A 55,163-nucleotide genomic window follows, 5' to 3' on the forward strand; every position below is an offset into this window, starting at 1 on the left:
GTAAGGCTCCCGGTAGACGACCGGGTTGATAGGCCGGAGGTGGAAGCACAGTAATGTGTGGAGCTGACCGGTACTAATAGGCCGAGGACTTGACCTCAAAGCTTTTTTGCTCGCGTCCACTAGGCAATTCTGAGACAGCAAACAGTTCTGTTTGTTTGTTTCATAGGGTTACGGCGGTTATGGCGGGAAGGAAACACCCGGTTACATTCCGAACCCGGAAGTTAAGCTTCTCTGCGCCGATGGTACTGCACTCGGGAGGGTGTGGGAGAGTAGGTCACCGCCGGACAATCTTTCGAAAGGGCCCCACACGCTTGTGTGGGGCCCTTTCGCATTCACCGGCATGACAACACGAACAGGGCCACCCCCAGCAGCCGGGGTGGCCCTTTTTTGCGTTCGGGGACCAGTGGGTCAGACGCGCTGCCACAAAGCCGGCACGTTGGGTGGCTCCCAACCGGCCATTGACGTGTGCCCTTGCAGGCACCGGTACGTCGACCCGCCGTAGGTTACCTGGTCACCCGCCTGGTAGGTCACCCCAACCTTCCAGGTTCCGCCGCCCGGAGACGGGCTAGTCGTGGGCGTGGGAGTGGGCGTCTGTGTGGGTGGCACGCCCTGCACGTTGAGCACGAAGTCGAACGTCGCTTCCTTCCCCGACCCGACGGGGCGGACGTTCATGAGCAGTCTCGGGTCGTAGATGCTGTCGGTGTTGTTGCGCGGCTCGCCCGGGAAGTAGAGCTGCGTGGTGAGGATCCCACGGCCCGGAGCCTGCGCCTTGACGTGGATGTGCCGGGTACGGCCGGGGTAGAGGCCGGGCACGATGGTGGTGAGCTTGAAGGCCCCCTGGGCGTTCGTGTACTGGTGCCCACGGAAGTTGTACGTGACGTTGTCGTAGTTGCCGTTGGTGTCGGCCTGCCAGAAGTCGAGCAGGACGTTCGCCAGTGGCTGACAGGACAGTCCGAACACGTATCCGCTCACCGTCAGCGGGGTGCCCGAGCCCGGGAGGGTCGAGCGCTGGGGGGAGTTGGGCTTGAAGTAGGGGCCCTCGGTCTGCGAGATCGTGAGATCGTCACCGTCGTCGCAGAACGGGGTGGGCTCCAGCTGCTGGCCGGTCCCGGCCATGGTGCGGGCCAGGGCCGGCACCTCGCCGATCAGGAACGGGACCGGTGTCGCTATGAGAGCCGCCTTGAACAGCGCCTTTCTGGTGATTCCGCGCTGCCTTTCCTCGCGAGTGTTCTCGCCTTCCACGATGGCCTCCTTGAAAGCGCCTGCTGGGGGGTAGAGCAGGCTGTTCTCCAAGGTGGCACCCTGCGGCGGAGGTGAGTACCCTCTAATTTTCTATACGATTCACGATATGTTTGCCCCGCGTCCAGACCGCTACGCGTGGTCAGTAGGGTTGAGGGGTGGATTATCGTGCGGTTGAACGTGCCATCCTGGAGCGGGGCGTCGAGTGGGATTTCGAGCCGACGCTCGACAGGATCGCTGCGCTCATGGATTTGCTCGGCTCGCCTCAGCGGGCGTACCCGGTCATACACATCGCCGGCACCAACGGCAAGACGACCACGGCGCGGCTGACCGAGGCGCTGCTTCGCGAGCGCAACCTCAGGGTGGGCCGGTTCACCAGCCCGCACCTGGTCACCGTGCGCGAGCGCATCACGGTCGACGGCGAGCCGCTGAGCGAGGAGCGCTTCGCCGAGGTCTACGAGGAGATCGCGCCCTACGTCGAGCTGGCCGACGCGCAGGGGCACCGGCGCATCCAGTTCTTCGAGCTGCTGACGGCCATGGCGTTCGCGGCGTTCGCCGACACGCCGGTCGACGTCGCGGTCATCGAGGCCGGCATGGGCGGTTCGTGGGACGCGACGAACGTCGCCGACGGCCTGGTGTCGGTCATCACGCCCATCTCCCTCGATCACATGGATCGTCTGGGTCCTGACATCCCGAGCATCGCCGGGGAGAAGGCCGGGATCATCAAGCCGGGCGCCACTACCGTGCTCGCTCAGCAGGAGCTGGCCGCGGCCGAGGTGCTGATACGCCGCGCGGCCGAGGTCGGCGCCGTGGTGGCCCGCGAGGGGCTGGAGTTCGGCGTGCTCGGCCGGGAGATGGCGATGGGCGGGCAATTGCTCACCCTGCGCGGGCTCAAGGGCGTCTACGACGAGATCTACCTGCCGCTCTACGGCAGCTACCAGGCCAGCAACGCGGTGTGCGCGCTGGCCGCCGTCGAGGCGCTGACCGGTGGCGACGATCCGCTCGACGCGGATCTGGTGCGCCAGGCGTTCGCCCAGGCGGCCTCGCCCGGCCGGATGGAGGTCGTACGGCATACGCCCACGGTGGTGATCGACGCGGCGCACAACCCCGGCGGGCTGGAGGCGAGCCTGGAGGCGCTGCACGAGGCGTTCGACTTCGCCAAGGTGATCGGCGTGGTCGCCGTCATGCGCGACAAGGACGTCGAGACCCTGCTGGAGCTGCTGGAGCCGATGCTCGACGAGATCGTGGTGACGCGCAACTCCTCGCCCAGGTCGTTGTCGGCGCAGGAGCTCGCCGCGCTGGCCGTGCCGCTGTTCGGCGAGGACCGTGTGCACGTCGTCGAGCGGCTCGACGAGGCCATCGACAGGGGCATCGGCATCGCCGACGCGGAGGGCGAGTTCAGCGGGACCGGGGTGTTCATCACCGGTTCGGTGGTGACTGCCGGAGATGCCCGGCATTTGCTCAAGGCGGATGGTGTGAGATGAATTTCGAGGTCACACCGGGCATGCGCAGGCTCGGCGCGAGCGTGCTCGGCATGGAGGCCATCGTGGCCGGGCTCATCACGCCGGTGGCGATCACCGTGGGCGGCGTGGCCCCCGCGCTCGCCGTCGCGGTCGGCATCGGGCTGCTGGTGTTGTGCGTGGTCGCCGCGGGCCTGCTCAAACGGCCCTTCGGATACGTCATGGGCAGCGTCATCCAGGTGCTGGCCATCGCCACGGGCTTCATCGTGCCGACCATGTTCTTCCTCGGCGCGATCTTCGCGGCGCTGTGGATCACCGCGATTATCGTAGCTCGCCGTGTCGAGGGCGTGACTTCCCGCTAAAGTCGGCCTACATGGCCGTCCCCCCGATTCAACGGTCGCCGCTTCCGGCTGGCCTCAGACATTCCTGGCTGCTCGACGTGGTGCTCGGGCTGCTCGTCCTCGTGGCGTTGCCGCTGGCGATCGTCACGATACCCAACACGCTGTCCGTGGTCGCCGACCTGCTGCCGGGCGACTTCGACCAGATCGGGCTGAGCCGTACGCACGGGCTGGCGCTGCCCGCCCTGATGCTGACGGTGCCGCTCGCGGCCGTCGCGTTGCGGCGGATGAAGGTGGCTCACGTGCTGGTCGCGGGGCTCGCGCTGGTGGCGGTGGCCGACGCGGCGGGCGGATACGCGGCCTCAGAGCTGGTCGTCGGCGTCGTACGCGTGCTGCGCGGCGTCGGTGGCGGCCTGATCGTGCCGGCCACGCTGGTGGCGGTCTGGGACCGTACGCCCGCATTGCGCGGCCTGTGGGCCGGGGTGTTGTGCGTCAGCTTGCTGGAGGCTCAGGCGCTCGCGCTCTGGCCGCTGGTCGACGTGACGAGCTGGAAGGTCACGTTGCAGCCGTACCCGATGGCCACCGGGGTCGCGCTGGCGCTGGCGGCGGCGTACCTGCTGGTCTGGAGGCTCGCCGGGCGGGCGCCCGCGCCCGCGCCGGACGCCAGGGAGCGCAGCCGGCTGCTGCTCGCGGCCGTGCCCGCGGCGGCCATCGCGGTCGTGGCGGTCAGCACGGCGAGCGCGGGGTGGGGCGTCGTCCCGGTGATCCTGCTGGCGGGGGTGGCGATCGCCGGGCTGCTGGCGCTCGGCTCGATCGGCCGGGCGGAGGGCCGCACGCACGCGTACACGATGGTGGCCGTCGGGGTGGTGCTGCTGCCGAGCACGGCGCAGGTCACGCTGGTGGAGATGGGCGGTCTGGGCGGGCCGGGGCTGCGCGGGCTGTGGACGCCGTTCGGGGTGGCGGCGGTGCTCGCGGTCGTCGCCGGGGTGGGCGTGCGCATGTTCGCCAAGGGCGTGGGGCGGCTGGCGGCGCCGCTCGGGCTGCTGGCGATGGTGGTCGGCCTGTGCTCGGTGCGGCTGGTCGTCCCGTCGGCCGACGGGCTGGTGCTGGCGGTGCCGTTCACGTTGCTCGCGGTGGGCGCGACCGTGGCCGTCACGGCCACGCTCGGCGAGGTCGGGATCGGGGCGGCGGCGTTCGGGCTGTCGCTGGGCGTCGCCGGGGTGCTGGCGGGCTACCTGCTGGGCACCGGCGTGCAGATGTGGATGCTGGAGGGGGTCGGGTCGCGCCAGGAGCTGGTCGACAGCTTCGTGGGCGCGTTGCACTGGTGGGCGTTGATCGGCGGGTTCCTGCTGGTGGGCGTGATCGTGCTGGCGGCGGTGATGGGGCGGCGGCCGTCCCGGGAGGAGGAGCCGCCGTCCGGTGAGGAGCCGGCGGAGGTCGCGGTCGGGGCCGGTCGTGAGCGCGGGGCCGCGGCGCAGGAGCCGGTCACGACGTGGGGCTCGGTCGTACCCGAGGGCTCTCCCGCGCCCGAGGAGGACGAGCCCGCCGAGCCCGTGCCCGCGGTGCCGCCGCAGGCGCCCTCCCCGGAGGACGGCGAGCGGTCCTGAAGTCCTCGCCCGCGCGCGTCATGCCTGTGGCGCCGAGGGTGTGGGTGCGGACGGTAAGCTGAGCGACGGCTATGGCGACGCGAGGGCCCGTGCCCCGCGGAGCGCCCTCGTGGTCAGGCCAGGCGCCCGTAGCCGCGACCCGAATCTGTTCAAAGGAGAACCACACGTGTCCGAGCGCACTCTTGTCCTGATCAAGCCCGACGGGGTGAAGCGTGGCCTCATCGGTGACGTGATCGCCCGCGTGGAGCGCAAGGGCCTCAAGGTCGTGGCGATGGACCTGCGCACCCTCGACGCCGACACCGCCAAGGCGCACTACGCCGAGCACGCCGAGAAGCCGTTCTTCGGCGAGCTGGTCGACTTCATCACCTCGGCGCCGCTCGTGGCCCTGGTCCTTGAGGGCCCGCGCGCCATCGAGGCCTTCCGCGCGCTGGCCGGCGCCACCGACCCGGTCAAGTCCGCCCCCGGCACCATCCGCGGCGACCACGCCCTGGAGATCGGCGAGAACGTCGTCCACGGCTCCGACTCGCCCGAGTCCGCGGCCAGGGAGATCAAGATCTTCTTCCCCGACCGCTTCTAGCAGTCAGCTTCACCCGCGCGCCCGCCGGCTTCACGCCGTGCGGGCGCGTCTTTTTGTCGGCGGCGGGTTGTAGCGTTCACCGAGTCTGGCAGGCGCGGGCGCAGTTGATCCGGTCGTGTGGGTGCAATTCGGGCAAAATCCAGGTTGAGGTAGGGGCTGGAGATTTTTGTGGAGCGCGAGGGCTCATTGCGCTCACTGGTGGGTACGTCACGTTACGATTCGAATTCGATCCGTAGTCATTCGCGAACGACGATACGGAGGGCTCCGTTCCCCATGGGCAGCAAGCTCGCGTTTCTCGGCCGTGACATGGCGGTCGATCTGGGCACCGCCAACACGTTGGTATACGTGCGTGGCCGGGGCATCGTGCTCAATGAGCCGTCAGTCGTAGCGATCAACACCACCACAGGCAAGATCGTGGCGGTGGGCATCGAGGCAAAGCGAATGATCGGTCGTACGCCCGGCAACATCGTCGCGGTCCGCCCGCTGAAGGACGGCGTGATCGCCGACTTCGACGTCACCGAACGGATGTTGCGCTACTTCATCCAACGAGTGCACAGACGACGCCATTTCGCCAAGCCGCGCATCATCATCGCCGTACCGAGCGGCATCACCAGCGTCGAGCAGCGCGCGGTGAAGGAAGCCGGATACCAGGCCGGCGCAAGGAAGGTCTACATCGTCGAGGAGCCGATGGCCGCCGCCATCGGGGCCGGGCTGCCGGTGCACGAGCCCACCGGGAACATGGTGGTCGACATCGGCGGCGGCACCACCGAGGTGGCCATCATCTCGATGGGCGGTGTGGTCACCAGCCAGTCGATCAGGATCGGCGGCGACGAGCTCGACCAGGCGGTGATCACGTTCGCCAAGAAGGAGTTCTCGCTGATGCTCGGCGAGCGCACCGCCGAGGAGATCAAGATGGCGATCGGGTCGGCCTGCCCCAACGGCGAGGAGACCCACGCGGAGGTGCGGGGGCGCGACCTGATCAGCGGGCTGCCCAAGACGATCATCGTGTCGAGCGAGGAGATCCGCAAGGCCACCGAGGAGCCGGTCAACGCGATCGTCGACGCGGTGAAGACCACCCTCGACAAGTGCCCGCCCGAGCTGTCGGGCGACATCATGGACCGCGGCATCGCCCTGACCGGCGGCGGTGCCCTGCTCAAGGGGCTCGACGAGCGGGTCAAGGCCGAGACCGGCATGCCCGTCCACCTGGTGGAGAACGCCCTCGACTCGGTCGCCATCGGCTCGGGCAAGTGCGCCGAGGAGTTCGAGGCCCTGCAGCAGGTGCTCGTTCCGGAGTCGCGGCACTGATGAGAGACTCGCGCCGGGCCCGGCTGATCCTGGGAGTGCTGCTGATGGCGGCGCTGGTCGTCCTGACCATCGACCATCGTGCGGGCGACAGCTCACCGCTGCGTCCGCTGCGCTCGGCGGGGGCCTGGGTGTTCGGCGCGGCCGAGCGGTTCGGCGGGGGCGTGGTGCGTCCCGTCGGCGGCTTCCTGCACGCCCTGGCAAGCGCGCCCAGCGCGCAGCGGCACATCGAGCAGCTCCAGGAGGAGAACGCCAGGCTGCGGGCCGGGCTGTCCTCCAGCACGCTCGACGCCACCCGCTCGGCGGAGCTGAAGAAGCTGCTCGGCCTCTCCGGCACCGGCGGCTACAAGGTGGTCACGGCCAACGTGGTGGCCAGGCGCGGGCAGCCGGGGTTCGAGGACAGCGTGCAGATCGACGTGGGCACCGGTGACGGGGTGCGTCCCGACATGACGGTGCTCAACGGTGACGGGCTGGTCGGCCGGGTCATCCACGCCTCGTCGGCCACCTCCACGGTGGTGCTGCTCAGCGACCCCGCCTCGGCCGCCGGGGGGCGGCTGGAGGGCGGCCAGGAGATCGGCGTGGTGCACGGGGTGGGCGAGAACGGGCGGCTCGTGCAGTTCCGGCTGCTCGACTCGACGGCGCCGATGGAGCGGGGCGGTCGCATCGTCAGCTTCGGCTCCAAGAACGGGCGGCCGTACGTGCCGGGGGTGCCGATCGGGGTGATCGAGCGGGTGGAGTCCACGCCGGGGGAGCTGACCCGCATCGCCTACGCCAGGCCGTTCGCCGACCTGACGGCGCTCGACGTGGTCGGCGTGGTGGTCGAAGGGCCTAAGCGGGATCCGCGTGACGCGGTCCTGCCGGTCAAGGAGGGGGCGCGGTGATCGGCGACGGCACGCCCTCCGGCGAGGCCGCTGCTGGTGTGGTGATCGGGGGATGAGAAGCGTGCTGCTTTCGGCGGGGACGGAGGCGCGGTGATCGGGGCGATGGTCGTGGTGCTGGCGTTGCTGGCACAGGTCATGCTGGTCAACCGGCTGCCGTTGCCGGCGGGTGGCGCGCCTGACCTGGTGCTGCTGGCGGTGGTGGGCATGGCGCTGGAGCGCGGGCCGGTGGCGGGGGCGATGGTCGGCTTCTTCTCGGGGCTGCTGGTGGACCTGGTGCCGCCGACGGCGCATCTGATGGGCCAGTACGCGTTCGTGCTGGCCGTGGTCGGTTATGTGGCGGGGCGTGGCGCGGGCGGGCCGGCGACGACCGTCGTGCTGTGCGTGCTGATCGCGCCGCTGGTGGCCGTGGGGGTGGCCGGGCTGCTGTCCGATCCGCGGGTGTCGCTGGCGACGCTGACCCAGCAGGTGCCCGTCACCGTTCTCTACACGCTCATCGTGGCGCCGGTGGTGATCTGGCTGGCCACCCGGGGGAGACAGCCGAGGTACTCGACATGATCCGCATGCGTACCAGGTTGCTGGTGCTGCACGTCCTGGTGGTGCTGCTGCTCGTCGTGCTGGCCGTACGGCTGTGGCAGGTGCAGGTCGTGCGCGGCCAGGAGTTCGTGACCAGGGCGATGGAGACCAGGACGCGCACGGTGATCGTGCCCGCGGTGCGGGGGCAGATCCTCGACTCGTCGGGGCGTCCGCTGGTGCGCAACAGGACGGCGCTGGTCGTGTCCGTCGACCGGACGAAGCTGAACAGGATGCCGGGCGGGGGGATGAGCGTGCTGCGCAGGCTCTCCTCGGTGCTCGACCGGCCGGTCAAGGACCTGCGGCAGCGCATCACGCCCTGCGGGCCGGGGGTGGGCAAGCCGTGCTGGACGGGGTCGCCGTACCAGCCGGTTCCGCTGGACGAGAAGGTGGACACGCGCGAGGCGTTGCAGATCCTGGAGCGGCAGGAGGAGTTCCCGGGGGTGACCGCGGAGATCCACTCCGTCCGGCAGTACCCGGGCGGACGGGCCGGGGCGCAGATGCTGGGTTACCTGCAGCCGGTGACCGAGGCGGAGCTGGAGAAGCGCGAGGGGCTCAAGGCCAGCTTCTCCGGTGTCGACCTGGCCGGGCGCGACGGCATCGAGTACGTCTACGACGACGCGCTGCGTGGCAAGTCGGGGCTGCGCAGGGTGCAGGTCGACCGGATGGGCAAGGCACTCGGGGTCGAGGAGCAGGTGCCGCCGGTCGCCGGCGACCACCTGGTGACCAGCATCGACGCGCGGGTGCAGGCGGTGACGGAGAAGGCGCTCGCCAACGCGATGAAGAACGCGCCCGGGGCCGACGGCGGCGCCGCGGTGGTGCTCGACGCGCGTTCCGGGCGGGTGGTGTCGGTGGCCAGCGCGCCGGGGTACGACCCGGAGATCTGGGCCGGTGGCATCTCGGCCAAGGGTTACCAGTGGCTGTTGTCGGACAAGTCGGGTAAGCCGCTGGTGTCGCGGGCGATCAACGGGCAGTTCGCGCCCGGTTCGACGTTCAAGGTGTCGTCGGTGTCGGCGATGTTGCGGGCCGGGTATCCGCTCAACGGCACGTACGACTGCCCCGGGGCGTACATGGTGGGCGACCGGTCCTTCAGCAACTTCCGGGGGATCGGCCTCGGGCAGATGAACCTGCACACGGCGCTGGTCAAGTCGTGCGACACCATCTTCTACCGGGCGGCGTACGAGCAGTACCTGAAGGACGGCGGGCGCAACCCGAAGAAGCGCACGAAGGAGGTGTTCGCCAACACGGCCAGGGCCTTCGGCTTCGGCCGGCCGACCGGGGTCGACCTGCCGGGCGAGTCCTCCGGGCGCATCCCCGACCGGGCCTGGAAGAAGGACCTGTGGAACCGCACCAGCGCCACGAGCTGCGAGCGGTCGCGCAAGGGATATCCGGAGGAGAAGGACCGGGCGCGGGCCGACTTCCTCAAACGCCTGGCCCTGGAGAACTGCACCGAGGGCTTCCTGCTGCGGCCCGGTGACTCGGCCAACTTCGCCATCGGTCAGGGCGACGTCCTGGTGACGCCGATGCAGCTCGCGCGGGCGTACATGGCGCTGGTGAGCGACGGCAAGGTCCGCAGTCCGCGCATCGGGTGGGCGCAGGTGAGGCCCGACGGCAAGGTGGTCAAGACCATCGACGTGCCGGTGGTCGGCAAGCTGCCGATCAGCGACAAGGAGCGTAACTACATCAAGAACGCGCTGAGCCAGGTGCCCTCCGACGGCACCGCGGCGGGGGCGTTCACCGGCTTCCCGATGGACAAGGTGCGCATCGGCGGCAAGACCGGTACCGCGGAGGTGTGGGGCAAGAAGGACACCTCGTGGTTCGCGTCGTTCGCGCCCACCAACAATCCGCAGTTCGTGGTGGTCGTCATGGTGTCGCAGGGTGGCATGGGCGCCTCGACCGCGGCGCCGGCCGCACGCGAGATCTACGAGGGCATCTACGGCTTCAAGGGGCAGCCGGCCGCCGTGCCCGGCGGAAGACTCCCGACCAAGCTGCCGAAGTTCGCGCCCGACGGGACGGTGATCCACCAATGAACCGTGCCGTGGCCGCGCGGCGGCCCTCGCTCATCCAGCGGGCGATCGGCGAGCACTCGGTGGTGCGCCGCATGGACGGGCTGATGCTGGTCGCGGTGGCCGGGCTGTGCCTGATCGGCACCCTGCTGGTGTGGTCCTCGACCCGCACGTGGGCGCCCGGCGCCACCGGGCTGGTCAAGAAACACCTGCTCAACGAGGTCATCGGCGTCACCCTGTGCGCCGTGGTGGCGATGGTCGACCATCGGGCGATGCGGGCGTACGCGCCGCTGGTGTTCCTGGTGTCGCTGGTGGGACTGGCGCTGGTGATCACGCCGCTGGGCGCGACGATCAACGGGTCGCACTCGTGGATCCTGCTCGGAGGCGGGTTCGCGGTGCAGCCGTCGGAGTTCGCCAAGGTCGGGCTGCTGCTGATCATCGCGATGCTGCTGGCCCAGCCCGCCGAGGGCAGCGACCGGCCGCGCGCCCTGGACATCACGCTGGCCCTGGTCGCGGCGGGTATCACGATGGGGCTGGTGATGCTGCAGCCCGACCTCGGCACGGCGCTCGTGCTCGCCGTGATCACGGCCGCGGGGCTGGTGATCGGAGGCGTGCGCAAGCGGTGGATCGTCGGGCTGGTGCTCGTGGCGGCGGCCGGGGTGTTCTGCGTGTTCTGGTTCAACCTGCTGGAGCCGTACCAGGTGGCGCGGTTCACCGCGTTCGTCGATCCGAAGGTCGATCCGCGCGGGGTGGGCTACAACAGCACGCAGTCGCTGATCGCGATCGGTTCCGGGCAACTGCTGGGCAAGGGGCTCTTCGGCGGCGGGCAGACGACCGGCCGGTTCGTGCCCGAGCAGCACACCGACTTCATCTTCACGGTGGCGGGGGAGGAGTTCGGGTTCATCGGGTCGGTCACCGTGGTGCTGCTGCTCGGCGTGGTGCTGCTGCGCGGGCTGAAGGTCGCCAGGCACTGCGACGACCGGTTCGGCACGCTGGTCGCGGGCATGATCGTGTGCTGGTTCGCGTTCCAGACGTTCATCAATGTCGGGATGACGATCGGGATCATGCCGATCACCGGTCTGCCGCTGCCTTTCGTGTCCTATGGCGGCACTGCCACGTTCGCGAACCTCATGGCGGTAGGGCTGCTTCTGGCCATCAGAGTGCGGCGGCAGTCGTTCAACTGAGCGCGTAACGGGGGCCGTCCGCCGGCGGGCCGGATTTGTCACCGTCCGCGCGCCGCTACCCTGGACGGTATGCCTGTCGAGTCGATATTCCACCGCCTGGAAGCGCTGCTGCCCAAGGTGCAGAAGCCCATCCAGTACGTCGGGGGTGAGCTCAACTCGACCGTCAAGGACTGGGACTCCGCCGACGTGCGGTGGGCGCTGATGTACCCGGACGCCTACGAGGTCGGGCTGCCCAACCAGGGCGTGGCGATCCTCTACGAGATCCTCAACGAGCTGCCCCGCACCCTGGCCGAGCGCACCTACGCGGTCTGGCCGGACCTGGAGGCCCTCATGCGGGCCGAGGGCGTGCCGCAGTTCACCGTCGACGCGCACCGGCCGGTGCGCGCCTTCGACGTGCTCGGCCTGTCGTTCTCGACGGAGCTGGGCTACACCAACATGCTGACCGCGCTCGATCTCGCCGGGATCCCGCTCAACGCGGTCGACCGGGGCGAGGACGACCCGATCGTGCTCGCCGGCGGTCACGCGGCCTTCAACCCCGAGCCGATCGCCGACTTCCTCGACGCGGCCGTGCTCGGCGACGGCGAGCAGATCTCGATCGCCATCTCCGAGGTCATCCGTGAGTGGAAGGCCGAGGGGCGTCCCGGCGGGCGCGACGAGCTGCTGATGCGGCTCGCCGAGTCCGGCGGCGTCTACGTGCCCAAGTTCTACGACGTCGACTACCACCCCGACGGGCGCATCAAGCGGGTCGCGCCCAACAGGTCCGACGTGCCGTGGCGGGTGCACAAGCACACCGTGATGGACCTCGACGAGTGGCCCTATCCGAAGAAGCCGCTGGTGCCGCTGGCCGAGACGGTGCACGAGCGGTTCAGCGTGGAGATCTTCCGCGGCTGCACGCGCGGCTGCCGCTTCTGCCAGGCGGGCATGATCACCCGTCCGGTGCGGGAGCGTTCGATCACCACGATCGGAGCCATGGTCGACAACGGCATCAAGGAGTCCGGCTTCAACGAGGTCGGCCTGCTGTCGTTGTCCTCGGCCGACCACTCCGAGATCGGCGAGGTCGCCAAGGGCCTGGCCGACCGCTACGAGGGCACCAACACCTCGCTGTCCCTGCCCTCGACCCGGGTCGACGCGTTCAACATCGACCTGGCCAACGAGTTCTCCAGGAACGGCAGGCGCTCGGGTCTCACGTTCGCCCCGGAGGGCGGCTCCGAGCGCATGCGCAAGGTGATCAACAAGATGGTCACCGAGGAAGACCTCATCCGCACGGTCACCACCGCCTACTCGCAGGGCTGGCGGCAGGTGAAGCTCTACTTCATGTGCGGGCTGCCCACCGAGCAGGACGAAGACGTGCTCGGCATCGCCGACCTGGCCAAGAAGGTCATCCAGGCGGGCCGCGAGGCGACCGGCAGCCGCGACATCCGCTGCACCGTCTCCATCGGCGGATTCGTGCCCAAGCCGCACACCCCGTTCCAGTGGGCCGGGCAGGCCGACCACGAGACCGTCGACCGGCGGCTCAAGGCGCTGCGCGACTCGCTGCGCGGCGACAAGCAGTACGGCCGGGCTATCGGCTTCCGCTACCACGACGGCAAACCGTCCATCGTGGAGGGCCTGCTCTCGCGCGGCGACCGCAGGGTCGGCGCGGTGATCAGGGCCGTGTGGGAGGCCGGCGGCAGGTTCGACGGGTGGAGCGAGCACTTCTCCTACGACAGATGGATGCAGGCCGCCGAGAAGGCGGGCGTCGACGTCGACTGGTACACCACGCGTGAGCGGGCCGAGAACGAGGTCCTTCCGTGGGACCACCTCGACGCCGGGCTCGACCGCGAATGGCTCTGGCAGGACTGGCAGGAGGCCGTGTCCGGTGGCGAGGTCGAAGACTGCCGCTGGACCCCGTGCTACGACTGCGGGGTCTGCCCGACCATGGGCACCGAGATCCAGATAGGCCCGACAGGGCGCAAGCTCCTTCCTCTCACCGTGGTCTAGCGCGCTCAGTGGGCGAGCCGTGTCACGGCGTACACATACACGTGTCGCGGCGGCTTATCCTGGGAGAAGGAACTCTGACAAGGGAAGGACGCAAAGCTCTGAAACCTGTTCCCGACGGGCCTCCGCCCGCGCCTACGGTGCAGCGCCTTCGCGTGCGTTACGCCAAGCGCGGACGTCTGCGCTTCACCAGTCACCGCGACATCTCGCGGGCCGTCGAGAGGGCGGTCCGCCGTGCCGGCATTCCGGTGGCCTTCAGCGCGGGCTTCTCGCCCCATCCGAAGATCTCCTACGCGGGCGCAGCGCCGACCGGTGTCGCCAGCGAGGCCGAGTACCTCGAGATCGGTGTCACCAGGCTGTGCGACCCCGAGCAGGTCAAGTCGAGCCTGGACGCGTCACTGCCGCCCGGTCTCGACGTGCTCGACGTCGTGCAGGCGGGCCCCGGGGGGCTGGCCGACCGCCTGGAGGTCTCCGACTGGGAGGTACGCCTGCCCGGGGCCGATCGCGAGCTCGCCGAGACGGCGGTGGAGAAGTTCCTCGCGGCGGGCACCGTGGAGGTCGAGCGCCTCACCAAGAAGGGCCCCCGGCGCTTCGACGCGCGGGAGGCCGTCCTGGGGCTCGTGGTGTCCGAGGGAACAGACAGAACCGCAGCTCAGGTGCCAGGACAGACGTGTGTCATACTGCGCATGGTTGTTCGGCACATGACGCCTGCCGTTCGACCCGATGATGTGCTCACAGGGCTGCGCCTTGTGGCCGACTTCGCGCCGCCGGTCCCCCCCGAGGTGACCAGGCTGGCGCAGGGGCCGCTCGACGCCGGTACCGGTGCGCTTGCCGACCCGCTCGGCCTTGACCGCGATACGACGCGCGGCGGCGAGGCGGGACCGGCGGGTGAGCACGTCGTCGGCTAAGGAGGTGCCCTGCGCGAGCGGGGCGCCACCGCTGACAGGACTTGGCGCCCGCGCCTCCTTTCCGGAGGCGGGGGCGGACAACGAGACACGAGGGCTCCTGCGCGGCGCGGCGACGCGCCCGGGAGCTGACGGGAGAGCGCCCGCATGCTCGACAACGAGCCCAACGCCGGGGCCACTGGCCCTGACGGGGAGACAACTGAACAGCCCAAGGTGACCAGGCGCCGCCGTTCCGCGAGCCGCCCGGCGGGTCCTCCGCCGGAGCTGCCGGAGGAGCCGGCCGCCACCGCCCCGATCACCGTCGCGGCCGCCCAGGCCGCGCCGTCGGTTGCCGACGTGCAACCGGTGCAGACCAACGCCGTGCAGCGCGCTGCTGGCGAACCCGCGCCCGACGCCGGGCGCGGCCGGAGAACCCGGGCCCGCGCGGCGGCGCCCGAAACGCCGGCAGGCCCGGCCGGAGCCGCCGAGGGCGGCCCGGCGGGCGTTCAGGCACAGGCCGGCGCGCCCGAGAGCGCCGTGGCTGGAGCCGGTGCGCCGCAGGCTGCCTCCACTGTGGGCGGTGCGCCTGGTGGTGCCGCGGCCGGTGCCGGCGCGCCTGGTGGTGCCGCGGCCGGTGCCGGCGCGCCTGAAGGTGCCGTGACTGGCGTCGGCGCGCCTGGTGGCGCCGCTGCCCGGGCCGGTGTTTCTGAAGGTGCCGTGGCCGGGGCCGTCGTGCCCGAGGGGCCGGCGCCGCAGCAGGCCGAGAGCCCTGCCGCCTCGCAGGCCGGCACGTCGGCAGAACCCGCCGTGGAGCCCGTCGTGGCGCCGGTCGTCGAGCGGCGGGAGGCCGCCGGGCAGGTGGCCGGCGCGGCCGAGCCGGTCGTGGCGCCCGTGGTGCAGAGTCCGGGCGCGCCGGAGGGCGAGAGCCCCGCGTACGCGGGTGGCCCGGCCGAGGCCGACGAGGTGGCCAGTGTGGTCGAGGCCGCCATGGCCGAGGCCGTGGTGGAAGCCGCCGACGTTCCCGAGGAGAAGCCCAAGAGGGCCACGCGCACGCGGTCCACCGCGACCACGACGCGCCGCCGTACGACCAAGAAGGCCGAGCCGGAGGACGCGGGAGCGCTCCCGGAGGAGGAGGCCGAGGCACCGAAGCGGCGGCGTACGCGGAAGAAGGCCGAAGAGGTCGTCGTGGAGGCGCCGGCGGGCGCCGACGTCGAGGTCGTCGCGACGCCCTCCGACGTCGAGGTGGCCGTCACCGTGCCCGAGGCCGCCGAGGCGGCCGACGAGGACATCCTGGAGATCCTGCCCGAGGACGAGCCGCTCGACGACGAGCCCGCCGGGGAGGACCTCGACGAGGACGTCGACCGGCCGAGCCTGCTCGCCGACCCCTTCGGGCTGAGCGCGCGCAGGCACGACGAGCCGGGCACGGCGTTCCAGCGTCCCGCGGCCATCTTCGCGCCGCTGTTCCAGGCCCCCGACCCCAGCCAGGGCAAGCCCGCCGTGATCCGGCGGCCCGAGCCGGAGCCGGAGATCGAGGAGATCGAGGAGCTGGTCGACGAGACCGTCGCCGAGGACGAGGGCGACCTCGACACCTCCGACGAGCAGGAGGAGGAGGGCGGCGGCCGTCGTCGCCGGCGCCGTCGCGGCGGTCGGGGCCGCGGCAAGTCGCGCGAGCGTGACGAGGCCGAGGACGGCGAGGAAGGCGACGAGGAGGAAGGCGAGGACCAGGGCGAGGAGGCCCAGGAGGAAGAGGCCGCCGGCTCGCGTCGCCGTCGCCGTCGTCGTCGTCGCGGCACCGAGGAGACCCTGGAGCCCTCCAGCGACGACCCGCCGAACACGGTGGTGCGCATCCGCGCGCCGCGCTCCGGCCGTGCCGCCTCCCTGGAGACCGCCACCGACGGCGTGCAGAGCGTGCGCGGCTCGACCCGCCTGGAGGCCAAGAAGCAGCGTCGCCGCGAGGGGCGCGAGCTCGGCCGCAGGCGTCCGCCGATCATCACGGAGTCGGAGTTCCTGGCCCGCCGTGAGTCCGTCGACCGGATGATGGTGGTGCGGCGTCAGGGCGACCGTACGCAGATCGCGGTCCTGGAGGACGGCGTGCTCGTCGAGCACTACGTCAACCGCGAGGCCAGCCAGTCCTACGTCGGCAACGTCTACCTGGGCAAGGTCCAGAACGTGCTGCCGTCGATGGAGGCCGCGTTCGTGGACATCGGCAAGGGGCGCAACGCCGTCCTGTACGCCGGTGAGGTGAACTTCGACACAGCCGGGCTGGAGGGCCAGCCCAAGCGCATCGAGGCGGCGCTGAAGTCCGGCCAGTCGGTGCTGGTGCAGGTCACCAAGGACCCGATCGGCCACAAGGGCGCCCGGCTCACCTCGCAGATCAGCCTGCCCGGCCGCTACCTGGTGTACGTGCCGGACGGGTCGATGACCGGCATCAGCCGCAAGCTGCCCGACAAGGAACGCACCCGGCTCAAGAGCATCCTGAAGAAGGTCATGCCGGAGAACGCCGGTGTGATCGTCCGCACCGCGGCCGAGGGCGCCTCCGAGGACGAGCTGGCCCGCGACGTGGCCCGGCTGTCGGCCCAGTGGGAGAACATCCAGAAGAAGGCCAAGTCGGCCAGCCCGCCCGAGCTGCTGTCGGCCGAGCCCGACCTGACCATCCGGGTCGTGCGCGACGTGTTCAACGAGGACTTCACCTCGCTGGTCGTGCAGGGCGACGACGCCTGGGACACCGTCGACGACTACGTCAAGTACGTCGCGCCGCACCTGGGCGAGCGCCTGTCGCGCTGGGACACCGGGCAGGGCGACGTGTTCGAGTCGTACCGGATCGACGAGCAGCTGGGCAAGGCGCTGGAGCGCAAGGTGTGGCTGCCGAGCGGCGGCTCGCTGGTGATCGACCGTACCGAGGCGATGACCGTCGTCGACGTCAACACCGGCAAGTTCACCGGCCAGGGCGGCAACCTCGAGGAGACCGTCACCAGGAACAACCTGGAGGCGGCCGAGGAGATCGTGCGCCAGCTGCGGCTGCGGGACATCGGCGGCATCATCGTGATCGACTTCATCGACATGGTGCTGGAGTCCAACCGCGACCTGGTGCTGCGGCGGCTGCTGGAGTGCCTGGCGCGCGACAGGACCAAGCACCAGGTCGCCGAGGTGACCTCCCTGGGCCTGGTGCAGATGACGCGTAAGCGGGTCGGTCAGGGGCTGCTGGAGGCGTTCTCGACGGCCTGTGAGTGCTGCAACGGGCGCGGGCTGATCGTCTCGACCGAGCCGGTCGAGACCAAGCCGGAGCCGCGCGGCACGCAGGGCAAGATGGCGATCGAGAAGGCGGTCTCGGACAAGGTTTCCGCGGCCAAGGACTCCGCCAGCCGTGATACCGTGACCGGTGCGCTTGATGACGTCCCGGCTGAGGACGACCAGGCCAGCCAGACTTCCGGCAGAGGGCGGCGACGCTCCCGCCGAGCCAAGTCCGCCGAGTAGCCTCGGCAGGCTTCCGACGATCCGTCCGGTTCGCCTAGGGCACCGTTAAGCGGTACCCTGGTGAATCGGTGCGTCAGGTGACGTGCCCTGTTGGCGCGCTTACTCGGTTCGTCGGTTTGAGACAGGCCGAATGATAGGCGCAGCATTCGGCGGCCGCCTCGATGCGGGGCGGCTGAGGTCAACAGCGAGTCAGTAGAAGGGTTCCGCGGTGTACGCGATCGTTCGTTGCGGCGGCAGGCAGCAGAAGGTCTCCGTCGGTGACGTCCTCGAGGTGGACAAGGTCGCCGGCGAGGTCGGCTCTTCGGTTTCGCTGCCGACGGTGCTCGTCGTCAACGACGGCGATGTGACCACCGAGGCGGGCAAGTTCACGGTCAGCGCCGAGATCCTCGGCGAGACCAAGGGCCCGAAGATCCGCATTCTCAAGTACAAGAACAAGACCGGTTACAAGAAGCGCCAGGGTCACCGTCAGCGGTACACCCAGGTGAAGATCACCGGTATCGACCAGGCCTGATCGGGAGTTTGAGAGATGGCACACAAGAAGGGCGCGTCGTCCACCCGGAACGGCCGTGACTCCAACGCTCAGCGCCTGGGCGTCAAGCGCTTCGGCGGCCAGCTGGTGAACGCGGGCGAGATCATCGTTCGTCAGCGCGGCACCCACTTCCACCCCGGCGACAACGTCGGCCGTGGTGGCGATGACACGCTGTTCGCGCTGGCCGCCGGCCACGTGCAGTTCGGCGTCAAGCGCGGTCGTCGCGCCGTCAGCATCGTTCCCGTCGCGGAGTAATCAGCTTCGCTTCGGTGTTGCTTCAAGGGGTGGATCGCCTGTCGATCCACCCCTTAGGCGTTTTCTGGGGGCCCTGCGGGGGCGCCATGTTGTGATTGATCTTGTATTGCCCTGGTGGGCTTGATGGAGGAGAGCTGGATGCCGGACTTCGTGGACCAGGTGGTCCTGCACGTCAAGGCCGGTGACGGAGGGAACGGGTGCGCCTCCATCCACCGGGAGAAGTTCAAGCCGCTCGGCGGCCCCGACGGGGGGAACGGCGGCCGTGGCGGCGACGTGATCCTTGAGGTCGATCCCAACACCGCGACCTTGCTGGACTACCACCGCCGTCCCCATCGCAAGGCCGACAACGGCAAGCAGGGGCAGGGCTCCAACCGCGACGGCGCCAACGGCGACGACGTGATCCTCGCCGTCCCGAACGGGACCGTGGTGAAGGACGCCAACACCGGTGAGGTGCTGGTGGACCTCGTGGGGGCCGGCACCCGGTACGTGATCGCGCAGGGCGGTCACGGCGGGCTCGGGAACGCCGCGCTGGCCACGTCCCGGCGGAAGGCGCCCGGGTTCGCGCTGCTGGGCGAGCCCGGCGACGGGCTCGACGTCATGCTGGAGCTCAAGAGCGTCGCCGACGTGGCGCTGGTCGGGTTCCCCAGCGCGGGCAAGTCGTCGCTGATCGCGGCGCTGAGCGCGGCCAAGCCGAAGATCGCGGACTATCCGTTCACCACGCTCATCCCCAACCTGGGGGTCGTGACGGCCGGCGAGAACGTGTTCACGGTCGCCGACGTGCCCGGGCTGATCCCGGGGGCCTCGCAGGGCAAGGGGCTCGGGCACGAGTTCCTGCGCCATGTCGAGCGCTGCGACATGCTCGTGCACGTCATCGACTGCGCGACCATGGAGCCGGGGCGCGACCCCGTCACCGACTACGAGGTGATCGAGGCCGAGCTGCGGGCGTACGGGAAGCTTGAGGACCGGCCGCGGATGATCGTGCTGAACAAGGCCGACGTGCCCGACGCGCGGGAGCTGGCCGACCTGGTCAGGGCCGAGTTCGAGGAGCGGGGGCTGCAGGTCTTCGTCATCTCGGCGGCCACGCACGACGGGTTGCGGGAGCTCACGTACGCGATGGGCGAGTGGGTGGCGGCGGCCAGGGCCAACAAGCCGGTCGAGGAGCCGACCCGACTGGTGATCAGGCCCAAGCAGCTCGGCGAGGCCGGGTTCAAGGTGCGGCGGGTCAACGAGAACATGTTCCAGGTCACCGGGGAGAAGCCCGAGCGGTGGATCCGGCAGACCGACTTCAGCAACGACGAGGCCGTCGGGTACCTGGCCGACCGGCTCGAACGGCTCGGCGTGGAGGATGAGCTGGTCAAGGCGGGCGCCAAGGCGGGGGCCGAGGTGGTCATCGGGCCGATGGAGGGCGGATACGTCTTCGACTGGCAGCCGACGCTCAGCGCCGAGTCGGTGCGGCAGGGGCCGCGCGGCTCGGACAACCGCCTGGTCTGACCGCTGCCGGGGGTGACGGTCGTCTTGGCGTGACTGCCGCCTGGCGTGGCCGCCGGCTGGTAACCGTATGGGGTGGTCGCCGGCTGGTGACCGCTGTTTGAGGTGACCGTCGTACGGTGTGGCCGTCGGCTGGTGATGCCGTGTGGTGTGGTCGCCGGCGGGTGGCCGTCGTTTGGGGTGACCGTCGGCTGGGGCCCTTGTATGGGTGACTCCAGGCGGCGGGTGTGTCGCGAACGTGCCTGTCGGTGGTTCTCGTGGCGGGATCGCTGCGGGTTCCACGGGGGTGAAGCGGCCGGGGGTGGTGGTCGTGGGTGGATCGCCGCCCTTCTGTGCGGGCGGGTCTGGCGGCGGTGGCCGTGCGGGGGGACCGCTGTGAGTCCACGGGGCCAAGTGGCTGGAGGCGGTGGTCCAGCGGGGGGCGCTGAGGTCTTTCGGGGGTGACGGGCCCCCGGGGGGCGGGGGGCGTACGGGGGGCCGCCGGTGTGGCGTGCGGCGGTTGCGGTTCTGCGGGGGGTGAAAGCGGGACGGGGGTGGGGGTGGGGCGCGGATAGGCTGTCAGGCGTGCGGGAACAGATCAGCTCAGCGTCGAGGGTCGTCGTCAAGGTCGGCTCCTCCTCGCTCACCACCCCCCAGGGCATGATCGACGTGGACCGGGTCGACGCCCTGGTCGACGTCCTGGCGGCGCGGCGGCGTGCCGGGGCGCAGATCGTGCTGGTGTCGTCGGGAGCGATCGCGGCGGGTCTCGGCCCGCTGGGGTTGTCGGCGCGGCCACGCGACCTGGCCACCCAGCAGGCGGCGGCCTCCGTCGGCCAGGGGGTGCTGGTCGCGCGCTACACCTCCTCCTTCGCCCGCTACGGCCTGCGCGTCGGCCAGGTGCTGCTGACCGCCGACGACATGATGCGCCGCGCCCACCACGCCAACGCCCAGCGCACCCTGGCCCGGTTGCTGGAGCTGGGCATCGTGCCGATCGTCAACGAGAACGACACGGTCGCGACCGACGAGATCAGGTTCGGCGACAACGACCGGCTCGCCGCGCTGGTCTCCCATCTGATCCACGCCGACGCGCTGGTGCTGCTGTCCGACGTCGACGCCCTCTACGACGGCCCGCCGAGCCGGCCCGGCTCGCGCCGGCTGGCCGAGGTGCGCGGCCCCGAGGACCTGGTCGGCGTCGAGCTGGGCAGGAACGGCGCGGCGGTCGGCACCGGCGGCATGGTGACCAAGGTCCAGGCGGCCAGGATCGCCACGGGCGCGGGCGTGCCGGTCGTGCTCACCGCCGCCGCCCACGCCGCCCAGGCGCTCACCGGCGCCGACATCGGCACCTACTTCCACCCCGGCGGCCGCCACCCCGGCACGCGGCTCCTGTGGCTCGCCCACGCCACCACCGGGCGCGGCCGGCTGCACCTCGACCAGGGGGCGGTCGAGGCGATCGTGGGCCGGCGCAAGTCGCTGCTGCCCGCCGGCGTGACGTCCGTGGAGGGTGAGTTCGCCGCGGGCGACCCGGTCGACCTGTGCGGGCCGCAGGGCGGCGTGGTGGCGCGCGGCCTGGTCAACTTCGACGCGGTGGAGATCCCGGGGCTGCTCGGCCGCTCCACGAAGGAGCTGGCCAGCGCGCTCGGTCCGGAATATGAACGCGAGCTGATCCACCGTGACGACATCGTCATACTGGAAACCCGTCACCAGTGAGGAGCACGCGATGTCCGAGGAGTTCCTGAAGGTCGCCCGCGCGGCACGAGAGGCCGCCGCCGAGCTGGCCCCGCTGCCGCGGGCGCCCAAGGACCGGGCGTTGCGGGTGATCGCCGACGCCCTGGTCGCGCACGCGGCCGAGATCGTCGAGGCCAACGCCGAAGACGTCGAGCGGGCGCGGGCCCAGGGCACGTCCGAGGCGATGATCGATCGGTTGCGGCTCGACGAGGCCAGGATCGAGGCCATCGCCGAGGCCGTGCGGGAGGTGGCCGACCTGCCCGACCCGGTCGGCGAGGTCGTCCGGGGCAGCACGCTGCCCAACGGGCTGGAGCTGCGGCAGCTCAGGGTGCCGCTGGGCGTGATCGGCATCATCTACGAGGGGCGTCCCAACGTCACGGTCGACGCCGCCGCGCTCTGCCTCAAGAGCGGCAACGCGGTGCTGCTCAGAGGCTCGTCGAGCGCCTACTCGTCCAACACGGCGCTGGTGCGGATCATGCAGGAGGCGCTCGCGGGCACGCAGGTGCCCGCCGGGGCGGTGCAGCTGGTGCCCGGTACGACGCGGGAGTCGGTCAAGGAGCTGATGCGCGCCCGCGGGCTGGTCGACGTGCTGATCCCGCGCGGCGGGGCGGCGCTGATCAACTCGGTGGTCGAGGATTCCACGGTCCCGGTGATCGAGACCGGCGTCGGCAACTGCCACGTCTACGTCGACGCGGAGGCCGATCTCGACCTGGCCGTGCAGATCCTGGTCAACTCCAAGGCGCAGCGTCCGTCGGTGTGCAACGCGGCCGAGACGTTCCTCGTCCACGAGGGGGTCGCCGACGCGTTCGTGCCGAGGGCGCTGCGGGCGCTGGCCGAGGCGGGGGTGACCGTCCACGGCGACGAGCGCATCGCCGGTTACGGCGAGGTCGTGCCGGTCACCGACGACGACTTCGCCACCGAATACCTGTCGCTCGACATCGCCGCCGCCGTCGTCGGCTCGCTGGAGGAGGCCGTGGCCCACATCCGGCGCTACGGCTCCGGGCACACCGACGCGATCGTCACCCGGTCGCAGCCGGCCGCCCGCCGCTTCGTCTCGCTCGTGGACTCCGCGGCCGTGGCGGTGAACGCCTCGACCAGGTTCACCGACGGCGGCGAGTTCGGGTTCGGCGCGGAGATCGGCATCTCCACGCAGAAGCTGCACGCGCGTGGCCCGATGGGCCTGCCGGAGCTGACCTCCACCAAGTGGATCTACACGGGAGAAGGGCATCTGCGCACGTCAGAAGGCACTGTGGTGCCCGGACCGGCTTGCGGTTAGTCGGCGTGTCGGGCTGACCGGCGGCCCGCGGCCTCGGTTGACTGGGTGTCATGGAAATTGTCGTCGCCCTTGTCTTCTCGGCCGCGGTGCTGTTCGGCGCCGACCGTCTGCTGCTCTGGCTGGAGAGCCGCGGTCACGTCAACTGGCGCAGGAAGGGCCGCAGGCCCCTGGCCGAGGAACCCACGGCCGAGCTCGACAGCATGCTCTCCGACCGTTCACCCCGATAAAGGTTCAACGGCTCCGGCGCGCCGCGGGCGTCAACTGTCGTCCCAGCGCTAGGGTTGTGTCCCTTATGGGCGCGCCGGGCGGGGAGGGACGGTGAGCAAGCTCGGCAAGGTCGGGCCGTACAGCCTGGTCGAGCGGCTCGGCCGAGGCGGCATGGGCGAGGTCTACCTCGCCACCACCCGCCGTGGCGAGCAGGTCGCACTCAAGGTCCTCCACGACCTGGCCGAGGACGAGATGTCCCGGGTCAGGCTGGAGCGCGAGGTGCGCGCGCTGCGCAGGGTCGAGAGCCCCTACGTGGCCAAGGTGCTCGACGCCGACCTGAGCTGTGCCCGGCCCTACCTGGTCATGGAGCACATCGAGGGCGTCACGCTGCTGGAGCGCGTACGCCAGAGCGGGCCGCTCGACCTGGGCCAGCTCGTGCACATGGCGCAGGGCATCGCCGCGGCGCTGGCCATCATCCACGCGGCCGGGGTCGTGCACCGAGACCTGAAGCCGGGCAACATCATCATGGGCACCGAGGGGCCGGTCCTCATCGACTTCGGCATCGCGCAGGTGCTCGACGCGACCCGGCTCACCATGACGGGCACGTTCCTCGGCACGCCGGGCTACACCGCGCCGGAGATCTTCGCCGACGAACAGGTCGACTCGCCCGCCGACGTGCACGCCTGGGCCGCGACGGTGGCGTTCGCGGCGACCGGGCGGCCCACGTTCGGGCGCGGCACGGCCGAGGCGCAGATGTACGCGGTGCTGAACGGGCAGGCCGACCTCAAAGGCGTGCCGGTGGCGCTGCTGCCGCTGGTGCGGGCGGCGCTCAACCGGGAGCCCGGCAAGCGCCCCACCGCGGCGTTGCTGGCCGACCGGCTCTCCCGGCTGGCCAAGGCCACCAACGGGCCCGACGGCGACGCGCCCGCGGCCGCCGAGGAGGCGTCCAGGGGCGAGAGCGCACGAAGCCGGGCGAACGGCACGACGGCCGAGGTGCCCGCGCCCCGCGGCCGGGCCGGCACGGAGGGCAAGACGCCCGTGCCGCGCGGCCGTACGGGCACCGACGGGAAGACGCCCGTGCCGCGCACGCGTACCGGCGGGGACGGGAAGACGCCCGTACCCAGGAACCGGACGGAACCGCCCACGGCGCGCAACCGGACGGAACCGCCCGCCGCGCGGAACCGGGCCGACGGCGCGGCCTCGGCCGCGCGCCCCAGGCCGGGCACGGACGGACCGGCCTCCGCCCCCCGCCCCCGGCCGGGAACGGAGAGCACCCGCGCCAGGACCGGCACGGAGGGCACCCGCCCCAGGACCGGCACGGAGGGCACCCGCCCCAGGACCGGCACGGAGGGCACCCGCCCCAGGACCGGCACGGAGGGGACGCGCACCCGCACCGGCACGGACGGCACGCGGGCCAGGACCGGCGCCGACGGGACCCGGGTCAGGGCCGACGGCGCGGTTCCGCCGCCGCGGGGCAGGACGAACACCGACGGCAAGGCCGCCACGCCTCGCACCAGGACCGGCGCCGACCCCAAGACGGGCCCGCGCGCGCGGGCGACGGCGGCCGTGCGGAGCAGGTCACAGGACGGCCGGCGGACCAGGCTCAGGGGCGAGGCGCCGACCACGCTGCCCGCGGGCAACACGGCTCTGCTGCTGCTCGCGGTGCTGGCGGTGCCGTGCGTGGTGACGTCGGTGATCTGGCCGATCGCCTCGATCGCCATCACGACGGCGTTCGTGGTGCTGACCAGGACGCTCTGGATGAGTCATTGGCTGGTCAGGAAGCGCAGCGCGCGTCGCATGCGGATCGCGCTGCGCGTGTTGCTGTTCCCGTTCGCGCTGACCGGGGCGGCGGCGACCGCCGTGGTGTGGCCGGGAGTGCCCGTCGCGGTGGCGTCGGGCGGTGCGCTCTGGGTGACCGGTGGCGGTCAGATCGACTCCGACTGGTGGCAGCAGCCGGCGCCCGTGACGGTCGCGGCGGTGGTGTTCGGCATGTTGTGCGGCGGTATCACCGGGCGCGAGATCGAGCGGATCGGCGGCAAGCTGCCGGAGTTGCGCAGGGAAGGGCTGCGCGCACTGGCCGTGCTGGGCGGGTTCGTCGCCCTGTGCGCGGCCGCCGTGCGCGCGATCGCCCTCCTGCTGTAGGCGGCGAGGACGGCCGGCCGGTCAGCCCTGGCCGCCGTCGCGGCGCGAGAAGCGGTTGAAGATGCGCTCGCCCGCGTTCACCGCCCCTTCGGCCACGTCGCGCAGCACGCCGATGAAGGGGTCCTGCGACTGGGACCAGGAGGCGCGGTAGGACTCGGCCGCCGCCTTGATCTCGTCGGTGACGCGGGCGTTGGCGTCGTCCTCCCTGCGGGGGTAGTCGCCGCCGATGATGCGGTCGTACTCGCCGCTGCGCTGCCACTTGTCGAGCTCGGCGACGCGCACCACGGCGAACGGGTGGGTGGTGCCGAGCAGGTTGAGCACCTTGAGGAAGCCGTCGCGCAGGTCGCCCGCGGTGTCGTACTCCTGGTACTGCTCCAGGAACGCCTCGATGTTCATCTCGTGGGTGTAGGCGCCGCCGGCGAGCTTCATCAGCGCGCGCTTGGCCGACTCGGGGTTCTGGGCGGTCAGCAGGCCGCCGCGGTCGGAGGAGAGCTCCGACTTGCGGTACCACTCCTCCAGGCCCGCGACGATCGCGCGCAACCCGATGTAGCCGAGCGGGATCCAGGCGACGCGCGTGGCGAGGCGGGTGAGGATGTCGAGCATCGTCCGGTAGACCGCGTGACCCGACAGGATGTGCGAGGTCTCGTGGCCGATGACGAAGCGCTGCTCCTCCTCGTCCATGAGGTTGAGCAGGCCGGTGGTGACGACGATGAACGGGTCGTCGAAGCCGATGGCCTTGGCCTGGACGTGCGGGTCCTGCTGGACGTAGATCTCCGGGATGCGGTGCAGGTCGAGGATGTAGGCCGCGTCGCGCCCCATGTCGTACAGGGAGCGGAACTGGGTCTCGCTGACGCGCACGGACGACGCCAGGTACATCAGGCGAAGGCGGCGCTCACTCACAAGACCGGACATCTGCTTGAGAACCGTGTCGAACCCACTCAACTTACGCAGAGCGACCAGGGCGGACCGGTCTGCGGGGTGTTCGTAGGCTCGGGACGAGATGCCGGGCAGTTGGACGCGGTTGCGGTCCGGGGTGGTCGTCATGCCCGGCATGCTACGTCCGCAACGGATGTGATGCGCGGACATCACCAAGGGGGGTGCCGTCATGTTCGGGTACCGCGTCCGCGTAGGGTCCGACTCATGATGAACGCGCCTGGGATCCAGGGGAAGCGGCGGGTGGGTGTGATGGGCGGGACCTTCGATCCCATCCACCACGGCCACCTGGTCGCAGCAAGCGAGGTCGCCCATCACTTCGACCTCGACGAGGTCGTGTTCGTGCCGACCGGGCGGCCGTACCAGAAGTCCGGACGCGAGGTGTCGGCGCCCGAGGACCGCTATCTGATGACGGTCATCGCCACGGCCTCCAACCCCCGCTTCTCCGTGAGCAGGGTGGACATCGACCGCCCCGGCCCCACCTTCACCATCGACACGCTGCGGGACATCTCCAACGTCTACGGCCCGCAGGTGGACCTGTACTTCATCACCGGCGCCGACGCGCTCGGCGCGATCCTGGGCTGGCAGGACGCCGACGAGCTGTTCGAGCTGGCGCACTTCGTGGGCTGCACCCGTCCCGGGCACACGTTGCACGACCCCGGGCTGCCCGAGGGCAGGGTGACCCTGCTGGAGATCCCCGCGCTGGCCATCTCGTCGTCGGAGTGCCGTCAGCGGGTGGCCAAGGGGGAGCCGATCTGGTATCTGGTGCCGGACGGAATCGTGCAGTACATCAACAAACGAGGGTTGTATCACGGGGAAGGCTGAAGCTCTCCGCGCCGTGGGTGAGGGGTTTCGGCCTGGAAGGGTACCCTCGGTATATGGGCATGCTGCCGACACAGGAGGACAGACCCGCATCGTGACCGCATCCGACAGATCCGTTCAGCTCGTCCAGATCGCCGCCGAGGCCGCGGCCGACAAGCTGGCCGATGACATCCTCGCCTACGACGTGAGCGAGCAGCTCGTCATCACCGACGCCTTCCTGCTCTGCTCCGCCACGAACGACCGCCAGGTCCGCGCCATCGTCGACGAGATCGAAGACCGGCTGCGCACCGAGGCCGACGCCAAGCCCGTGCGCCGCGAGGGCGAGCGCGAGGGCCGCTGGGTGCTGCTCGACTACATCGACATCGTCGTGCACGTCCAGCATGAGGAAGACCGCACGTTCTACGCCCTTGAACGCCTGTGGAAGGACTGCCCGGCCATCGGCCTGCCGGAGAGCGTCATGCTCGCCAACATGCAGCGGGCCCGCAGTTGAGCAGGCGGATCGTCTGCCTCCGCCACGGACAGACCCTGTGGAACGTGGAGCACCGCTTCCAGGGCCACTCCGACATCCCGCTCGACGAGACCGGCGTCGCGCAGGCGGCCAGGGCCGCCTCGCTGCTGGCCTCGCTGCGGCCCACCCTCATCGTCTCCTCCGACCTCCAGCGCGCCCATGACACGGCCCTGGCGCTCGGCAGGCTCGTGGGGCTCGACGTGACCGTCGACAAGGACTTCCGCGAACGCGGCGGCGGCCAGTGGGAGGGGCTGACGCGCGACGAGATCGCCGCGCGCTGGCCCGAGGAGTACATCGCCTGGGAGGCCCCCGACGGCGAGCCCGTCTCGGAGGTCGCGACCCGGGTGGCCGCCTCCATGCGCAAGTGGGCGGCCAAGCTCGACGACGACGGGCTCCTGGTCGTCGCCTCGCACGGCGCCGCGCTGCGGCTCGGCATCTGCGAGCTGCTCGGCCTGCCCGAGGAGCTGTGGCCGGCGCTGGGCGGGCTGGGCAACTGCTCCTGGTCGGTGCTGCAGGAGGGCCGTCAGGGCTGGCGGCTGCTCGAACACAACGCGGGCACCCTGCCCGAGCCCATCAGCAGCGACGACCGCCCTGACGCGGAGGCGTAGCCGACCGGCTCAGGCCGGCTGCGCGGGGCGGCGAGCGCCCTGCCGGGGGTGGTCCGGCAGCGTGACGGCGCTCGCGGCCTTGTCCGTCATCCGCTTGACCATGCCCTTGCCCGGCAGGTACGGCAGCATGCGCATCATCTGGTTCCGCAGCCGGATCCGCGCCCGCGTGCCCGGCACGAGGTATTTGTCGGCCCCCTCGGCCTGCTTCTGACACACCTCGACGTACGGTCTCATCCGCCGCTCGTAGGCGTCGAAGGCGGCACTGTGGTCGCCGGGGGCCGCGGCCAGCTCGACGGCCAGCACGTACGCGCCGATCATCCCGAGCCCCGTGCCCATGCCGCCGGGGCCGGGGGCGTACCCGGCGTCGCCGACCAGCGCCACCCGGCCGGAGGACCACCGGGGCAGGACGACCTGGGCGGCCTGCCAGAAGTAGAAGTCCTCGGCCCTGTCCATGGCCGCCAGCAGGGACGGGACCTGCCAGCCCACTCCCCGGAACGCCCGCGCCACCAGGGCCCGCTGCGCCGCCTGGTCGCGGTGGCCGACGTCGAGCGGGGGTGTGGCGAAGTCGAGCGACGCCCTGGTCCGGCCGTTCGTCCGGACGATGGTGGCGCAGCGGCCCGGCACGTTGTGCATCAGGCCGTCGTGGTCCAGCCCGTACGTGCCGGGCACGGAGAAGACGGCCCCGTAGAAGCCGAGATGGCGCAGGGGAGCGGCCGGGAAGGCCAGCTCGCGTACCTTGCTGCGGATGCCGTCCGCGCCGACGACCAGGTCGAACGTGCGGGGCGCGGCCTGTTCGAAGGTCACGTGCACGCCGTCGGGACGCTCGGTCAGGGAGGTGATCGAGTCGCCGAGGAGGCGTTCGGCGGGGGCGGCCTCGTTCAGGATGCGGGTCAGGTCGCCGCGCAGGATCTCCACGTCGCCGCTGAACACCTCCGACGGCAGCCTGGCCAGCCGTCTGCCGTCGCCGTCGACGATGGCGATGTCGCCCATGCCGGTCTGGGCCGCCCTGATGGCGTCCAGCACTTCCATGCGCTTCAGGACCTCCAGCTGCGGGGCGCCGCGGAAGTCGACGGCCTGACCGCCGGTGCGCAGGGCGGGGGCGCGTTCGACGACGGTCGGCCGGAACCCGAGGCGGGCCAGCCAGTGGGCGAGCGTGGGCCCGGCGACGCCGCCGCCGGAGATGAGGACGGTCTGCACGGATGCCTCCCTGGGTAGTGCGCCATGTACGTTGTACGCGTACCGTAGGTTCGGGTTTTCCAGCAGGCAAGAGGGTCGCCCGGCGCACTAGTGCGGTGAGAAGGTGCCGCCGGGTGCGCCGAGCCTGGTGCACTAGTGCTGCGGAAGGGGTGGCCGTGGATCGGCCCGTGTATCTGCGGATCGTGGCGGAGTTGCGCGACCGCATCGCCGCCGGAGAGCTGGCGCCGGGGGACAAGGTGCCCTCGACCCGCCAGATCATCCGCGAGTGGGGCGTGGCGATGGCCACCGCGACCAGGGCCCTCGGCAGGTTGCGCGAGGAGGGGCTCACGCGGGCCGTGCCGGGGGTCGGGACCGTCGTCGCCGGGCCCGTGCGGCGACCGGCGCAGGACCTCACCGCGCGGCGCGTCGTGCGCGAGGCGATCAGGGTCGCCGACCGGGAGGGGCTGGCCGCCGTGTCGATGCGCCGCCTGGCCGCCGAGCTCGACGCCTCGGCCATGTCCCTGTACCGGCATGTCGCGGGCAAGGACGAGCTGGTCCGGCTCATGATCGACGCGGTCTACGGCGAGGAGCCGCCCGCCGGGCAACCGCCGCGCGACTGGCGGGCCCGGCTGGAGCTGGAGCTGCGGCAGTTGTGGCGGGTGCACCTGCGGCATCCGTGGCTGGCGCAGGCGGTCTCGCTGACCCGGCCGCAGCTCGTGCCCAACGGCATGGCGTCCACCGAACGGCTGCTGCGGGCCCTGGACGGGCTCGGCCTCGACGCCGGCACCATGCTGCACGCCGTCGTGTCCCTGGTGAACTTCGTCCGGGGCGCCGCCGTGGCCCTGGAGGCGGAGCTGCAGGCGCGTACCGAGACCGGGGTGACCGAGGACGACTGGCTGAGCGAGCACGAAGGGGAGATGGCGGAGTTGCTCGCCTCCGGCGCCTTCCCGACTCTGGCGAAGGTGGTCACGGATCCCGCGGTGGATCTGGACCTGGACTCCGTCTTCGAGTTCGGGCTCCGCGGGCAGCTCGACGGGCTCGCCGTGCTGGTGGCACGGGCGCAGCGGGGCCGGCGGCCGGGCGATTAGGCGAAAGGGCGCGGATGGCTATATGCTCTCGGAGCGCCGCAACGGGTGATCCCGCAGCGGTGACCAGGGGCTATGGCGCAGTTGGTAGCGCGCCTCCATGGCATGGAGGAGGTCTGGGGTTCGAATCCCCATAGCTCCACACAGATTGTTTCCCTGGTCCGGGCAGTCAGGCTCGGCCGCGCGTCAGTCCAGGAACGCCGGAGCGCCCCACGTCGTGGCGGGCAGGGCGTTGAGGGCGGCGACGATCCGCTTCTCCTCGTAGACGAAGTGCGATTCCAGCAGGGCCGACAGGCCGTCCAGCTCGGTGCGCACGTCACGGGTGGCGGGCGCGTCGGCGGTCAGCAGGGTTTCCAGGTCGCGCAGGATGACGGCCACCTGCTCGTGGTCCCGGCGCAGTTCCTCAAGGACGGGGCGCAGTTCGGGGAACTCGGCGGCGAGCACCGGGAAGGCCGTGGCGTCCTCGCCGGTGTGGTGGGTGGTGATCGCCGAGCAGAAGGTCAGGCAGTGGGTGCGCAGGTCGCGCAGGGAACCGCCGCGGCCGGCGGTGTCGCGCAGCCTGGCCAGCTCTTCGCGGAGCCGGAGGTGCACGTCGATCAGTTGGTTGCCGAAGGCCGCCAGACGGCGGGCCGGCTCGGGGAAGTCGTTCATGGTCGTGTCCGATGTCACGGCGCCTCCATGCCCGCGGCGGTCTCCTGGCCGGGTGCACTGCGACGCTGATCTGGGATCAGATCATGCTTTTCGCGGCGAATCAACTCGGCGGGCCGAGCCCCGAAGAGGCCCGGCCCTGGAACGGCGTGCGTGTTCCAGGCGTTGGCGGTGTAGGAGACGCGGCAACCCTTCGGGTCAGGCGTAGCGCCGGGCCAGCTCCGCCGCCGCCGCGCCCAGGGCCTCGCGCAGCGCGGGCGGGGACAGTACCTCGACGTCGGTCCCGAGCCGCAGGAACTCGCCGAGCGCGTGGTCGTGCGACTCGATCGGCAGGGTGACCCGCGTCCAGCCCTTGGCGTCCGGCGGCTCGGCGGTCTCCCGGGCGGCCGCCGCGACGCCGGGCGTCATGAGGTCGGGCAGGCGTTCCAGGCCGCGCGGCGACAGCCGCACCACCGCCTCGCCGCGCCGCAGCCTGGCCTCGAACTCGGCCAGGTAATCCTGCCAGTACGCCGTCAGGGAGAAGTCCTCCGGCCTGGCGAACGTCTCGGGGAGGGCGTGCAGGTCGAGGATCTGGGAGACGCGGTAGGTGCGCACGTGCTCGCCGCAGCGCGCCACCAGGTACCAGCGGCCCGCCTTGACCACCAGCCCGTACGGCTCCAGCCGCCGTTCCACCTCCTGCGGCGCCTTCCACCGCCGGTAGGTGACCTGGACGGCTCGCTCGTTCCACACGGCGTCGGCCACGGCCGGCAGGTACGTGACCGGCTCGGCGTCCCGGTACCAGGAGGGCGCGTCGAGATGGAACCGCTCCTGGATGCGGCCCGCGCGGTCGCGCAGCTCGACAGGCAGCGCGGCCATCAGCTTGAGCTGGGCGGCGGTCACCACCGCGCCGAGGCCCAGCTCGGCCGCCGGCCCCGGCAGCCCGGCCAGGAACAACGACTCCGCCTCGTCGGTGGTCAGCCCGGTGAGGCGGGTGCGGTAGCCGGCCAGGAGCTGGTAGCCGCCGTTGGGCCCGGCGTCGCCGTAGAGCGGGATGCCGGCGGCGTGCAGGGACTCCATGTCGCGGTAGATGGTGCGGACGGAGACCTCCAGGCGCTCGGCGAGGTCGTGGGCCGTCATGCGGCCGCGCGTCTGCAACAGCAGCAGGATCGAGACCAGGCGGGAGGCGCGCACGGACACTGACACTACATGTCAGTGACCCGGCCGTACGTTCGCCCGCATGGACGACTTCGACTTCCTCGCCGGCACCTGGGACGTGGTGAACCGCAGGCTCCTCAAGCCGCTGGCCGGCAGCGACGAATGGGACGAGTTCCCCGGCCGCTCGGTCGCGACCCGGCACTTCGACGGCGCGGCCAGCTTCGACGAGATCGCCTTCCCCACCAAGGGCCGGCACGGGATGACCGTGCGCGTCCGCAACCCCGCGACGCGGCAGTGGTCGATCTACTGGGCCAGCAGCGCGACCGGCACGCTGGACACCCGGCCCATGGTGGGCGCGTTCACCGGGAACCGGGGCGAGTTCTACGGCGAGGAGACCCACGAGGGCCGGCCGGTGCGCTGCCGGTTCGTCTGGACCGTCGTCGACGAGCGCCGTGCCAGGTGGGAGCAGGCCTTCTCGGCGGACGACGGCCAGACCTGGGAGACCAACTGGACGATGGACTTCACCCGGGCGTCCTGAGCGAAGGGCTTCGTCCGGGCCTCAGGACGCCTGGCCGCGCACCCACAGGACCGTGGCCACGGCCACCACCGCGACCAGCAGCAGGAGCCCGCCCACCAGGACCACCCACCGCCAGGCCGACTTCGGCGGCGGCGGGGGCTCGTACAGGGGGACGTCGGGGAGCATGTCGGGGGTGTAGGGCAGGCTCTGCGTGTACGGCGCTTCCGGGGGGCCCTGGGGAGGGTGCTCCGGGTGCGGGACGCGATGTCGGACGGTCTGGTTCGGGTCCGGCTCCTGCGGCTCTCGCTTCATGATCCCCTCAGACGCGGCTCTGGAGGTGGGTTTCATCGACATTGTCATACTTGCCGGTGAAACGCGGTCCAGACGTCGGAAGGCTCAGTAACCGCTCTGATCGCCGCCGTGCGGCGGCTGCGGCGGCTGCCAGCCACCCTGGGGACCACCCTGGGGGCCGCCCTGAGGGCCGCCCTGGGGGCCGGGCTGCTGGTAGGGCTGCTGCTGGTAGGGCTGGTGGTACGGCTGCGGGGGCTGCTGCCAGCCGGGGCCCTGCGGCCGCTCCTGCTGGGGGGCGGCGCGGCGCGCGACGACGGCCCAGATCAGCAGCCCGATGCCGGCCAGGTGGAACAGCGAGGAGATGAGGTAGGCGAACGGCAGGACGGCCATCATGCTGGAGCCGTACGACTCGATCAGCGTCTGGGTCAGGATGCTCAGCACGAGATTGATCAGCGTGCCGATCAGCAGCAGGCCGCAGCCCGACATGCCGAGGGTGGCCGCGCGGCCCACGTGCCGTCTGTTCATCCCGATCAGGACGATGCCCACCACCAGCAGCAGGGCGGTGATGAGGGTGGGGAGCAGGTTCGTGAGCATGTTGAGGAAACTCATGGGGCGACTCCAGCCAGAAGGGGGACTCGGGCGACGTTACGGGGATCCGCGCAGTTCTTCCACCGCACGGCTGATCGACTGCAGGTCGAGACCGCCCTTGTGCCGGCGGCCGTTCAGGAACAGGGTGGGGGTGCCGCGCACGCCGCTCTCCTTGCCCGACGCCTCGTCGAGCGCGATGCGGGAGGCGTGCCCGGCCACGTCCGCCCAGGGGTCGACGTCGAGCTCGGCGGCGTAGTGTTCGAGGTCGGCGTCGGTGAGGAAACGCTGGTTGTCGTAGAGGATGTCGTGCATCTCCCAGAACCGGCCGCGGTCGGCGGCGGCCTCGGAGACGATGGCGGCGGACGCGGCCCGGGGGTGCAGCGTCCGGATCGGGAAGTGCCGGAAGACCAGCCGGACGTCGGGGTTCCGGCGCAGGATCTCGTCCAGGACGGGGTGGAGACGGCCGCAGTAGGGGCACTCGAAGTCGCCGTACTCGACGATGGTCACCTTCGCGGTCGACGGACCCCGTACGTGGTCGTCGGGGCCGACCGGCACCGACAGCACGTCGGGCAGCTCCTCGTCGGGCTCGGCCTCGGGCGGCGCGCAGACGCCGCCCCGGTCCCAGGCCAGCCGGAAGACCACCCAGCCCAGCGCGGCGGACAACAACGACCCGGCCAGGATGCCGATCTTGGCCTGGCTCTGGATCGCCGGGTCGTCGAAGGCCAGGTCGACGATGAACAGCGCCACCGTGAACCCGATGCCGGACACCGCCGCGCCGCCCAGCAGCTGTCCCCACACCAGGTTCCCCGGCAGGATGCCCCAGCCGAACCGCAGCGGCAGCCACGTGCCGAGCGAGATCCCGGCGAACTTCCCGAGCAGCAGCCCCAGCGCGATGCCGAGGGAGATCGGCGAGGTCAGCGCCGCCCGCAGGGTCTCGCCGTCGAGCCGCACCCCGGCGTTGGCCAGGGCGAACACCGGCACGATCACGTAGCTGCTCCAGGGGTGCAGGCGGAGCTGGAGCCGTTCGTTGACCGAGACGGCGCGCTGCACGCGCCGCGAGGCCTCTCTGGCCGCCCGCGCGCTCGGCTCGGTGGTGAACTCCTGGACGGCCTCGCCCGCCAGCAGCAGCTTCTGGTCGCTGGGGGCGTAGACGAACACCAGGACGCCGAGCGCGATGCCCACGAGCGTCGGGTGGATGCCGCTCTCCAGCGTCGCGACCCACAAGCCGAACCCGAGGGCGATGTAGGCCGGCGCCCGCCAGATCTTCAGCCAGCGCAGCAGTACGATCGCCGCCAGCAGCACGACGGCCACGACGAGCGCGGTGAGCTGGAGGCTGGCCGTGTAGAAGATCGCGATGATCATGATGGCCAGCACGTCGTCCACGATGGCCAGCGTCAGCAGGAACGCCCGCAGCGGGTCGGGACAGCGCGCGCCGACGACGGCCAGCACGCCCAGCACGAACGCGGTGTCCGTGGCGATCGGCACACCCCACCCGCCCGCGCCGGGGCCGCCGAGGTTGAGCGCGAGGTAGACGCCGGCGGGCACGAGCATCCCGCCGAGCGCGGCCACGGCCGGGACGGCGATCAGCCGCCGGTCCCTGAGCTGCCCGAGCCGCACCTCGTAGGAGACCTCCAGGCCGATCAGGAAGAAGAACACGCTCATGAGGCCGTCGTTGACCCAGTGGCGCAGGTCGAGGGAGAACACCGCGTCGCCGAACGAGATGCCCATGGGCAGGTGCCAGAACGACTCGTAGGTCCCGGCCCACGGCGAGTTGGCCCAGACCATGGCCAGGGCGGTGGCCACGAGCAGCACGCTCGTGCTGCCCGCCTCGGTCTTGAAGAACGCCCGCAACATCGTCAGATCTCCCCCCGGAGATCCGATCTTAGAACCCGCCCAGAAGGCGGCCGGGCCCGGCGGGGGGTGTTCCCCGCCGGGCCCGGATGTCACAGGTTGCGGAGATAGGCCAGGGACGGCGCGAAGAAGTACTCGCCGCCCTTCATCGTGATCGTCTGGGCGACCTGCGCCTGCGGGGCCGACGGCTCGGCCCGGCCCCACACCTTCGGCCAGCTCACCTTGACGTCGCGGGCTCCCTGCCCGATGAGCGGGTCGTGGCCGGTCGCCGGGTTCTGGAAGTCCTCGTTGTTCGCCCAGCTCTGCTGGGTGAACTCGAACTGGGCGAGCAGGCTGCTGTTGAACGCCATGAACAGCAGGCCGACCTCGCCGCTCGGGCGGGCGCCGGGCGGGGAGTCGTCCCAGGGGTCGTCGGTGCGGTCGCCGTAGGTCTGGCCCCGGCGGGCCATGAGGACCTCACGGCCGAACGATCGCGGGTTCGTCTTCCTGATGTGCCCGCTGAAGGGGCACTTCGAGCCCGGGTCGTCGTCGAAGGTGAAGTCGTTGGCCACCGGGCCCCCGCCCGGCTTCTGCTTGAGCGTGACGGGGGTGCCGTCCTTGAAGCGGCCGACGAGCATGGCGCCCGCGCGGTCCCGGTCGGCGCCGAGCAGGCCGAGGGCGTCGGCCAGGTCCTGCTCGATCTCCTTGAACGCCCGTACGTTCTGCTCCAGCTTCCTGAAGACCAGGTAGCTGCCGAAATGCCGCTCCGGGTGCGGTGCGAAGGGGTCGGCGACCAGGATGTTGGAGAGCGGGAAGGCGGGGTCCCAGTGCTCCTTCGGCTCCTTGTCCACCTCGTCCCGTACGAACAGCGGCTGGCTGCGGCCGTCCACGTACCCGAAGTGCTCGATGCCGTCGCCGGCGGGGTTGCGCATGCCGTGGCCGGTCTCCTCGCCGAGCAGCCGCGCGCTTGCGGGCAGCTCGCCCAGGATCTCCTCGCGCAGCTCCTCGACCCGGTCCTGGCGGGCGTCGCCGATGAGGATGACGGCGTGGATCTCCCGCTGGTAGGCGGGCTCCCACTCCGTCACCGGCGGGTCGTCCAGCTCGGCGCCGCGCCGCTTCATGCCGTCGCGGAACGCCTTGTCGCCGAACCTGCGCACGTCCTCGACCGAGTGGCCGAGGTCGCGGTAGCCGGCCTTGCTGATGCCGATGCCGACGTACGGCGTGCCGCGCCGGCCGTTCGCGCCGAACTCGCGCACCTCCTCAAGGTGCCGGCGCGCCGACTTCATCTTCGTGACGGCGATGTGCCGCAGGAACGCCTTTCCCGCGGCGACGTCGTTGAACCTGACGAACAGCACGGACAGGTGCTCGCGCACGTGCGCGCGGAGAATGTTGGGCTGGAGATTGTCCAGCATCTCCTTGGTGTCCGCGTCGAGCTTGGCCGAATCCCAGGCCAGGGGTTGTGCGTTGTTCAGGTCGACAGCCATTGTCGCCGAATCCTTTCCCCGTTTCGAAATGAATCGGGCCCCCTGCATCTGTACGACTCCCGGGAATGCGAGAAAGTTTCCACTTGATCAGGTCAGTTCGATTTCCTGATCAAACCCGGCGGACCGTACATAATGACCGGATGAAGAACCGGGGCTGGGGACGTTCCAGCGGCACCCGCGACACGCTGCTGCGCGCGGCCCGCGAGGTCTTCCTGGCCAAGGGGTACGCCGAGGCCACCGTCGCCGACATCGTCGAGACGTCGGGCATCAGCGTCGGCAGCCTGTACCACCATTTCGGCGGCAAGCCGGGGCTGTTCCTGGCCCTGTGGGAGCAGTTCATGCGCGAACAGGAGGAACGCACCTCCCGCGCGGCCAAGGCCACCGCCGGCGCCGGCGAGGAACGGTTCCTGGCCGGCGCCCGCGCCTATCTGGAGGGCTCGTGGGAGCAGCGCGAGGTGGCCAGGCTGTTCCTGGAGAACGACGGCCCGGCCGAGTTCACGACCCTGCGCAGGCAGCGCGGCTGGGAGTGGATCGGCGGCAACAAGCGGCTGCTCGGCCTGGCGGACACGCCGGAGGGCAACGTGCTGGTCGTGCTGCTGACCACGGTGATGGGCGAGGCCGGGCGCGAGGTGGCGGCCTGCGAGTCCGACGGGGACGCCCAGGTGACCATCGACGAGGTGATCCGGATCGTCCGCCGCATGCTGGCTACGACGGGCGGCGTACCGCGGCCTTCTCCCTGAGGACGATTCCGCCGGCCCCCCGCGATGCGAGCGTGTAGCCCATGGACGCACTGCGCAAAGCCCTCGGCGTGCTCTCCCTGGCCTACGCGCTGATCTTCGCCGGGGCCGCGCTGCTGCACTCGGGCGTCACGGTCGGCCCGCTGTCCCAGCCGGTCGTGCCGCCCGCGGTGGTCGTGGAGACGTTGTGCGCCCTCGGCCTGCTCGCCGGCGGCCACGGCGCGCTGACCCGCCGCCCGTGGGCCTGGGACGGCCTGGTCCACACCCACGCGGGGGCGCTGGGCGGCGTGCTGATCGGCATCCTGGCGCTGGCCCTGCACCCGTCGGCGGCCACGGCGCTGAGCACCTGGTTCCACGACACGATGGCGGTGCTGCTGGCCGCCGGGCTGGCCGGGGCCTTCTACGCCTCCAGATCGCGCAGGTGATCGGCCGCCTCGGGCAGCTGGTCCTCGGTGAACACGCGGACGCCGTGCGCTTCGAGCAGGGCGGTGGTCACCCCCTGGCCGGGCACCCGCCGGCCGCCGAACGTTCCGTCATGGATCGCCAGCGCGCCGCACGAGGGGCTGCCCTCCTTGAGCATGGCCAGCCGGACCCCGGCCGAGCGGGCGGCCTCAAGCGCGGCCCGCGCCCCCGCCACGAACTCGGCCGTCACGTCGGAGCCGTCGCTCGCCAGCACGCGGGCGTCGCCGGAGAGCACCGCCGCCCCGCCCGCGCCGCCCTCGATCTCGGCCGCCGGGCGCGGAACGGGCAGCCCGCCCGCCACCTCGGGGCAGAAGACCACCAGCCGGCCCTCCGCCCGCCAGCCCGCGAGCAGGGCGTCGGCGCTGGTCTTCGCGCCGCCGTCGTAGCGGACCCGGCGGCCCATCAGGCAGGCGCTGACGAGGATTCTCTGCACGTCCCCGATCCTATGAGCGCGACCGGCACCAGCGGGACGGCGGCGAGGGCGACCCGCACGGGCGCTAACCTGTGTCGCGATGAACACCACCGTCGCCACGATCGTCATCGTCGGCTCACTGCTGCTCATGCTGGCGAGCCTGGTCGTCGCCGTCCGCGACCGGCCCATGGGCATGGTCCTGCTGGTCGGCTTCGCCGTGCTGGAGGTGGCGATCCTGGTGCAGGCCGGGTTCGTGATCGCGGCGGTGAGCGGCGGCGAGGGGCCGCCGGAGAAGGCCACGCTGTTCGGGTACATCGGCGGTCAGGTGCTCATCCCGCCCGCCGGGGTGTTCCTCGCGCTGGCCGAGCGCAGCCGGTGGGGCACGGCGATCCTGGTCGTGGCCGGGTTCGCGATCGCGGTGATGAACGCGCGGCTGCTGCAGATCTGGCAGGGCGTGGCGTGAGCGCCCCGATCGGCACCGGCCCCGGGCGCGCGCTGGTCGCCGTCTACGGGCTGTTCTCGCTGGCGGCCGGGGCACGGGCGGCGGTGCAGATCGCCACCAGGTTCGGCGAGGCGCCGCTGGCCTACGCCTTGTCGGCGTTCGCCGCGCTGGTCTACGTCGTGCTCACCGTCGCCCTCGTGCGCGGCGCCCGCCGGCTCGCGCTCGGCGCGCTCGTCATCGAGCTGGCCGGGGTGCTGCTGATCGGCACCGCGAGCGTGGCCGACCCGGCGGCCTTCCCCGACGCCACGGTGTGGTCGTCGTACGGCAAGGGTTACCTGTTCATCCCGCTCGTGCTGCCCTTCGTGGGGCTCTACTGGCTGCTGCGCAGGCGTTAACGCCGGGCGTGCGCGGGCAGGGACAGACCCCATGAGCACGATCGAGCACTCAGTAGACGTCAACGTCCCGATCCGCGTGGCCTACAACCAGTGGACCCAGTTCGAGAGCTTCCCCGAGTTCATGGAGGGCGTGGAGTCCGTCAAGCAGATCTCCGACACGCTCACCGAGTGGGTGGTCGAGATCGCCGGGGTCCGCCGCGAGTTCCAGGCCGAGATCACCGAGCAGCACCCCGACGAGCGCGTCGCCTGGCGCGGCACGGACTCGCCGCACCACGCGGGCGTCGTCACCTTCCACCGCATCGACGCCGACACCACCAAGGTCACCCTCCAGATGGAGTACGACCCGGAGGGCGTCGTCGAGACCGTCGGCGACGCGCTGCAGATCGTCCGGCTGCGCATCAGGAACGACATGGAGCGGTTCAAGTCGTTCATCGAGTCGCGCGGCGGCGAGACGGGCGGCTGGCGCGGCGACGTCCCCGGCGCCCACCAGCACCATCACGAGCACGGCTCCACTTACGGCGACAGCGGCGCGCCGGTCCCGCCCGGCACCGTCGGCGGCGGCGACTACCCGCCGAGCGGCACCCTGCCGCCCCCCGGCCCCGTTCCCCCGCGCAACCAGCCCCCGGAGGGCCCGAGCCCGGTCCTGTAGGACGGGATCTCCCCCGAGAATCTCAGCCCCCGCCCCGGGGGCTTTCTCATGTCCAGGAATAAAGGGACATTTCGGTCCTGTTAAGGTGGTGATTCGTCCCATGATTTGATGAGTGGAGGACATGACCAGCATGAGCGTGCTAGCCCAAGAGGCCCGTGGCAGAACAGGCAGAACCGCCCCCTTGGCCTGGCTTCTCGTGCTGGGCATCGTTCTGGCGGCGCTGAACCTGCGCACGGCCGTCACCAGCGTCGGGCCGCTGCTCGACCAGCTCGCCGGGGCGCTCGGCATGAGCAGCGTCGGCACCGGCCTGCTCACCACGCTGCCCGTGCTGGCCTTCGCCGGCGTCGGCGCGGTCACCCCCACCCTGGCCCGCCGGATCGGCGAGCACCGGCTGCTGCTGCTCGCGCTGGTCACCCTCGGCTCGGGCATGCTGGTCAGGTCGCTGGTCGGGTCGGCCCCGGTGTTCCTGCTGAGCAGCGCGGTCGCGCTGTCCGGCGGCGCCGTCGGCAACGTGCTCATCCCGACGCTGATCAAGCGTCACTTCCCCGCGCGTACCGGGATCATGACCACCGTCTACACCACGGCCCTGGCGGCGGGCACCATGCTGGCCGCCGCCGCGACCGTGCCGATCGAGCGCGCGTCGGGGGACTGGCACATCGCGCTCGGCGTGTGGGCGGCCCTGGCCGCCGTGGCCGCCATTCCGTGGCTTGCGCTGCTGCGCAGTGAGCCGGAGCGGGACACGGGCAGCCGGGACGCGGGCATCTCGACCCTGCTCAGGAGCAGGCTCGCCTGGATGGTGGCGATCTACTTCGGCACCCAGTCGTTGATCGCCTACATCATGTTCGGATGGCTGGCCACGATCCTGACCGACGGGGGATACACCTCCTCGCAGGCCGGGATCATGCTCGGCGTGTTCACCGCCCTGAACATCCCGGTCTCGATCCTCGTGCCGACGATCGCCGCGCGCTTCCGCGACCAGCGGCCGGTCGTCGTGGGGCTGGTCGTGTTCTACACGATCGGCTTCCTCGGGCTGTGGTTCGCGCCCTCCTCGACCGCCATGGTCTGGGTGGTGTTCGTGGCGGTCGGCATGGGGTCGTTCCCGCTGGCGCTGGTGATGCTGGGGCTGCGCACCCGTACGCCGGAGAGCACGGCCGCGCTGTCGGCCTTCGGGCAGAGCGCCGGATATCTCATCGCCGGCGCCGGCCCGCTGCTGGTCGGGGTGATCTACCAGATGACCGGTGGCTGGTCGCTGACGTACGTGCTGATCTTCGGCGTGATCGCCGTCCAGCTCCTCACCGGCCTGTACGCCGGCCGTGACCGCTATCTGGAGGACGAGCGCCGCCCTGCCACAATGACCAGGTGAGATCCACTGTCGTCACCTTCCCCAACGGCCGGGTCAGCGGCCGTTCCCCGATTGTCGGGGCCGTGCCGGTGGGGGACCGGCACGGCCTCGTCACCGCCGAGACGCCGTTCCACCCCCTCGACCACACCTGGCCCGACCAGCCCGCAGACCGGGGGACGATCGGCGAGCTGCCGGTCCTCGACTGCGTGACAGGGGCCCAGTCGAACGACGGTGAGATCTTCGTCGGCGAGTCCATCCCGGTCCGGCGGGGCGCGGAGGGCTGGGAGTGGCTGGTCGTCCACGTCACCGACACCCCGCTGCCCGTCGGCGCCGAGGTGGACCTGGAGGTGGACGCCGGATACCGGGCGGCGCTCTCGGCCGGCCACACCGCCTGCCACCTGGCCGCGCTGGCGCTCAACGCGGCGCTGGCGGACAGGTGGCGCAAGGAGGTGCAGCTGGACCGGCTCGGCCACCCCGACTTCGACCAGACGGCGATCACCTCCTCGCGCATCGTGCCGCACGGCAGCGTGGACGAATACCGCCTCGGCAAGTCGCTGCGCAAGAAGGGCTTCTCCGCCGACGACCTGGACCTGACCGGGCTGGCCCGGCGGGTGAACGAGCAGCTCGGCACATGGGTGGCGGCCCGGGCGCCGGTCCGGCTCGACGTGCCGGGGCCCGGTCTGACCGCGTTGCGCACCTGGCACTGCTCGCTGCCCGAGGGCGAGGCGTCGATCCCGTGCGGCGGCACGCACGTGCGCGACACGGCCGAGCTGGACACGGTCGAGGTCGCGTTCACCCTGGAGGAAGCCGCCCTCACGATGCGCACCACCTGCGGCTAGCGGGCCCTTACTACGGGGGCCCTTAAGGCGGGGGCCCGTGTCAGGCTCTCGCGGCCAGGAAGGCGAGGACCCGGCGCCAGGCGTCCGCGCAGATCGCCTCGTGCTCGTCGTGGGCCTCGTCGAAGAAGCCGTGCGGGGCGCCCGGGTAGACGACGATCTCGTGCTCCACCCCGGCCCCGGTCAGCGCGGCCCCGAACTCCGCCACCTGCTCGGCCGGGATGCCCTCGTCGGCCCCGCCGAACAGACCGAGGATCGGCGCGCCCAGCTCGGCGGCGTGCTGGGTGGGGCCGGGGCCGTACGGGCCGGCGATCCCCGGCGCGCCGTAGAACCCGATCACGCCGGCGAGCCCGAACCTGGGCGCCGAGGCGAAGAACGCGTTCCGGCCGCCCATGCAGAAGCCGAGCGCCACGGCCGGACGTCCCAGGTGCTCGGTCGCGGCCTGGAGGTCGGCCTGGATGTTCTCCCTCGTCAGCTTGGGGATGTGCGCCATGACCTGGAACGACTCGCCCCGGTCGTCGTCGGTGGCGGTCCTGCCGTAGTAGTCGAGGGCGAGCGCCGGATGGCCCTGCTCGGCCAGCCGTACGGTGAGCTGCTTGTAGAAGCCGTGCAGGCCGCGGACGTCGGGGAGGATCACGACGCCGGGCCCGCTCACCCGGTCGGGACGGGACTCGTAGGCGGCGAACGACGTGCCGTCGGCGGAGGCCAGGCGGAGGTCGGCGGAGCGGGTGCCGGTGATCGGCGGTTGCGGGCGCGGTGGTGCGGCGTCGTTGTCGTAGCACATAGTGCCGGGAAACTACCAAAGCTGAATTGATAAAGCTAGACTTGGTTTTGTGCTCGCCAAGGAACTGCGGATCTCGGTCGGGCGGCTCGCCCGCCGCATCCGGCAGCTTTACACCAACGCCTCGGGTGACGACGTGTCGTTCACCGAGCTCGCCGTGCTCTCCCGCCTCGACCGGGACGGGCCGCACACCTCGGCCCAGCTCGCGCACCTGGAACGCATCACCGCCCAGGCGATCGGCACCGTCCTGGGCGGCCTCCATCAGCGCGGCATGGTGGCCCGCGAGCCCGACCCGGCCGACCGGCGGCGGGTGATCACCGCCATCACCGGCTCCGGCCGCGCCGCGCTCGTCAGCCGCGAAGAGGTGATCACCGCACGCCTGGCCGCGGCCGTCGACTCCCTCACCCCCGACGAGCGCGAACGCCTCGCCGCGGCCCTGCCCGTCCTCGCCGACCTGGCCGAACGGCTCTGAGGCGTCAGCATGTGTTGACAAGCGGCGCTCTGTCAGCACATGCTGACACCATGGACGTCACCGAACTGGCCGGGGCGGCAGCCGACCGTGACCCCGGAACGGGCCTCGCGGCGGTGGCCGCGCTCAGGGCCCTGCTGGAGGAGCTGGAGGCGGTCCACGTCAGCAACGCCCGCGCGGCGGGGTGGTCGTGGGAGCAGATCGCCGGCGCGCTCGGGGTCCGGCGGCAGTCCGCCCATCGCAAGCACGCCCGCAGAACGGGGAGGTAGCAGGTGTTCGACAGGTTCACGGAAGGCGCCCGCCGGGCGGTGGTCCGGGCCGGGATCCTCGCGCTCGACGCCCACCGCGCCACGCTCGACGCCGATCTCCTGCTGCTGGGCGTGGCCGAGGTGCGGCCGTTCTCGTTGTCGTCGTTCACCGCCTCCGATGCCGGCCTGCGCGCCCGCGTCGACCTGGGCGACGCGCGTGCGCTGCTGGCCACCCTCGGCATCGACCTCGACGAGGTGCACCGCCGCACCCGGGCCGGAACGGACGCGCCCGACCAGTGGGCCCTGCGCCGGTCCCGGCTGCGCCCGCTGCGCGTCGCCCTGGACGGGCCGCTGGGCACGATCCCGCTGGCCATGCACGCCAGGAAGGTGATCGAGGTGGCGATGTGGAAGCCGGGGCCGGTCACCGGCGAACGGCTGCTGTGGGGCCTGCTCGCCGACGGCGCGAACGGCGCCGGCCGCCTGCTCCGCGAGGCCGGGGTCGACGTGGCCGCGCTGGTCAGGGAGGCGGGCATCCCGTCCCGCCGCGCCGCCTGACGCCACGCCGTTCGGGGCGGGCCGGAGAGCTCCTCCGGCCCGCCGGGGCGCGGGATCCGGCGTGACGCGAGGGGTCCGGAAGTCCGATACACTTGGTGATCGCAAGGGGCTATGGCGCAGTTGGTAGCGCGCCTCCATGGCATGGAGGAGGTCTGGGGTTCGAATCCCCATAGCTCCACAGAAGAAAGAGGTGGCGTCCGCGAGGGCGTCACCTTTTTTCATGTCTCCGCCAGGCCGTGTCAATACCTCTCAGGTCACCTCTTGTCCGGACCTGGGGGAGACGCGGGCGGCGGGCCGGAGCCGCGATCGTCGAGGGCATGCGACTTCAACGACTGCAGATCTCGGCGCTCTCCGTCCTCGCGCTCGTCGTGGCGCTCGCGCTCGCGCCGCTGCCGGGGCTGCCGTACACCATGGGGTTCGCGCCGCACTGGGTGACCGTGCTGGCCGCCGGGGTGGGGGCGGTCTTCGTGGTGCGGCCGCATCCGGCGGGGCTGCTGCCCGCCCTGCTGCTGCTGTGGTCGGCGGGCGGGCTCGTGCTCGACGTCTTCCGCGCCTTCTTCGCGCTCACCGGCATCCCCGCCGGGGAGTTCGCGCAGGTCGACTGGCCCGGGATGGCGCTGCGCGGGCTCAGCCTGGCGGGCTGCGCGCTGCTGGGCGCGCTGCTGCTGCCGCGGGTCAGGGTGCCCAGCGGGCCCTGGCTCGGGTACGCCGCGTTCGCCCTCGGGTTCGTCTACCCCCTCGCCAAGCTCTACTGGTCGGCGGGCGGCACGCTGCTGCGCCCCGCGGACTACGGCGAGGGCTTCCCGTACGGCGAGACGATCATGCTGGTCATCGGCGCGGTCGGCTCGCTGGCCCTCGTGCAGAGGTGGGGACGGTCGCTGCCGCGGCGGCTGGTGCTGGCCGGCGGTTGGACGGGCGCCGCCATGTTGACCACTATGGGAGCCATGTCCGTTCTAGGCACGTTCTCCCAGCTTCTCGGCCTCACCCAGGGACCGGTGCCGCTGTCCGAGCCGGCCACGGTGGCGGCGGTCGCGGTCGTGTACGGGAGCTGGCTGCTGTTCGGACTCGCGGTCGCCGGGGCCACCCTCTCCTACCAGCGCACGACGGCACGATGACGCCCCGCCGCGCCGACGTGGTCCTGGCCCTGGTCGCCGGGGTGACGCTGTTCCCGCTCTCGCTGACGGTGGCGGTGTTGTCGGCGCCCGGCGTGCGGGCGGCCCTGCTGGCGGGGGCCTGCCTGGCGGCGCACGCGGCCGTGGCCTACCGGCGGCGGACGTGGGCGTTCCTCGTGGTCGCCGCGGCCTTCGCCGTCCAGGTCGCGGTGACCGGGTTGTTCCTCGTGCTGCCGTCGTCGGCGCTGTTCCCGCTCGCGGTCTACTCCTGCGCCGCCCACGCCCGGCGGCACCCGCCGCTGGTGGTCGGCCTGGCGGGCGCGGGGGCGGCGGCGGCCAGGTTCGCGACCGACTCCAGCGTCGCGGCGGCCGGGCTCGGGCCGGAGCCGTGGCTGCTGCTGGCGTTGCTGGCCGCGGTGGTGGTCGCGGCGTGGGGGCTCGGACTGTACCGGCGGACCCAGCTCGCCCACCTCGACCTGCTGCGGGAGCGGGCCGGCGAGGCCGCGGCGCGGGCCACCGCCGAGGAACGGGCCAGGATCGCCAGGGAGATGCACGACGTGGTCGCCCACGCGCTGGCCGTCATCGTCGCCCAGGCCAGGGGCGGCCGGTTCGCGCCCGCGCGGGCGGCCGAGATCCTGGCCACGATCGAGGAGACGGGACGCGCGGCCCTCACCGACATGCGGGCCGCCGTCGGCGTGCTGCGCGCCACGCCCGGGGACGGGCCGCCGCCCGGACTGACCGGCCTGCCGGACCTGGTGGCGCGGACCCGGGACGCCGGGCTGCCCGTCGAGGAGATCGTCCGCGGCACGCCGCGTCCCCTCGGGCCGGGGGCCGATCTCGTCGCCTACCGCGTGGTGCAGGAGGCGCTGACGAACACGCTCAAGCACGCGGGCGCGGGCGCGCGCAGCACCCTCCGGCTGGAGTGGACGGACGACGCCCTGCGCATCACCGCCGGCGACACGGGCGGCGACACGGGCGGCGACACGGGCGGCACCGCCTCCGCCACGACGTGCGGTGACGGGCCGGGGAACGGGCTGGCGGGCATGCGCGAGCGGGTGACCGCGCTGGGCGGGACCCTGGACGTGCGGACGGAGGAGGAAGGCGGGTTCGTCGTCGAGGCCCGCCTTCCGTACCCGGCATGACCATCGGCGTGTACGTCGTCGACGACCAGCGGCTGGTGCGTACCGGCACGGTGATGGTGATCGACGCCCAGGACGACATGCGCGTGGTGGGGGAGGCCGGCGACGGGGTGGAGGCGCTGGCCGGGCTGCGCGCGGTGACGGCGGACGTGGTGCTCATGGACGTCCGCATGCCGCGCATGGACGGCGTGGAGGCGACCCGGCGGCTGCTGACGACCCCCGGCGCGCCGAAGGTGATCGTCCTGACCACCTTCGACCTGGACGAGTACGCCTTCGCCGCGCTGCGGGCCGGCGCGTCGGGGTTCCTGCTCAAGGACGCCCCCGCCGAGGAGCTGCTGGCCGCGGTGCGGACCGTCCACCGGGGGGACGCGGTGATCGCCCCCTCGACCACCCGCCGCCTGCTCGACCACGTCGCGCCGCACCTGCCGGACGCCGGGCCCGACCCGCTGACCGAGCGGGAGCGGGAGGTGCTGCGGCACATCGCCTGGGGCGAGACGAACGCCGAGATCGCGGGCGCGCTGTTCCTGTCCGAGGGCACCGTCAAGACCCACGTCGGCCGCATCCTGGCCAAACTCGGGCTGCGCGACCGGGTCCAGGCGGTCATCTGGGCCTACGAGCACGGCCTGAACCGCCGCCCCTGAGCGGTCGCGCAGCGGACGCGACGGGCCGTCGAATCATTCATGCTCTGAATGATGTATCGACGCTACCATCGTGCACGTGGACGAAGTCAAGCCGGTGTCGGTGGCGGGGACGATGGCCTTCAGGATCGGGACGCTCGGGGCGATCCTGACCGAGCGGTTCACGGCCGCGCTCGTCCCGCTCGACCTCAAGCCCAAGCACGTCGGGCTGATGACCCTGCTGGAGGCGCGCGGCGCGGCCTCGCAGCTCGACGTCGCCAAGACCATGGGCGTCGCGCCGAGCCTGGTGGTGACGCTGGCCGACCACCTCGAACGGCTCGGCGCGATCTCCCGGGTGCGCGACCCCGGCGACCGGCGGCGTCAGCTTCTCGACCTCACCGCCGAGGGGCGCGCGCTGCTCGGCCGGTGCCTGGAGGTGACGCTGGAGCTCGACGCCGAGCTGACCGGCGGCCTCGGCCCGCGGGACCGGGCCGTGCTGGCCAGGGTCCTCGGCACGCTGGCCGCCCAGGCGGGGCTGCCGATCTAGTCGTCGCGGGCGGTCTCCCGGGCGGTCTCCCCGGCGGTCTCCCCGGCCAGGGCGGCGTGGCCCCGGCGGATGTCGGCCCAGGCCCGCTCGACGTGGCGAAGTTCGGTCGCGGGGCCGCCGACGGCCATGCGGAGCACGATCCGGCCGCCGATCGCGGTGTGCGTCAGATAGAGGGAGCCGCCGGCGTTCAGGGTCTCCATCAGGCGCAGCGTGGCGGCGTCGGCGTCGGCGGGCGGCAGGCCGGGCCAGCGGGGGCGGAAGCAGACCAGGCCGAGCGGGTGCGGCTCGTGCAGTTCGAAGGCGGGGTCGGCGGCGATCAGGGCGGCCAGGTGCTGGGCCAGGGAGACGCCCTTGCGGATGTGGGCGCGCAGGCCCTCGGCGCCGTACCAGCGGATCACCGACCACAGTTTCAGCGCTCTGAACCGGCGGCCCAGCGGGATCTGCCAGTCGCGGTAGTCGACCACCGAGCCGGCCGTGGTCGCGGCGTTGCGCAGGTACTCCGGCAGGATCGACAGCGCGCCGAGCAAGGGGGCGCGGTCGGCCGTCCACAGGACGGTGCAGTCGAAGTTGGTCAGCAGCCATTTGTGCGGGTTGGTGGAGTAGGTGTCGGCGTACTCCGCCACGCCGTCGTTGAGCCCGCGGAACTCAGGGCAGACGGCGGCGACCCCGGCGTAGGCGGCGTCCACGTGCAGCCACACGTCGTGCTCGCGGCACACCTCGCCGATCTCCGGCACCGGGTCGACGGCGGCCGAGGAGGTGGTGCCGACGGTGGCGCAGACCATCGCGGGGACCGCGCCGGCGGCCTTGTCGGCCGCGATCAGCTCGCGCAGCCGTCCCGGGTCCATGGCCAGCGTACGGGGGTGCACGTCCACCACCCGTACGCCGTCGGAGCCGAGGCCCACGACGCGGGCGGCCTTCTCCAGCGAGGAGTGCGTCTGCGACGAGACGTAGATCGTGTACCGCTCGGCGACGCCCGTGCGCGTGACCCGGCCGCCGCTCGCCCGGTGCAGGGCGGCGAGCAGCGCCACCAGGCAGGCGCTCGACGCCGAGTCCTGGATCACGCCGCCGCCGCGCGCGTCGGTCCTGAAGTGCGCGGGCAGGCCGAGCAGGCTCGCCAGCCAGTCCACCACCACGGTCTCCAGCTCGGTGCAGGCGGGGCTGGTGACCCACAACATGCCCTGCACGCCGAGGCCGCTGGAGAGCAGGTCGCCGAGGATGGCGGGGCCGCTGGCGTTGGAGGGGTAGTAGGCGAAGAAGGAGGGGTGCTGCCAGTGGGTGATGCCGGGTAGCAGGATGGTGTTCAGGTCGTCCAGGACGGCCTCGAACGGCTCGCCGTGCTCGGGCGGCTCGGCGGGCAACGCGCGGCGGACGTCCCCCGGCTCGGCCCGTGACATCACCGGACGGGACTCGATGCCCGCCATGTAGTCCGCGATCCAGTCGACGACCTGCCTGCCGTGGCGGCGGAACTCCTCGGGGGTCATGTGGGCGTTCATGCCTACAGATCATCATCCGGGCGGCGTCCCGGGAAGACGGGAACGGGCCGGAGGCCGCGCGCCTCCGGCCCGTCGTTCCGGCGGGGGGTCAGCGCCCGCTGAGCGTCTTGCGCCAGTGGAAGCCGCCGGGCAGGTTGACCGACAGCGTACGGCGGCCGTCGGCGGTACGCGTCACCCTGAACAGCCGGTTGCCCCAGCTGTGTCCAACGCCGCCGCGGGACAGGTTCAGCCGGACCGGGCCCAGCTTGATCGTCTTGCGGTAGCTCCAGCTCATCGGACTCCTCCGTCGAGGTCGGTGAGAGCCGGTCAACTACCCGGAAAGGCCGCAAATATCGGGGTTTTCGGCGCTGGAAGTGCTTCCCTCGGCCGATGCCCAGGTCAGAGCGTCGGCGAGGGCGTCCAGGGCGGCGGGGAAGGCGCGTTCGGAGGGGGCGGCGTACCCGATCAGCAGGCCGCCGGGGCCGGGCGTCTGGCGCAGCGGGCTCAGGCCGCGCAGGGCGATGCCGCGCCGTTCGCAGGCCGCCAGCACGGCGGACTCGGCCGGCCCGGACGGCGGGAGCAGCAGCAGGGCGCGCAGGCCGGCGGCCACGCCGGGCAGGCGCGCGCCGGGCAGCGGGGCGTCCGGTCCCGGGCCGAGCCGCGACAGCAGCAGGTCGCGGCGGCGGCGGTAGCGCAGCCGCGCGGCGCGGACGTGCCGGTCGTAGTCGTGGTCGTCGATCAGCCGGGCCAGGACGAGCTGGCCCAGCACCCCGGTGTGGGCGTCGGCGTGCAGCTTGGCCTCGGCGACCGGGCCCACCAGGGCGGGCGGGAGCGCCATCCAGCCCAGGCGCAGCGCAGGGGAGAGCGACTCCGAGGTGGTGCCGCAGTAGACGACCTGGTCGGGGGCCGTGCCCTGGAGGGCGCCCACGGGACGGCGGTCGTAGCGGAACTCGCCGTCGTAGTCGTCCTCGATGACCGGGCCGCCCCACTCGCGCAGCAGGCGGCGGCGCGCCGGGGCCAGCGGGACGCCGGTCGGGTACTGGTGCGCCGGGGTCAGCACGGCGGCCGCCACCCCGGACGTGAGGTCGCCGGTACGGGCGCCCTGCCCGTCCACCGCGAGGGGGACGATCGTGCGGCCGGCGCGGCGCAGGACGTCGCGGTAGAAGTCGTGGCCCGGGTCCTCCATGGCGATCGGGCCCGCGCCGAGCACGCCCGCCAGCAGGTTGAGCGACTGGACGAAGCCCGTGGTGACGACGATCCGGTCGGGGGTGGTGCGCACGCCGCGGGTCCTGCCGAGGTAGCCGGCCAGCGCGGTGCGCAGTTCGATCCGGCCCCGGGGGTCGCAGGGGCCGAAGACGTCGGCGGGGGCCGCGGCGAGCACGTGGCGGGTGGCCCGCAGCCAGGCGCGCGCGGGGAAGGCCGACACGTCCGGCTGCCCGGGACGAAGGTCGTGCACCGGCTGCGCCGGCCCGGCGACGGAAGGGGAGCCGATCGGCGCGGGGGCAGGCGGGAGGGCGTCGGCGACCTCGGTGCCCGAACCCGGGCGGGTGGTGAGGTAGCCCTCCTCGGTGAGCTGGTCGTAGGCGGCGCTCACCGTGCCGCGGGCGAGGCCGAGCCCGGCCGCGAGCACCCTGGTCGAGGGCAGGCGGGTGCCGGGCGGCAGCCGCCCGTCGCGGACGGCGGCGCGCAGGGCGTCCTCGACGGCCCGCCGCCGCCCGAGTGCGGGATCGAGCTCCAGATGCAGGTCAACTCCGGAACTGGCCCAATGTTTCGCCACAAAACCGGATCTTACGGGTGGGCCGGTGGGCGGCTACCGTCGAGGACGTACCTCGAAAGGAAGTTCTGCCCATGCTCGTGATCGCCCATCTCAGCGACATCCACCTCGGCGGCTCGGAGCGGTCGGTCGAGCGCGCCGACGCCGTCATGCGCTATCTGGACGCCCTCCCGTACGACCTCGACGCGGTGCTCGTCACCGGCGACATCGCCGACCACGGTCTGCCCGAGGAGTACGAGCAGGCGCGCAAGCTGCTGACCTCGCGCCACCCGGTCCTCGTGTGCCCCGGCAACCACGACGTCCGCGAGGAGTTCCGGCGGGTGCTGCTCGCCGAGCCGGCCGCGTCCGGGCCGGTCAACCGGGTCCACCGCACCGGCGGGGCCGTCTACGTGTTGTGCGACTCCTCCGTCCCGGGCCGGCCCGAGGGCCACCTGGACGACGAGACGCTGGCCTGGCTCGACGGCGTGCTCGGCGCGGAACGCGGCCTGCCGGTGTTCGTGGCCTTCCACCACCCGCCCGCGACGCTGCACTCGCCGGTCGACACGATCATGCTCCGGACCCCGGAACGCCTCGCCGGCCTGCTGGCCGGGCACCCGCATGTGACGGCCGTGCTGGTCGGCCACGCCCACACCGCGGCGGCCACCACCTTCGCCGGCCGCCCGCTGCTCGCCGCCCCCGGCGTGGTGTCCACGCTGCGGCTGCCGTGGGAGGGCGCGACCACGCTGGCCGACTGCGCCGACTACGAACTCCCGCCGGGGCTCGTCTTCCATGTCCTGGACGACGACGGCCGGATCACCACCCACCACCGCGTCGTGCCGGTCTGAGGACGGGCGGCGGCGGGCCGGGAGGCCGCGGGCTTCCCGGCGCCGGGACGGTTCGTTTCATGGGGGGCTCCTCGGACGAGGGACTGTTAGCGCTACCAGTCGGAGTGACCGCTAACAAAGGTGATCGGCGTCACGTTAGGGAGGGAACACCCCTGGAGTCAAGGGGTGTCCGGCGTGACGTGACCGTGATGCGGAGGACTCTTGACGGATGTGCTTGTTAACGTTCACAGTCGTGGCCAAGCCAGGAAAGGAGCGATCGCGGGATCGGTCCGGGGTCGTCTCCCCTCGGTCGCGGCCGAGGAGGCGAGGTGGCGGCCCGCCTCCTGGCGCCCCGCGGTCGCCGGTACGCGAGACGGGCACGGCCCGACGGGACCGCGCAGGCCCCCGAGGCAGGAAGGCGCCGGCAGCCGGTTTCGGTTGTTAGCGCTCACATGAGAAGGGAACCCCCCACGTGTTCAGAAGGATCTCGGCGCTGGTGCTCGCCGGGCTCACCGCGATGTCGGTGGCGAGCTGCGGCGGAGGCAGTGGCGGCAGCGGCAGCGGCGACGGCTCGATCACCATGGGCTTCGCCCAGGTCGGCGCGGAGAGCGGCTGGCGCACCGCGAACACCAAGTCCGTGCAGGACTCGGCCAAGAACGCGGGCGTGACGCTCAAGTTCTCCGACGCCCAGCAGAAGCAGGAGAACCAGATCAAGGCCATCCGCTCCTACATCCAGCAGAAGGTGGACGTCATCGCCTTCTCGCCGGTGGTGGAGTCCGGCTGGGACACGGTGCTCAAGGAGGCCAAGGACGCGAAGATCCCGGTCATCCTGACCGACCGCGCCGTCGACTCCAAGGACACCTCCCTGTACAAGACCTTCCTCGGCTCCGATTTCGTCGAGGAGGGCAAGAAGGCCGGTCAGTGGCTGGTGCAGGAGTACAAGGACGCCAAGGACCCGGTGAACATCGTCGAGCTCCAGGGCACCACCGGCTCGGCCCCCGCCAACGACCGCAAGGCCGGGTTCGCCCAGGTCATCGGCGCCGACCCGAAGTTCAAGGTGATCGCCTCGCAGACCGGCGACTTCACCAGGGCCAAGGGCAAGGAGGTCATGGAGGCCTTCCTGAAGTCCAACCCGGACATCGACGTGCTCTACGCCCACAACGACGACATGGGCCTGGGCGCGATCGAGGCCATCGAGGGCGCGGGCAAGGTGCCCGGCAAGGACATCAAGATCATCACGGTCGACGCCGTCAAGGACGGCATGCAGGCCCTGGCCGACGGGAAGATCAACTACATCGTCGAGTGCTCGCCGCTGCTCGGCCCGCAGCTCATGGACCTGGCCAAGAAGGTCGTCAAGGGCGAGCAGGTGCCGGCCCGCGTGGTGACCGAGGAGACCACGTTCACGCAGGAGCAGGCCAAGCAGGTCCTGTCCAGCCGTCAGTACTGATCGTGCGGGCCGGGCCCGGTGGCCCGGCCCCTTCAGGCGGAAGGGGAGGCGCATGGCCGCACCCGTGCCGGTCCTGACGATGAACGGGATCGGCAAACAGTTTCCCGGGGTCAAGGCCCTGGACGGCGTGGACCTGCGGCTGCTGCCCGGCGAGGTGCACGCGCTCATGGGCGAGAACGGCGCCGGCAAGTCCACCCTGATCAAGGTGCTCACCGGCGTGCATCCCGCCGACTCGGGCACGATCGAGCTGGGCGGGCGGCCCGTCGCCTTCGCCGGCCCGGCCGAGGCGCAGCGGGGCGGCATCAGCACGGTCTACCAGGAGGTCAACCTCTGCGCGAACCTGTCGGTGGCCGAGAACATCTTCATCGGCCGCGAGCCGCGCAGGTTCGGGCGCATCGACTGGAAACGCGTGCGGGCCAGGGCCGGCGAGCTGCTGAGCGGGCTGGACCTGAGCATCGACGTCTCGGCGCCGCTGTCGGCGTACTCGCCGGCGGTGCAGCAGATGGTGGCCATCGCGCGGGCGGTCGACATCGAGGCCCGGGTGCTGATCCTGGACGAGCCCACCTCCAGCCTGGACGCCGACGAGGTGCGGCAGCTCTTCCGGGTGATGCGGCGGCTCAAGGAGGAGGGCATCGCCATCCTCTTCGTCTCCCACTTTCTCGACCAGATCTACGAAATTTCGGACCGTATGACGATCCTGCGCAACGGACGGCTCGTCGGCGAGTACCTCACCCGCGAGCTGCCCCAGCTCGACCTGGTCGCCAAGATGATCGGCCAGGAGCTGGCCGCGCTCGACCGCCTGCACGGCGAGGCCAGGGTCTTCGACCGCCCGCTGGTCGAGGCGCGCGGGCTGGGCCGGGCCGGGGCCGTCGAGCCGTTCTCGCTCACCATCCACGAGGGCGAGGTCGTGGGGCTGGCCGGGCTGCTCGGCTCGGGGCGTACCGAGGTCGCGCGGCTGCTGTTCGGCGCCGACCACGCGAGCGGCGGCGAGCTGTCCGTCGGCGGTGCGCCCGCCGCGCTGCGCACGCCCCGCGCGGCGATGAACCACAAGATCGCCTTCTGCTCGGAGAACCGCAAGGAGGACGGCCTGATCCCCGACCTCACCGTGCGCGAGAACATCATCCTGGCGCTCCAGGCCACCCGGGGCTGGACCAGGCCGGTGCCGCGCGAACAGCAGGACGAGCTGGTCGCCCGGTACGTCAAGGCCCTGCGGATCAGCCCGCCCAACCCCGAGCACCTGGTGCGGAACCTGAGCGGCGGCAACCAGCAGAAGGTGCTGCTGGCACGCTGGCTCATCCTGGAGCCCCGGCTGCTCATCCTCGACGAGCCCACCCGCGGCATCGACGTCGGCGCCAAGACCGAGATCCAGCGCCTGGTCGCCGAGCTGTCCGACGGCGGCATGGCGGTGTTGTTCATCTCCGCCGAGCTGGAGGAGGTGCTGCGGCTCAGCCACAAGGTCGAGGTGCTGCGCGACCGCCGGCTGGTGGCCGAGCTGCCCAACGACGAAGCCCTCACCACGGACGTGCTGATGGAGACGATCGCGAGCGGAGGGCGGCCCTGATGCGGCGGCTGTTGTGGCCCGTGGCGGTGCTCGCGCTGCTGCTGGCCCTGAACGTGTTCTTCACCCCCAGCTTCCTGTCCGTCCAGGTCAGGGACGGGCACCTGTACGGGAGCCTGATCGACATCCTGCGCTTCGGCGCGCCGCTGATCCTGGTCTCGCTGGGCATGACGCTGGTCATCGCGACCGGCGGCATCGACCTGTCGGTGGGCTCGGTGGTGGCGATCTCGGGCGCGCTGGCCTGCCTGCGGATCAGCGAGGACGCCGGCGTGCTCGCCGCCGTGGCGCTCGCGCTCGGACTGTGCCTGCTGCTCGGCGCCTGGAACGGGTTCCTGGTCGCGCAGGCGGGCATCCAGCCGATCATCGCCACGCTGATCCTCATGGTGGCCGGGCGCGGCCTGGCCCAGCTCATCACCGACGGGCAGATCATCACGGTCAACAGCCCGTCGTACAAGCTGATCGGCGGCGGGTATCTGCTGGCGGTGCCGTTCGGGGTGCTGCTGGTGCCGGTCGTGCTGGCGGTCACCGCGTTCCTGACCCGGCGGCTGGCACTGGGCCTGCTGATCGAGTCGGTCGGCGGGAACGCCGAGGCCAGCCGGCTGGCGGGCATCAGGTCGCGTGGGATCGTCATCATGGTCTACG

At 71.7% G+C, this 55,163-nt stretch carries 56 protein-coding genes, 2 tRNA genes and 2 rRNA genes (1 of these 60 running past the window's edge); 46 read left to right on the forward strand and 14 right to left on the reverse strand.

Going from position 1 to position 55,163, the window contains the following annotated elements:
• A 23S ribosomal RNA gene (locus ACFYUV_RS00005) occupies positions 1-97 on the forward strand; the annotation flags it as partial.
• Positions 98-169: 72 nt separating this feature from the next.
• A 5S ribosomal RNA gene (rrf, locus tag ACFYUV_RS00010) occupies positions 170-286 on the forward strand.
• Positions 287-408: 122 nt separating this feature from the next.
• On the opposite strand, the gene ACFYUV_RS00015 is transcribed toward rrf, so the two are convergent.
• Positions 409-1,242: a carbohydrate-binding protein gene (locus ACFYUV_RS00015; protein ID WP_358283946.1), complete on the reverse strand. Its 834-nt coding sequence runs from the start codon at positions 1,240-1,242 to the stop codon at positions 409-411.
• A 155-nt stretch (positions 1,243-1,397) separates the two neighbouring features.
• Here ACFYUV_RS00015 and ACFYUV_RS00020 point away from each other — a divergent pair, with 155 nt between their 5' ends.
• The 19 genes from ACFYUV_RS00020 to ACFYUV_RS00110 all read left to right on the forward strand — a co-directional run bounded on the left by ACFYUV_RS00020 (position 1,398) and on the right by ACFYUV_RS00110 (position 25,100).
• On the forward strand, positions 1,398-2,723 hold the full coding sequence (locus tag ACFYUV_RS00020; RefSeq protein WP_387663365.1) for a bifunctional folylpolyglutamate synthase/dihydrofolate synthase: 1,326 nt from the start codon (positions 1,398-1,400) through the stop codon (positions 2,721-2,723).
• A complete protein-coding gene (locus ACFYUV_RS00025) occupies positions 2,720-3,061 on the forward strand; it encodes a DUF4233 domain-containing protein (RefSeq protein ID WP_387663367.1) in 342 nt (113 codons plus the stop codon). The genes ACFYUV_RS00020 and ACFYUV_RS00025 overlap by 4 nt, the downstream gene beginning before the upstream one ends.
• Positions 3,062-3,072: 11 nt before the next feature.
• A complete protein-coding gene (locus tag ACFYUV_RS00030) occupies positions 3,073-4,644 on the forward strand; it encodes a hypothetical protein (RefSeq protein ID WP_387663369.1) in 1,572 nt (523 codons plus the stop codon).
• Between the two features lie 166 nt (positions 4,645-4,810).
• Positions 4,811-5,221, forward strand: a complete 411-nt coding sequence (gene ndk / locus ACFYUV_RS00035) for a nucleoside-diphosphate kinase (RefSeq protein WP_352358020.1) — start codon at positions 4,811-4,813, stop codon at positions 5,219-5,221.
• 273 nt (positions 5,222-5,494) lie between these two features.
• Positions 5,495-6,526, forward strand: a complete 1,032-nt coding sequence (locus ACFYUV_RS00040) for a rod shape-determining protein (RefSeq protein ID WP_352328454.1) — start codon at positions 5,495-5,497, stop codon at positions 6,524-6,526.
• Positions 6,526-7,404 (forward strand): rod shape-determining protein MreC, encoded by an 879-nt coding sequence (mreC, locus tag ACFYUV_RS00045; protein ID WP_387663371.1) that lies wholly within the window; start codon positions 6,526-6,528, stop codon positions 7,402-7,404. The genes ACFYUV_RS00040 and mreC overlap by 1 nt, the downstream gene beginning before the upstream one ends.
• 90 nt (positions 7,405-7,494) lie before the next feature.
• Positions 7,495-7,959: a rod shape-determining protein MreD gene (gene mreD / locus ACFYUV_RS00050; RefSeq protein ID WP_352328456.1), complete on the forward strand. Its 465-nt coding sequence runs from the start codon at positions 7,495-7,497 to the stop codon at positions 7,957-7,959.
• Positions 7,956-10,004, forward strand: coding sequence for a penicillin-binding protein 2 (mrdA, locus tag ACFYUV_RS00055; protein WP_387663373.1), 2,049 nt, complete (start codon positions 7,956-7,958; stop codon positions 10,002-10,004). Before mreD ends, mrdA begins: the two co-directional genes overlap by 4 nt.
• Positions 10,001-11,164, forward strand: a complete 1,164-nt coding sequence (gene rodA, locus ACFYUV_RS00060) for a rod shape-determining protein RodA (protein WP_358283960.1) — start codon at positions 10,001-10,003, stop codon at positions 11,162-11,164. Before mrdA ends, rodA begins: the two co-directional genes overlap by 4 nt.
• Positions 11,165-11,233: 69 nt before the next feature.
• Positions 11,234-13,144, forward strand: a complete 1,911-nt coding sequence (locus ACFYUV_RS00065) for a TIGR03960 family B12-binding radical SAM protein (RefSeq protein ID WP_387663376.1) — start codon at positions 11,234-11,236, stop codon at positions 13,142-13,144.
• Positions 13,145-13,296: 152 nt separating this feature from the next.
• A complete protein-coding gene (locus tag ACFYUV_RS00070; RefSeq protein WP_352329263.1) occupies positions 13,297-14,049 on the forward strand; it encodes a TIGR03936 family radical SAM-associated protein in 753 nt (250 codons plus the stop codon).
• A 693-nt stretch (positions 14,050-14,742) separates the two neighbouring features.
• A complete protein-coding gene (locus ACFYUV_RS00075; protein ID WP_387663378.1) occupies positions 14,743-17,499 on the forward strand; it encodes an Rne/Rng family ribonuclease in 2,757 nt (918 codons plus the stop codon).
• Between the two features lie 208 nt (positions 17,500-17,707).
• A complete protein-coding gene (gene rplU, locus ACFYUV_RS00080; protein WP_049575732.1) occupies positions 17,708-18,010 on the forward strand; it encodes a 50S ribosomal protein L21 in 303 nt (100 codons plus the stop codon).
• Positions 18,011-18,025: 15 nt separating this feature from the next.
• Complete coding sequence (rpmA, locus tag ACFYUV_RS00085; protein WP_012893687.1) at positions 18,026-18,283, forward strand: 50S ribosomal protein L27; 258 nt, start codon at positions 18,026-18,028, stop codon at positions 18,281-18,283.
• Between the two features lie 138 nt (positions 18,284-18,421).
• On the forward strand, positions 18,422-19,774 hold the full coding sequence (gene obgE / locus ACFYUV_RS00090; protein ID WP_387663380.1) for a GTPase ObgE: 1,353 nt from the start codon (positions 18,422-18,424) through the stop codon (positions 19,772-19,774).
• Positions 19,775-20,335: 561 nt separating this feature from the next.
• A complete protein-coding gene (gene proB / locus ACFYUV_RS00095) occupies positions 20,336-21,457 on the forward strand; it encodes a glutamate 5-kinase (RefSeq protein ID WP_387663382.1) in 1,122 nt (373 codons plus the stop codon).
• 10 nt (positions 21,458-21,467) lie between these two features.
• Positions 21,468-22,751 (forward strand): glutamate-5-semialdehyde dehydrogenase, encoded by a 1,284-nt coding sequence (locus tag ACFYUV_RS00100; RefSeq protein WP_387663384.1) that lies wholly within the window; start codon positions 21,468-21,470, stop codon positions 22,749-22,751.
• A 50-nt stretch (positions 22,752-22,801) separates the two neighbouring features.
• A complete protein-coding gene (locus ACFYUV_RS00105; RefSeq protein ID WP_387663386.1) occupies positions 22,802-22,978 on the forward strand; it encodes a hypothetical protein in 177 nt (58 codons plus the stop codon).
• Between the two features lie 91 nt (positions 22,979-23,069).
• Positions 23,070-25,100 (forward strand): protein kinase, encoded by a 2,031-nt coding sequence (locus tag ACFYUV_RS00110; RefSeq protein WP_387663388.1) that lies wholly within the window; start codon positions 23,070-23,072, stop codon positions 25,098-25,100.
• Positions 25,101-25,121: 21 nt separating this feature from the next.
• Here the strand turns inward: ACFYUV_RS00110 and ACFYUV_RS00115 are convergent, their stop codons facing one another.
• Positions 25,122-26,153: a M48 family metallopeptidase gene (locus ACFYUV_RS00115; protein ID WP_387663390.1), complete on the reverse strand. Its 1,032-nt coding sequence runs from the start codon at positions 26,151-26,153 to the stop codon at positions 25,122-25,124.
• A gap of 87 nt (positions 26,154-26,240) precedes the next feature.
• Between ACFYUV_RS00115 and nadD the strand changes: the two genes are divergently transcribed.
• From nadD to ACFYUV_RS00130, 3 genes are all read left to right on the forward strand, one after another.
• The gene (gene nadD / locus ACFYUV_RS00120; protein ID WP_387663392.1) at positions 26,241-26,858 is read left to right on the forward strand and encodes a nicotinate-nucleotide adenylyltransferase; all 618 of its coding nucleotides are present in this window, start codon (positions 26,241-26,243) and stop codon (positions 26,856-26,858) included.
• Positions 26,859-26,949: 91 nt separating this feature from the next.
• Positions 26,950-27,345, forward strand: a complete 396-nt coding sequence (rsfS, locus tag ACFYUV_RS00125) for a ribosome silencing factor (protein ID WP_125639389.1) — start codon at positions 26,950-26,952, stop codon at positions 27,343-27,345.
• Positions 27,342-27,971 carry a histidine phosphatase family protein gene (locus tag ACFYUV_RS00130; protein WP_358283976.1) on the forward strand — a complete coding sequence of 210 codons (630 nt, stop codon included), beginning with the start codon at positions 27,342-27,344 and terminating at the stop codon, positions 27,969-27,971. Before rsfS ends, ACFYUV_RS00130 begins: the two co-directional genes overlap by 4 nt.
• Positions 27,972-27,980: 9 nt before the next feature.
• Here the strand turns inward: ACFYUV_RS00130 and ACFYUV_RS00135 are convergent, their stop codons facing one another.
• Positions 27,981-29,168 carry an FAD-dependent monooxygenase gene (locus tag ACFYUV_RS00135; RefSeq protein ID WP_387663395.1) on the reverse strand — a complete coding sequence of 396 codons (1,188 nt, stop codon included), beginning with the start codon at positions 29,166-29,168 and terminating at the stop codon, positions 27,981-27,983.
• A gap of 155 nt (positions 29,169-29,323) precedes the next feature.
• Between ACFYUV_RS00135 and ACFYUV_RS00140 the strand changes: the two genes are divergently transcribed.
• Positions 29,324-30,235 (forward strand): TetR/AcrR family transcriptional regulator C-terminal domain-containing protein, encoded by a 912-nt coding sequence (locus ACFYUV_RS00140; protein ID WP_387663397.1) that lies wholly within the window; start codon positions 29,324-29,326, stop codon positions 30,233-30,235.
• Between the two features lie 66 nt (positions 30,236-30,301).
• A tRNA-Ala gene (locus tag ACFYUV_RS00145) sits at positions 30,302-30,374 on the forward strand.
• A 44-nt stretch (positions 30,375-30,418) separates the two neighbouring features.
• On the opposite strand, the gene ACFYUV_RS00150 is transcribed toward ACFYUV_RS00145, so the two are convergent.
• Together ACFYUV_RS00150 and ACFYUV_RS00155 are read right to left on the reverse strand one after the other, a co-directional pair.
• Positions 30,419-30,901: a hemerythrin domain-containing protein gene (locus tag ACFYUV_RS00150; RefSeq protein ID WP_387663399.1), complete on the reverse strand. Its 483-nt coding sequence runs from the start codon at positions 30,899-30,901 to the stop codon at positions 30,419-30,421.
• Positions 30,902-31,078: 177 nt separating this feature from the next.
• Positions 31,079-32,050 (reverse strand): helix-turn-helix transcriptional regulator, encoded by a 972-nt coding sequence (locus ACFYUV_RS00155; protein WP_387663401.1) that lies wholly within the window; start codon positions 32,048-32,050, stop codon positions 31,079-31,081.
• A 46-nt stretch (positions 32,051-32,096) separates the two neighbouring features.
• Here ACFYUV_RS00155 and ACFYUV_RS00160 point away from each other — a divergent pair, with 46 nt between their 5' ends.
• Entirely contained in the window at positions 32,097-32,552 is a 456-nt protein-coding gene (locus ACFYUV_RS00160; protein ID WP_387663403.1) for a hypothetical protein, read from the forward strand.
• A gap of 21 nt (positions 32,553-32,573) precedes the next feature.
• Here ACFYUV_RS00160 and ACFYUV_RS00165 read toward each other — a convergent pair whose 3' ends face one another.
• From ACFYUV_RS00165 to ACFYUV_RS00180, 4 genes are all read right to left on the reverse strand, one after another.
• Entirely contained in the window at positions 32,574-32,843 is a 270-nt protein-coding gene (locus tag ACFYUV_RS00165) for a hypothetical protein (RefSeq protein WP_358283989.1), read from the reverse strand.
• 84 nt (positions 32,844-32,927) lie between these two features.
• Positions 32,928-33,431 carry a hypothetical protein gene (locus ACFYUV_RS00170; protein WP_387663405.1) on the reverse strand — a complete coding sequence of 168 codons (504 nt, stop codon included), beginning with the start codon at positions 33,429-33,431 and terminating at the stop codon, positions 32,928-32,930.
• Between the two features lie 36 nt (positions 33,432-33,467).
• Positions 33,468-35,264, reverse strand: coding sequence for a Na+/H+ antiporter NhaA (gene nhaA / locus ACFYUV_RS00175; protein WP_387663407.1), 1,797 nt, complete (start codon positions 35,262-35,264; stop codon positions 33,468-33,470).
• Between the two features lie 89 nt (positions 35,265-35,353).
• Positions 35,354-36,724 (reverse strand): Dyp-type peroxidase, encoded by a 1,371-nt coding sequence (locus ACFYUV_RS00180; protein WP_387663409.1) that lies wholly within the window; start codon positions 36,722-36,724, stop codon positions 35,354-35,356.
• Positions 36,725-36,864: 140 nt separating this feature from the next.
• Here ACFYUV_RS00180 and ACFYUV_RS00185 point away from each other — a divergent pair, with 140 nt between their 5' ends.
• The gene (locus ACFYUV_RS00185; protein WP_387663411.1) at positions 36,865-37,464 is read left to right on the forward strand and encodes a TetR/AcrR family transcriptional regulator; all 600 of its coding nucleotides are present in this window, start codon (positions 36,865-36,867) and stop codon (positions 37,462-37,464) included.
• Positions 37,465-37,505: 41 nt separating this feature from the next.
• On the forward strand, positions 37,506-37,886 hold the full coding sequence (locus tag ACFYUV_RS00190; protein WP_387663413.1) for a hypothetical protein: 381 nt from the start codon (positions 37,506-37,508) through the stop codon (positions 37,884-37,886).
• Here the strand turns inward: ACFYUV_RS00190 and ACFYUV_RS00195 are convergent.
• Positions 37,862-38,356, reverse strand: a complete 495-nt coding sequence (locus tag ACFYUV_RS00195; protein ID WP_387663415.1) for a DUF523 domain-containing protein — start codon at positions 38,354-38,356, stop codon at positions 37,862-37,864. The two genes, ACFYUV_RS00190 and ACFYUV_RS00195, sit on opposite strands and share 25 nt — an antisense overlap.
• A 79-nt stretch (positions 38,357-38,435) precedes the next feature.
• Between ACFYUV_RS00195 and ACFYUV_RS00200 the strand changes: the two genes are divergently transcribed.
• The 5 genes from ACFYUV_RS00200 to ACFYUV_RS00220 all read left to right on the forward strand — a co-directional run bounded on the left by ACFYUV_RS00200 (position 38,436) and on the right by ACFYUV_RS00220 (position 42,002).
• The gene (locus ACFYUV_RS00200) at positions 38,436-38,798 is read left to right on the forward strand and encodes a hypothetical protein (RefSeq protein WP_358284006.1); all 363 of its coding nucleotides are present in this window, start codon (positions 38,436-38,438) and stop codon (positions 38,796-38,798) included.
• Complete coding sequence (locus tag ACFYUV_RS00205; RefSeq protein ID WP_358284008.1) at positions 38,795-39,172, forward strand: hypothetical protein; 378 nt, start codon at positions 38,795-38,797, stop codon at positions 39,170-39,172. Before ACFYUV_RS00200 ends, ACFYUV_RS00205 begins: the two co-directional genes overlap by 4 nt.
• Before the next feature lie 31 nt (positions 39,173-39,203).
• The gene (locus ACFYUV_RS00210; RefSeq protein WP_387663418.1) at positions 39,204-39,821 is read left to right on the forward strand and encodes an SRPBCC family protein; all 618 of its coding nucleotides are present in this window, start codon (positions 39,204-39,206) and stop codon (positions 39,819-39,821) included.
• Between the two features lie 181 nt (positions 39,822-40,002).
• A complete protein-coding gene (locus ACFYUV_RS00215; protein WP_387663420.1) occupies positions 40,003-41,184 on the forward strand; it encodes a CynX/NimT family MFS transporter in 1,182 nt (393 codons plus the stop codon).
• Positions 41,181-42,002, forward strand: coding sequence for a metal-dependent hydrolase (locus ACFYUV_RS00220; protein ID WP_387663422.1), 822 nt, complete (start codon positions 41,181-41,183; stop codon positions 42,000-42,002). Before ACFYUV_RS00215 ends, ACFYUV_RS00220 begins: the two co-directional genes overlap by 4 nt.
• Before the next feature lie 40 nt (positions 42,003-42,042).
• Here ACFYUV_RS00220 and ACFYUV_RS00225 read toward each other — a convergent pair whose 3' ends face one another.
• Positions 42,043-42,783, reverse strand: a complete 741-nt coding sequence (locus tag ACFYUV_RS00225; protein ID WP_387663424.1) for a dienelactone hydrolase family protein — start codon at positions 42,781-42,783, stop codon at positions 42,043-42,045.
• Positions 42,784-42,832: 49 nt separating this feature from the next.
• Here ACFYUV_RS00225 and ACFYUV_RS00230 point away from each other — a divergent pair, with 49 nt between their 5' ends.
• The 8 genes from ACFYUV_RS00230 (at position 42,833) to ACFYUV_RS00265 (ending at position 47,467) form a co-directional block, all read left to right on the forward strand.
• Positions 42,833-43,252 carry a MarR family winged helix-turn-helix transcriptional regulator gene (locus ACFYUV_RS00230; RefSeq protein ID WP_387663426.1) on the forward strand — a complete coding sequence of 140 codons (420 nt, stop codon included), beginning with the start codon at positions 42,833-42,835 and terminating at the stop codon, positions 43,250-43,252.
• A 50-nt stretch (positions 43,253-43,302) separates the two neighbouring features.
• Entirely contained in the window at positions 43,303-43,518 is a 216-nt protein-coding gene (locus ACFYUV_RS00235) for a hypothetical protein (protein ID WP_352357954.1), read from the forward strand.
• Positions 43,519-43,521: 3 nt separating this feature from the next.
• Positions 43,522-44,052 (forward strand): Clp protease N-terminal domain-containing protein, encoded by a 531-nt coding sequence (locus ACFYUV_RS00240; RefSeq protein WP_387663428.1) that lies wholly within the window; start codon positions 43,522-43,524, stop codon positions 44,050-44,052.
• Positions 44,053-44,157: 105 nt separating this feature from the next.
• Positions 44,158-44,230, forward strand: a tRNA-Ala gene (locus ACFYUV_RS00245).
• A 139-nt stretch (positions 44,231-44,369) separates the two neighbouring features.
• Positions 44,370-45,167 (forward strand): hypothetical protein, encoded by a 798-nt coding sequence (locus ACFYUV_RS00250; RefSeq protein ID WP_387663430.1) that lies wholly within the window; start codon positions 44,370-44,372, stop codon positions 45,165-45,167.
• Positions 45,164-46,306 (forward strand): sensor histidine kinase, encoded by a 1,143-nt coding sequence (locus ACFYUV_RS00255; protein ID WP_387663432.1) that lies wholly within the window; start codon positions 45,164-45,166, stop codon positions 46,304-46,306. Before ACFYUV_RS00250 ends, ACFYUV_RS00255 begins: the two co-directional genes overlap by 4 nt.
• The gene (locus ACFYUV_RS00260) at positions 46,303-46,944 is read left to right on the forward strand and encodes a response regulator transcription factor (RefSeq protein ID WP_364329480.1); all 642 of its coding nucleotides are present in this window, start codon (positions 46,303-46,305) and stop codon (positions 46,942-46,944) included. The genes ACFYUV_RS00255 and ACFYUV_RS00260 overlap by 4 nt, the downstream gene beginning before the upstream one ends.
• Positions 46,945-47,020: 76 nt before the next feature.
• Positions 47,021-47,467 (forward strand): MarR family winged helix-turn-helix transcriptional regulator, encoded by a 447-nt coding sequence (locus tag ACFYUV_RS00265; RefSeq protein WP_387663435.1) that lies wholly within the window; start codon positions 47,021-47,023, stop codon positions 47,465-47,467.
• Here ACFYUV_RS00265 and ACFYUV_RS00270 read toward each other — a convergent pair.
• From ACFYUV_RS00270 to ACFYUV_RS00280, 3 genes are all read right to left on the reverse strand, one after another.
• Positions 47,464-48,960: a pyridoxal-dependent decarboxylase gene (locus ACFYUV_RS00270; protein ID WP_387663437.1), complete on the reverse strand. Its 1,497-nt coding sequence runs from the start codon at positions 48,958-48,960 to the stop codon at positions 47,464-47,466. The two genes, ACFYUV_RS00265 and ACFYUV_RS00270, sit on opposite strands and share 4 nt — an antisense overlap.
• Before the next feature lie 88 nt (positions 48,961-49,048).
• Positions 49,049-49,234 carry a DUF4236 domain-containing protein gene (locus ACFYUV_RS00275; protein ID WP_352326433.1) on the reverse strand — a complete coding sequence of 62 codons (186 nt, stop codon included), beginning with the start codon at positions 49,232-49,234 and terminating at the stop codon, positions 49,049-49,051.
• Positions 49,235-49,270: 36 nt separating this feature from the next.
• Positions 49,271-50,716, reverse strand: coding sequence for a PLP-dependent aminotransferase family protein (locus ACFYUV_RS00280; protein WP_387663439.1), 1,446 nt, complete (start codon positions 50,714-50,716; stop codon positions 49,271-49,273).
• Between the two features lie 71 nt (positions 50,717-50,787).
• Between ACFYUV_RS00280 and ACFYUV_RS00285 the strand changes: the two genes are divergently transcribed.
• The 4 genes from ACFYUV_RS00285 to ACFYUV_RS00300 form a co-directional block, all read left to right on the forward strand.
• Positions 50,788-51,537 carry a metallophosphoesterase gene (locus ACFYUV_RS00285; protein WP_387663441.1) on the forward strand — a complete coding sequence of 250 codons (750 nt, stop codon included), beginning with the start codon at positions 50,788-50,790 and terminating at the stop codon, positions 51,535-51,537.
• 451 nt (positions 51,538-51,988) lie between these two features.
• The gene (locus ACFYUV_RS00290; protein ID WP_387663443.1) at positions 51,989-52,963 is read left to right on the forward strand and encodes an ABC transporter substrate-binding protein; all 975 of its coding nucleotides are present in this window, start codon (positions 51,989-51,991) and stop codon (positions 52,961-52,963) included.
• A 52-nt stretch (positions 52,964-53,015) separates the two neighbouring features.
• Positions 53,016-54,524, forward strand: a complete 1,509-nt coding sequence (locus ACFYUV_RS00295; RefSeq protein ID WP_387663445.1) for a sugar ABC transporter ATP-binding protein — start codon at positions 53,016-53,018, stop codon at positions 54,522-54,524.
• Positions 54,524-55,163 carry the 5' portion of an ABC transporter permease gene (locus ACFYUV_RS00300; RefSeq protein ID WP_352326440.1) on the forward strand. It continues 374 nt past the right edge of the window, so only the first 640 of its 1,014 coding nucleotides appear in the window; it begins with the start codon at positions 54,524-54,526; its stop codon lies beyond the right edge, outside the window. Before ACFYUV_RS00295 ends, ACFYUV_RS00300 begins: the two co-directional genes overlap by 1 nt.

The sequence above is a fragment of the Nonomuraea sp. NPDC003560 genome (assembly GCF_042878785.1).
Classification (GTDB): domain Bacteria; phylum Actinomycetota; class Actinomycetes; order Streptosporangiales; family Streptosporangiaceae; genus Nonomuraea.

Bases quoted from the DNA above. Each gene is read 5' to 3' on its own strand.
- ACFYUV_RS00025 (WP_387663367.1), top strand. From the start codon at position 2,720: ATGAATTTCGAGGTCACACCGGGCATGCGCAGGCTCGGCGCGAGCGTG.
- ACFYUV_RS00030 (WP_387663369.1), top strand. From the start codon at position 3,073: ATGGCCGTCCCCCCGATTCAACGGTCGCCGCTTCCGGCTGGCCTCAGA.
- ACFYUV_RS00040 (WP_352328454.1), top strand. From the start codon at position 5,495: ATGGGCAGCAAGCTCGCGTTTCTCGGCCGTGACATGGCGGTCGATCTG.
- mreC (WP_387663371.1), top strand. From the start codon at position 6,526: ATGAGAGACTCGCGCCGGGCCCGGCTGATCCTGGGAGTGCTGCTGATG.
- mrdA (WP_387663373.1), top strand. From the start codon at position 7,956: ATGATCCGCATGCGTACCAGGTTGCTGGTGCTGCACGTCCTGGTGGTG.
- rodA (WP_358283960.1), top strand. From the start codon at position 10,001: ATGAACCGTGCCGTGGCCGCGCGGCGGCCCTCGCTCATCCAGCGGGCG.
- ACFYUV_RS00065 (WP_387663376.1), top strand. From the start codon at position 11,234: ATGCCTGTCGAGTCGATATTCCACCGCCTGGAAGCGCTGCTGCCCAAG.
- rpmA (WP_012893687.1), top strand. From the start codon at position 18,026: ATGGCACACAAGAAGGGCGCGTCGTCCACCCGGAACGGCCGTGACTCC.
- obgE (WP_387663380.1), top strand. From the start codon at position 18,422: ATGCCGGACTTCGTGGACCAGGTGGTCCTGCACGTCAAGGCCGGTGAC.
- ACFYUV_RS00100 (WP_387663384.1), top strand. From the start codon at position 21,468: ATGTCCGAGGAGTTCCTGAAGGTCGCCCGCGCGGCACGAGAGGCCGCC.
- ACFYUV_RS00105 (WP_387663386.1), top strand. From the start codon at position 22,802: ATGGAAATTGTCGTCGCCCTTGTCTTCTCGGCCGCGGTGCTGTTCGGC.
- ACFYUV_RS00115 (WP_387663390.1), bottom strand. From the start codon at position 26,153: ATGCCGGGCATGACGACCACCCCGGACCGCAACCGCGTCCAACTGCCC.
- nadD (WP_387663392.1), top strand. From the start codon at position 26,241: ATGATGAACGCGCCTGGGATCCAGGGGAAGCGGCGGGTGGGTGTGATG.
- ACFYUV_RS00160 (WP_387663403.1), top strand. From the start codon at position 32,097: ATGGACGACTTCGACTTCCTCGCCGGCACCTGGGACGTGGTGAACCGC.
- ACFYUV_RS00165 (WP_358283989.1), bottom strand. From the start codon at position 32,843: ATGAAGCGAGAGCCGCAGGAGCCGGACCCGAACCAGACCGTCCGACAT.
- ACFYUV_RS00170 (WP_387663405.1), bottom strand. From the start codon at position 33,431: ATGAGTTTCCTCAACATGCTCACGAACCTGCTCCCCACCCTCATCACC.
- nhaA (WP_387663407.1), bottom strand. From the start codon at position 35,264: ATGTTGCGGGCGTTCTTCAAGACCGAGGCGGGCAGCACGAGCGTGCTG.
- ACFYUV_RS00180 (WP_387663409.1), bottom strand. From the start codon at position 36,724: ATGGCTGTCGACCTGAACAACGCACAACCCCTGGCCTGGGATTCGGCC.
- ACFYUV_RS00185 (WP_387663411.1), top strand. From the start codon at position 36,865: ATGAAGAACCGGGGCTGGGGACGTTCCAGCGGCACCCGCGACACGCTG.
- ACFYUV_RS00190 (WP_387663413.1), top strand. From the start codon at position 37,506: ATGGACGCACTGCGCAAAGCCCTCGGCGTGCTCTCCCTGGCCTACGCG.
- ACFYUV_RS00200 (WP_358284006.1), top strand. From the start codon at position 38,436: ATGAACACCACCGTCGCCACGATCGTCATCGTCGGCTCACTGCTGCTC.
- ACFYUV_RS00210 (WP_387663418.1), top strand. From the start codon at position 39,204: ATGAGCACGATCGAGCACTCAGTAGACGTCAACGTCCCGATCCGCGTG.
- ACFYUV_RS00225 (WP_387663424.1), bottom strand. From the start codon at position 42,783: ATGTGCTACGACAACGACGCCGCACCACCGCGCCCGCAACCGCCGATC.
- ACFYUV_RS00235 (WP_352357954.1), top strand. From the start codon at position 43,303: ATGGACGTCACCGAACTGGCCGGGGCGGCAGCCGACCGTGACCCCGGA.
- ACFYUV_RS00250 (WP_387663430.1), top strand. From the start codon at position 44,370: ATGCGACTTCAACGACTGCAGATCTCGGCGCTCTCCGTCCTCGCGCTC.
- ACFYUV_RS00255 (WP_387663432.1), top strand. From the start codon at position 45,164: ATGACGCCCCGCCGCGCCGACGTGGTCCTGGCCCTGGTCGCCGGGGTG.
- ACFYUV_RS00260 (WP_364329480.1), top strand. From the start codon at position 46,303: ATGACCATCGGCGTGTACGTCGTCGACGACCAGCGGCTGGTGCGTACC.
- ACFYUV_RS00270 (WP_387663437.1), bottom strand. From the start codon at position 48,960: ATGAACGCCCACATGACCCCCGAGGAGTTCCGCCGCCACGGCAGGCAG.
- ACFYUV_RS00275 (WP_352326433.1), bottom strand. From the start codon at position 49,234: ATGAGCTGGAGCTACCGCAAGACGATCAAGCTGGGCCCGGTCCGGCTG.
- ACFYUV_RS00285 (WP_387663441.1), top strand. From the start codon at position 50,788: ATGCTCGTGATCGCCCATCTCAGCGACATCCACCTCGGCGGCTCGGAG.
- ACFYUV_RS00295 (WP_387663445.1), top strand. From the start codon at position 53,016: ATGGCCGCACCCGTGCCGGTCCTGACGATGAACGGGATCGGCAAACAG.